We start from the raw sequence: 55,947 nt of genomic DNA on the forward strand, positions 1-55,947 counted from the left end.
GAGGTCGTGCCCCACCTGCGCTGAGCCGGGCGTCAGCCACCCCGCACCCGCGAGGACGGGCGCGTCGGTCTCGACCGGGCTAGACCGTCGGCGCCCGCCACGCCTCGAACTCGGCGAGGCCGACCGAGGTCGTCGTGGCGCTCACCGAGGTGACGCGCAGTCGCACCCACGTGACCGTCCGAGCCGGGAACGTGATCGTGAGCCCCGCGCCGTTGTCCGGCAGAGCCGGGACGGGCACCGTGCTCCCATCCGAGAACTCCAGCATCGCGCCTGTGACGTGGTCGTCGAGGTTGGGGCGATCGTAGAGCGTGACCCCGTCGAGCGGAGTCGGCGAGGGGAAGGCGAACCTGATCCAGCTGCCGGCTCCACCGCCGTTCGTGACCCATTCGTGGCCGGTGGCCGACTGGGCGGCGATCGGGAACCCGTCCCTCGCCTTCTCGGGGCGTGCCGCGGGCGACGTGCTCGACGACGCGCTGACCGTGACGCCGGCCCCGCGGGCCGCGTTCCCGGTGGACTCGACGCCGACGAGGTACTGGCGCTCGAGCCACACATCGTGCGGGTAGGTCGGGCAGGGCTCGTTGGGATCGGCGCAGAGGTACTTGTCGTACGCCGCGAACGTCACGAACGCGTCGATGGTCTTCTGCAGATCGCTCCCCGCCACGTTCTCCACGAGGTGCCAGATCGGGTACCCCTCGTACGACAGGAGCGTGTGCGGCGCCGCGTAGTCGCCGCTCGCCAGCCGGGCGAACAGCGCGGTCGCCCGATGGTCGCTGTGGTCGTCGAGGTTGCCGGGATCCGTGGTCCAGTCCTGGCACCGCACGGTGCGGGCGTCGAAGTTCGTCATCAGCTGGACGAGGATGAGCTGGACCTCCTCCTTCGTGTACCACTCCTGGCCATCGACGCTGTGCACGAGCGGGATGTCGCCGTCCCACAGCTTCGCGAGGCTCTCCCAGCCGTAGGCCTGGCTGCCGCTCCCGTCGAAGCCATCCGGGATTCGCAGGAACACGACGGAGACGTGCGGAGCGCCGGTGAGCGTGTGCACCGAGATCGAGCCGGCCGTCACGCCCGCATCCGAGGCGCTCCAGACGTCGTCGACGCCGGCCATCTGCGCGTAGGTCGCGCGGATCCCGTCCTCCAGTCCGAGCCAGTAGTCCGCACCCTCGCCCGCCTCACCGGCCGTCGTGAACACCGTCCGAGCGCATCGCCCGGCCTCGATGTCCTGCAGGATCTGCGGATTCAGGAAGAGCAGGTCGTCATCGGGGTGCGCCACGATCGTGAGCGCGCCCCCTGTGCAGTCTGTCGGCGCAGCCATAGGTCCGTCCCCCTCCGGATGACTCGAGATTAGTGACGCGATCGCCCGCCCGAAACCCCGCATTCCGGATGCCCCGGCGCGTCCCGCACCTCCGAACCCCCCGATCAGGGGGGTTTTCCATTTCTCCGCCCAGCTTATGAGTGTTGATCAGCATATGTTCGATGATTGACAGTGCACTTTCGACGCCATAGTCTGCGGATCAGTACACACATCGACAGAACGGCTTCCGCGAAGCCGCTGTCGTCGCTCTGACGCGAAGCCGCGATGGGGATGCCCCGTCACGCCCTCGCGGACTGTCACCGTCGACGGAGGATCGCATGTCCCGTGCACCGGCAACCGCCCCCGCCGGCACGGCTGCGATCGGAGCGGCGCTCGCCGCGCGGGTCGAGCGGTTCATGGCGCAGGCGCCGCTGTTCGCGGCCGAGCTGTGGGGCGAGGTCCGACGCCGGTCGGCCACGGCGGGGCCCGAGATGTCCGACCTCGTCGACGCCGCTCGCGCCGCCGACGGCGGCAAGTACGTGCGCCCGCGACTCGTGGCCACCGCGTTCTTCGGACTGGACGGCGACGACGAGGCGCTGCTCCGTCGCGTGGCCGGTGCGCAGCAGCTGCTGCACCTCGGGCTGTGCATGCACGACGACCTCATCGACGGCGACCGCGTGCGTCACGGCCGACCGAACGTCATCGGCCTCGGCGAGCGCGAGGCGCGATCCGCCGGACTCGATGCGGCCGCAGCAGCACGACAGGGCGCGGCATCCGGGATCCTCGCGGGCGACCTGGCGCTCAACGCCGCGATCCTCGCGCTCCTGACCGCTCCGACGGCCGTCGCCACCCGCGCGCGGCTGGCCGAGGCCGCACTCGACGCCGTCGAGCGCACCATCGCGGGCGAGCTCCTCGACGTCCGCTCCGAGCTCGTCGCCCCGGCGAGGTCGCAGCCGCTGCAGGTGGCCCTCCTGAAGACGGCGTCCTACAGCGTGACGCTCCCCCTCACGCTCGGTGCCATCGCCGCCGGGGCCGACGACCCGGCGACCCTCGCGGCGCTCGAGCGCGTCGGCTCGGCGTTCGGCATCGCCTACCAGCTCAGCGACGACGACCTCGGGCTGTTCGGGTCGCCCGCCGTCACGGGCAAGTCGGCATTGTCCGACCTGCGCGACGGCAAGCGCACCGAGCACATCCGGCTCGCACACGCCCGTGGGTCCGAGGCCGACCGCGACCTCATCGACGAGGTGCTCGGCCGGGCCGATGCGACCGAGCAGGATGCCGCGCGCGTCCGCGCCGTCGTCGCCGCGACGGGTGCCCGCGTGGCCGTCCACGACCTCATCGACCGGCACCTCGACCACGGAGCGCGCGTCGCGGCCGACGACCTGCCGCCCGCGCTCGCTGCGCATCTCGCCGACCTCGCCCGCACGCTCCGCACCCGCGAGCGCTGACCCGACCCACGTAGGAGGAGACACCGTGACCATCACCCCCGACGAACTGCACGACACCGCGACGGATGCCGCGTGGACCCGAGGCCGGGTCGGCCTCTGGCTCATCGGCGCCCGCGGTTCCGTCGCGACCACCGCCGCCGTGGGCGTGCAGGCCCTCGCCGCGCGGGTCGCGCCGCCCACCGGATGCGCGACGGCGGGGCCCGGCTTCGCGGGCGTGCCGCTGCCCGGATTCGACCAGATCGTGATCGGCGGCCACGACGTGAGCACCATGCCGGTCGCGCGCCGGGCCGAGGCGCTGGCCGACGTGGGGATGCTCCCCGCCGGTGTGGTCGCCGAGGTGCACCGGGCGCTGGGGGCGATCGACGCCGAGATCCGCCCGGGCTACGACCCGGCCACCGACACCGGCTCGCAGGCCGACGCGGTGCGGCGCCTGAGCGACGACATCACCGCGTTCCGCACCCGCCGCCGCCTCGCGCACGTGGTCGTCGTCGACGTCTCGTCCACCGAGGCGCTGCCCGAGGACCGACCCGAGTTCCACGACCCCGAGCTGCTCGTCGCCGCACTCGCGGATCCCGAGCAGCAGGTCCTCCCCCCGAGCTCGGTCGCCGCGCTCGCGGCCGTGGAGTCGGGCAGCGCGTACGCGTGCTTCACGCCGTCGACAGGCCTCTGGCTCCCCGCGCTGCGCACGATCGCCGAGCGCCGCGGCATCCCGTACGCCGGGCAGGACGGGAAGACCGGCGAGACCCTGCTGCGCACCGTGCTCGCGCCCATGTTCACCGAGCGCGGCATGCACGTGCGCTCGTGGGCCGGCACGAACCTGCTCGGCGGCGGCGACGGCGCGACGCTCGCCGACCCCGAGGCCGTGCGCAGCAAGCTCGTCTCGAAGAACCGCGGCCTCATCAGCCTCGTCGGCGACCACGTCGTCGCGCCGCTGCACATCGACAACGTGCCCGACCTCGGCGACGTCAAGACGGCGTGGGACCACGTGCACGTCGAGGGCTTCCTCTCGACACGCATCACCCTGCAGACCACGTGGAGCGCGTACGACTCCATGCTCGCCGCGCCGCTCGTGATCGACCTCGCGCGGCTGCTCTCCCTGGCCGATGCCGCCGGCCACCGCGGCGTGCTCCCCGCCCTCGGCTTCTTCTTCAAGGACCCATGGGGCAGCGACGTGCACGCGTTCGCCGACCAGTCGACCGCGCTGCGCTCGTGGGCGTCGGAGACCGGGCTCGCCGTCGCGGCGACCTCCGTGCCCGTGCCCGCAGCGGCCGCCGCACCTGCTGTGGCGATCGGGGGCGCACGGTGACGACCGTCCGTGACGTCCTCGAGCTCGTGCGGGCGCCCGCGGCGCTCACCGTGCTCGGGGACACCGCGGTCGGCGCGCACGCTGCAGCGGGCGGGTTCGGGCGGCGAGGCTGGCTCCTCCCGCTCGCGTCGGCGGCGATCTACAGCGGAGGCATGGCGCTCAACGACTGGGCCGACCGCGACGTCGACGCCGTCGAGCGGCCCGAGCGGCCGATCCCCTCGGGCCGGGTCCGCCCGAAGCAGGCGCTCGCGGTCGCAACCGCCTGCGGCGTGGTCGGCCTCGCGCTCGCGGCCGCCGGCGGCGGGCGTCGTTCGCTGGCGGTCGCCGTGCCGCTCGTCGCAGCCGTCGTCGCCTACGACGTCGTCGCGAAGCCCACGGCCGCGGGCCCGCTCGTGATGGCGGCCTGCCGTGCGCTCGACGTGATGATGGGTGCGGGCGGGTCGCCGCGCGCGTTGCCCGCGGCGCTCACGATCGGCACGCACACGGCGGGCGTCACCGCGCTCTCGCGGGGCGAGGTGCACGGTGGATCGGCGGCCGAGGTCGGCACGGCCCTGGCCGCCACGGGCGCCGCCGCGGCATCCGTCGACGCCGTCGCGCCCTCGGTGCAGACGCCGCTCGCGCGTGCGGCCGGGGCGGCCGGCGCGGCGGGCTACCTGGTGTCCGCACTGCCGAGCCAGCTCGCCGCCGCCGCCGACCCCTCGCCCACCCGCGTGCGCGATGCGACGCGCACCGGCATCGGCTCGGTCGTGCCGCTGCAGGCCGCGATCGTCGCGCGGACCGGATCCCTCGCCGTCGCGCTGGGCATCGCCGCACTCGACGGCACTCGTCGACTGCTCATGGCGCGCCGTCGCGCAGGAGACGTGACATGAGGCCCTTCCAGCCCGTGTCCGCGTTGGCCGGCTCGGCGGCACAGCTCCCGGGCTCGACCGGCGCGCTCGCCGAGCCGGGCCTGCCGGGCGCCGTCTTCACGCTCGGCTACGGCACGAACGGCTTCGCCGACCACGCGCTCGACGACGCGGTGCTCGTGCTCGACCGGCTCGGGTACCGCGCGCTCGCGCTCACGCTGGGACACCCGCACCTCGACCCGTTCGCGGCCGACGCCGACCGAGCCGCGGCCCGCCTGCGCCGACGGCTCGACGACCTGGGCTGGCGCGTCGTCGTCGAGACGGGCGCGCGCTACACGCTCGACCCGTTCCGGAAGCACCGGCCCAACCTGCTCGACGACGATGCGAGCCTGCGCGAGGTGTTCCTGCGCCGGGCCGTCGACCTGGCCGCCGTGCTCGGGGCGGAGTGCGTGTCGCTGTGGTCGGGCGTGCTGCCCGACGAGGTGTCGCCCGAGCAGGGCGGCGATCGGCTGCGCGAGCGCCTCGACAGCCTCGTGGCGCACGCCGCGGCATCCGGCGTCGACCTCGCGTTCGAGCCCGAACCGGGCATGCTCGTCGAGACCGTCGCCGACGCCCTGGGCGTGCGCCGCGACCTCGGCGACCCGCCCGCGCTCGGCCTCACGGTCGACCTCGGGCACTGCGTGGTCGTCGAGCCCGAGGGCGTCGTCGGCGCCCTCCGCGCGGCGGGGCCGCTGCTGCGCAACGTGCAGGTCGACGACATGCTCCCCGCCGCCCACGAGCACCTCGAGCTCGGACACGGGGTGCTCGACCTCGCGGCCGCGCTGCGCACGCTCGACGAGCTCGACTACGACGGGATCGCCGCGGTCGAGCTCCCGCGGCACGCCCACGACGCGCCCGCCGTCGCGTCGCGCTGCATGACCGCATTCCACGACGCCTGGGAGGCACGATGAACGACGGATGGATCACCGAGGGCGTCGCGGCAGTTGCCGCCGACCCCGCCCGCATCACCCAGCTGTTCCCCGCGGCGGGCCGGGCGGTGGGCCGCGAACCTCTCGACCCCGACGGCGATCCGCTCGGGCTGGTGCACGGCACGCTCGACGACCGGGCTCGCGAGGAGCTCGTGGCCGCGCTGCTCGCGGCGCTGCCGCCGGCGGAGGCCGCGCGCGAGCTCGGCGACCTCTACCGCTACGGCGACGACGCCGAGCGGCGCGGGGTGCTGCGCGGGATGAGCGCCGCCGACCCCGGCGCCGAGCCGATCGTGACGACCGGACTCGACCTCGTCGCCGACGCGCTCCGCACGAACGATCCGCGCCTCGTGGCGGCCGCGCTCGGGCCGTTCGGCGCCCGGCACCTCGACCAGCACGCGTGGCGGCACGGCGTGCTGAAGGTCCTGTTCATGGGCATTCCGCTCGACGCGATCGCCGACGTCGACCGGCGCGCCGACGACGAGCTCACGCGAATGGCGGCCGCCCTCGTGGCCGAGCGCCGCGCGGCATCCCGCGACATCAGCGACGACATGGCCCGCCTCGCGGGCGGCGACCGCCTCGCGGCGGACCGCGAGCGCCCGCCGAGCCGCCACGACCACCCGACGACCGCCAACGACCACGAGCAGGAGGACTGACCCGTGCGCATCTTCGACCCGCACATCCACATGACGTCGCGCACCACGGACGACTACACGGCGATGTACGACGCCGGCGTGCGCGCGGTCGTGGAGCCCTCGTTCTGGCTCGGGCAGCCGCGAACGAACGTCGGCAGCTTCGCCGACTACTTCGACGCGCTCATCGGCTGGGAGCGGTTCCGGGCGGCGCAGTACGGCATCCGCCACCACGCCACCATCGGCCTGAACCCGAAGGAGGCCAACGACCCGCGCTGCCGCGAGGTGCTCGGCCTGCTCCCGCGGTACCTCGCCAAGGACGGCGTCGTCGCCGTCGGCGAGACCGGCTACGATTCGATGACCGCGGCGGAGGACGAGGCGTTCGCCGCGCAGCTCGAGCTCGCCGACCGCTTCGGGCTCCCCGCCCTCGTGCACACGCCGCACCGCGACAAGGCCGCGGGCACGCTCCGCACGCTCGACGTCGTGCGCGAGTCGGGCCTCGCGCCCGAGCGCGTCGTCGTCGACCACCTCAACGAGATGACGGTGCGCGCGGTCGCCGAGAGCGGCTGCTGGATGGGCTTCTCCATCTATCCCGACACGAAGATGGACGAGCGCCGGTTCGTCGCGATCCTGCAGGAGTACGGCACCGAGCGGATGCTCGCGAACAGCGCCGCGGACTGGGGCCACTCCGACCCGCTGAAGACGCGGGCCACCGCGGAGGCGATGCTCGAGGCCGGGTTCACCCTCGACGACGTCGACGTGGTGCTCTGGCGGAACCCCGTCGCGTTCTACGGCCAGAGCGGCCGCCTGAACCTCGACCCGGTGCCCGGTTTCGAGGCGGATGCCGCGGACGTCGGGTTCGCCGCGGCCGGTGCGACGTTCGAGGGCAACTCGGTACTGCGAGGGGTGCGCGCCTGATGGAGCTCTCCTACTGCACCAACGTGCATCCCGCCGAGGACCTCGACGGCGTGCTCGCGCAGCTCGACGCCTACGCGGGTCCCGCCCGGCGCGCCGCGGGGCTCGGCCGGCTGGGCGTCGGCCTGTGGCTGCCGGCCGACCTCGCCCGGCGCCTCGCGGCCGACCCCGAGGCGCGCGATCGCCTGCGCGCCGGGCTCGAGGCGAACGGCCTCGAGGTCCGCACGATCAACGCGTTCCCGTACGCCGCATTCCACGCCGACGTCGTGAAGCTCGACGTGTACCGGCCCGATTGGACCGACGCACGCCGCGCCGACTACACCCTGGACTGCGCCGCCGTGCTCGCGGAGCTCCTGCCGCCCGGCGGGTCGGGCAGCATCTCGACGCTGCCGCTCGGGTGGCGCACGCCCTGGACCGCCGACGACGACGCCCGCGCGACCGCGGCGCTGCGCCGCGTCTCGAACGGCCTCCGCGACCTGCGCGAGCGCACCGGCCGCACCGTGCGCCTCGCCATCGAGCCCGAGCCGGGCTGCGTGCTCGACACCGTGGCCGACGTCGTCCGCTGGCTCGGCCCGCGGCTGCGCGCGACCGGGCCCGACGCCGAGACGGGTGCCGCGGTCGCCCGTCGCGCTGACGGCATCGATCCCGAGCACATCGGCCTCTGCCTCGACACCTGCCACCTCGCGGTCTCGTTCGCCGACCCGACCGCGACCGTGCGCCTCGTGGAGGCGGCCGGCATCCGCGTCGTGAAGGTGCAGGCCTCAGCCGCGCTCCACGTCGACGATCCCGCCGATCCCGTGAGCCGTGCGGCGGTCACCGCCTTCGTCGAGCAGCGGTACCTGCACCAGACGCGCGAGCTCGGCCCCGACGGCGCCGTGACCCCGGTCGACGACCTCCCCGAAGCGCTCGAGGACCTCCCGTCCGCCGGCGCATGGCGCGTGCACTTCCACGTGCCGCTGCACCTCGCCCCGACGCCGCCGCTGCGCGCCACCACCGAGGTGCTGCGCGAGGCCGTGGCCGCCGTGCGGGCGACGGCGCACGGCGACGAGGCGCACCTCGACATCGAGACGTACACGTGGTCGGTGCTGCCCGGCGGCGTGGACGATCTCGTCGACGGCATCGCCGCCGAGGTGCGATGGGCGGTCGACGAACTGCTCACCGACGACGAGGCGACCGCGGTGGCCTCCGCTCGCAGGCCCGCCGCTGCGCTCGAGGAGGTCGCCTCGTGACCCGCGTGCTCCTCCTCGACGTCGTCGGCCTCACCGAGCGCGCGCTCGCGCACATGCCGCGCCTGCGGGCCATGGCGGCCGGCGGCGTGCAGACCCGGCTCGGCACGGTGCTGCCCGCGGTCACCTGCAGCGTGCAGTCCACGATGCTCACGGGGCTCGCGCCGGCGCAGCACGGCATCGTCGGCAACGGCTGGTACCTGCGCGACATCGGCGAGGTGAACCTCTGGCGGCAGCACAACGCGCTCGTCGGCGGCGAGAAGGTCTGGGAGACCGCACGTCGCGCCGAGCCGGGCTTCACGGCCGCGAACGTCGGCTGGTGGTACGCGATGGGCGCGAGCACCGACATCACCGTCACGCCGCGCCCGATCTACCACGCCGACGGACGCAAGTCGCCCGACGCCTATACGCGTCCGCCCGCGTTGCACGACCGGCTCACCGACGAGCTCGGCACGTTCCCGCTCTTCCACTACTGGGGCCCGACGGCATCGATCCGCTCGAGCCGGTGGATCGTCGAGGCGACGCGCATCCTCCTGCGCGAGCAGGGCTCCGACCTCGTCATGGCGTACCTGCCGCACCTCGACTACGACCTGCAGCGATTCGGACCCGACTCCCCCGAGGCCGACCGCGCCGCCGCCGACCTGGATGCCGCGCTCGCGCCGCTCCTCGACGACGCGCTCGCGCTCGGGGCATCCGTCGTCGCCGTCGCCGAGTACGGCATCGCACGGGCCGACCGACCCGTCGACGTCAACCGGATGCTGCGCGCCGAGGGCCTGCTCGAGGTGCACGAGCAGCAGGGACGCGAGCTCCTCGACCCGCTCACCTCTCGGGCGTTCGCCGTCGCCGACCACCAGGTCGCCCATGTCTACGTGGCGGACCCGGCCGACGTGCCGCGCGTGCGCGACCTGCTCGAGCAACTGCCCGGCGTCGACGAGGTGCTCGACCGCGAGCAGCAGGCCCGGTACGGACTCGACCACGAGCGGTCGGGCGAGCTCGTCGCGATCGCCGAGCCGGGCGCGTGGTTCACCTACTACTACTGGCTCGACGACGATCGCGCCCCCGACTTCGCGCGCGGTGTCGAGATCCACCGCAAGCCGGGCTACGACCCGGCCGAGCTCTTCCTCGACCCGGCCGACCCGCTCGTGAAGCTGCGCGCGGGCATGAACCTCGCGCGAAAGAAGCTGGGGCTGCGGTACACGATGAACGTGATCCCGCTGGATCCCTCGTGCGTGCGCGGCACCCACGGCCGGCTGCCCGACTCGGCGGACGACACGCCGCTCCTCATCAGCTCCGACGCGTCGCTGCCGTTCTGGGACGCCGCGCCCGACCTGGTGCCGGCTGCCGCGGTGCGCGACCTCGTGCTGCAGGCGGCGCGCGTGGCCGGGGCGGCGGTCCAGCGGTGAGCGGGCGGGCGGCGATCTCCGACGTCGAGCTCGTCGTGCTCCTCGACGAGGACGGATCGCCCGTCGGCACCGCTGACAAGCGGCTCGTGCACGGACCCGACACGCCGCTGCACCTCGCATTCTCGTGCTACGGCTTCGACGCCGACGGCCGGATGCTCCTGACCCGCCGCTCGCTCGCGAAGCGCACATGGCCCGGGGTCTGGACGAACGCCTGCTGCGGCCATCCGGCCCCGGGCGAAGACGTCGAGGACGCCGTGATCCGCCGCGTGCACCGCGAGCTCGGCATGGAGCCGCACGGCCTCCGGCTGGTGCTGCCCGACTTCCGCTATCGCGCGGTGGCGCCCGACGGCACCGTCGAGCACGAGGTCTGTCCCGTCTACGTGGCCGAGCTGCCGACGACGCTCGCGCCCGACCCCGACGAGGTGCTCGAGTGGGCGTGGGTCGCACCGTCGGCCTTCCTCGAGCTCGCCGAGACCGCGCCGTTCCTGCTCAGCCCGTGGAGCGTACTGCAGGCCGCCGAGTTCCGTCGTGGGAGCGCGCTCACGCCGAGCGATCCGGCAAGCGCCTTCCGAGAACCTGCCGACCGCTGACCATCGAGCGCCGGTCATTCCCCGACGGATCGACCGGAGGCGAGCTGCCTCGACGGAAATCACGGAGACATCCGAGCCCGGTGCTCGATCTTCGACCCAAGAAGGTGAGAGAATATGACTATGAACGACGTAAGTCCTCCGGTCGACGACGCGCACGTCACCGCACTCGGATCCTCGGTCGCGAGCGACCTCTTCCAGATCCTGCGCGACGGCCGTCCCCGCACCCGCACCGAGCTCTCGGCCATGACCGGGCTCGCCCGGTCCACGGTCGCGCTGCGCATCGACGCGCTCATGAACCTCGGCCTCGTCGGCCCCGTCGGCGACGCCGTCTCCACGGGCGGGCGCCCGTCGAGCCAGTTCGCGATCACGGCCAGCGGCCGTGTCGTGCTCGGCGTCGACGTCGGCGCCTCGCATGTGCGCCTCGCCGTGAGCGACCTCACCGGCCGCATCCTCGGCGAGAGCGACGACCGCATCCCGGTGTCCGACGGCCCCGAGGCCGTGCTGGGCTGGGTCTCCACGGCGGCGAAGGAGCTGCTCGCGCGCGTCGGTCGCGACGAGCGCGACCTCCTCGCGATCGGCATCGGCCTGCCCGGTCCGGTCGAGCACAGCACCGGCCGCCCCATCAACCCGCCGATCATGCCCGGGTGGGACCGCTTCGACGTGCCCGGCTGGTTCAACGACGTCTTCGACGCGCCCGTGCTCGTCGACAACGACGTGAACATCATGGCGCTCGGCGAGCGCGAGCTCTCGTGGCCCGAGGTCGACCACCTCATCTTCGTGAAGGTCGCCACGGGCATCGGCTCGGGGGTCATCTCGGGTGGCATCCTCCAGCGCGGCGCCCAGGGCACCGCGGGCGACATCGGCCACGTCTACGTCGCGCGCGGCGCCGACGTGCCCTGCACCTGCGGCAACCGCGGATGCCTCGAAGCGCTCGCCTCGGGCCCCGCCATCGCCCGCGAACTGCGCGAGACCGGCCTCGTGGCCGAGTCCAGCCAGGACGTCGTCGACCTCGTGAAGCGCGGCAACATCGACGCCATCCAGTCGGTGCGCCAGGCCGGCCGCGACATCGGCGAGGTGCTCACCACCTGCGTGAGCCTCATCAACCCCTCGGTCATCGTCATCGGCGGCAACCTCGCGCAGGCGGGCGAACACCTCATCGCCGGCGTCCGCGAGATCGTCTACACGCGCTCCATGCCGCTCGCGACCGAGCACCTGCAGATCACGCAGTCCAAGGCCGGGTCGGATGCCGCGGTGCTCGGCGCCTGCATGCTCGCGATCCACCACGCGCTCTCGCCCGAGAGCGTCGAGGCCATGGTCGTGGGCGCGCCGGTGCCCGTGCCCGTGAAGTAGCCACGCCCGTCCGCGGCATGCGCTGCGCACGCGAAGAAGCCCCGGTCGATGCGACCGGGGCTTCCTGCATGCCCGGCGCCCGTCGGCGCCGAAGCGGTGCTGCTCGCCTACTTCGTGCTGAACGCGGCGTCGAAGGCGGCGTCGGGGGCGTCGAACGCGAGCCGGCGCACGAACTCGAGCGCCTCGGGCGCCCCGATGAGGCGGTCCATGCCGGCGTCCTCCCACTCGACCGAGATGGGACCCTGGTAGCCGATCGTGTTGAGCATGCGGAACGCGTCCTCCCACGGCACGTCGCCGTGCCCGGTCGAGATGAAGTCCCAGCCGCGGCGCGGATCGGCCCATGCGAGGTGCGAGCCGAGGCGGCCGTTGCGGCCGTTCACCATGCGCTTGCGCGTGTCCTTGCAATCCACGTGGTAGATGCGGTCCTTGAAGTCCCAGAGGAAGCCCACCGGGTCGAGGTCCTGCCACACCATGTGCGACGGGTCCCAGTTGAGGCCGAACGCCTCGCGGTGACCGATCGCCTCGAGCGTGCGCACGGTCGTCCAGTAGTCGTAGGCGATCTCGGACGGGTGCACCTCGTGCGCGAACCGCACGCCGACCTCGTCGTAGACGTCGAGGATCGGGTTCCAGCGGTCGGCGAAGTCCTGGTAGCCCGCGTCGATGAGCTCCTGCGACACCGGCGGGAACATGGCGACGTACTTCCAGATGGCCGAGCCGGTGAAGCCCACGACGGTCTTCACGCCGAGCTTCGCCGCGAGCCGCGCGGTGTGCTGCATCTCCTCGGCGGCACGCTGCCGCACGCCCTCGGGCTCGCCGTCGCCCCACACGCGGGCCGACAGGATGTCGCGGTGCCGCGAGTCGATCGGATCGTCGCAGACCGCCTGGCCCTTGAGGTGGTTCGAGATCGCCCACACCTTCAACCCGTACCGGTCGAGCAGGGCGAGCCGATCCTCGATGTAGGCGTCGTCATCCCAGCGCCACGGGTCGAGGTGGTCGCCCCAGCAGGCGATCTCGAGTCCGTCGTAGCCCCACTCCGAGGCGAGGCGCGCGACCTCCTCGAGCGGCAGGTCGGCCCACTGGCCGGTGAACAAGGTGATGGGTCTGGTCACGGAATCCTCCTCGATGCGATGTGACGATATGGGTTCAGCCGACGTTCGTCCAGACCCCGCGCTCCTCCGAGCTGCGCTCGACCGCGCCGAGCACGCGCTGCACGTGCAGCCCGTCGGCGAACGACGGCTCGGGCTGCACGCCGGCGGCGATCGCCTCGACGAAGTCCTTGGCCTGGTGGCTGAAGCCGTGCTCGTAACCGAGCATGTGACCGGCGGGCCACCATGCGCCGACGTAGGGGTGCTCGGGCTCGGTCACGAGGATCTTCGTGAAGCCCTGGCGGTCGGCGGGCGCGGCGCCGTCGAAGACGTGCAGCGCGTTCATGTCCTCGAGGTCGAAGGCGATCGCGCCGCTCGAGCCCGAGACCTCGATGCGCAGGGCGTTCTTGCGACCGGTGCTCATGCGCGAGGCGACGTAGGAGCCGAGCGCTCCCCCGTCGAAGCGGCCGGTGAAGAGGGCGACGTCGTCGACGGTCACGGTGCCGACGCCGACGCCGGCGGTGCCGGAGAGCCCCGAGCCCGACTCGAGCAACGGGCGCTCCTTCACGACGGTCTCGATCGTGCCCGCCACGTCGACGAGGCGCTGGCCGGTGATGAACTGGGAGAGGTCGATGGCGTGCGCGCCGATGTCGCCGAGGGCGCCCGAACCGGCGTGCTCCTTCTGCAGGCGCCACGCGAGCGGAGCCTTCTCGTCGACGAGCCAGTCCTGCAGGTACTCGGCGCGCACCTGGCGGATGTCGCCGATGCCGCCGCTCGTCACGATCTCGCGCGCGAGAGCGACCGCGGGGACGCGGCGGTACGTGAAGCCGACCATGGCGTACACGCCCCTGGCGGCGGCCTCCGCGGCCGCCGCGGCCATGGCCTCGGCCTCCTCGACGGTGTTCGCGAGCGGCTTCTCGCACAGCACGTGCTTGCCGGCCGCGAGCGCGGCGATGGCGATCTCGGCGTGCGAGTCGCCGGGGGTGACGATGTCGACCACGTCGATGTCGTCGCGGTCGAGCACCTCGCGCCAGTCGCTCGAGGTCTCGGACCAGCCCCACTTCGATGCGGCGGATGCCACGGAGCCGCCGTTGCGCCCGACGAGGAGCGCCATCTCGGGCGTGGCGGGCAAGTCGAAGAAGCGCGGCGCGACCCGCCATCCCTGCGAGTGGGCGGCACCCATGAATCCGTAGCCGATCATGGCTACCCGCAACGTGGTCATCGTTCTCTCTCTCGTCCCCGGCGAGGGGTGGTCGTGGGACGCCCGCGTCGCAAGCGCGACGCGGGCGTCCGATTCGTCGTGCGGCTGTCCCGGTGAGCGGGCGGACCCTGTCCAGGCGGGTATCGCCCGCTCACCGGCCGCTGATCAGGATGCGAACGCGGTCGGGAGGTACTCGTCCACGTTCTCGGCCGTCACGACGGGTGCGTAGAGCACGATGCGCGTGGGCACGTCCTGCTCCACGAGGTCGCCCAGAGACTTGCCCTGCGCCACGAGTCGCGCGAGCGCGATGCCGTCGGCGCCCTGCGTCGACGGGTAGATGACCGTCGCCTCGAGCACCGAGTCGCCGGACTTGATCTCGTCCATCGCGTTCTTCGAGCCGGCGCCGCCGACCATGAAGAACTCGTCGCGGCCCGCCGCGTCGATCGCGGCGAGGACGCCGACGCCCTGGTCGTCGTCGTGGTTCCAGATGGCGTCGATCTGCGGCGCGGCGGCCAGCAGCTGCGAGGCGGCAGCCTCGCCGCCCTGCACGGTGAAGTCCGCGGCGACGCGGTTGCTGACCTCGAGACCGCAGTCGTCGAGCGCGTCGGCGAAGCCGCGCGACCGGTCCTGCGTGAGGGGCAGCGAGTCGATGCCGGCGATCTCGGCCACGACGGCGTCGGGGTTGTCGCCGATCTTCTCGCAGATGTAGGTGCCGGCGCTGACGCCCATGCCGTAGTTGTCGCCCAGGACGGTGACGCGGGCGGCGAACGGGCTCGAGAACTCGCGGTCGACGTTGATGACCGGGATGCCCGCCTCCATGGCCTTGATCGCGACCTCGGTGAGCGCCGCGCCGTCGGTCGGCAGCAGCACGATCGCGTCCACGCCGTCGTTGATGAAGGTCTCGACCTGGCTGATCTGCAGGTTCGCGTCGTTCGTGCCCTCGGCGACGACGAGCTCCACGTCGTCGTACTTCTCCGCCTCGGCGATGGCGGCCGAGTTGATGGCGCCGAGCCAGCCGTGGTCGGCGGCCGGGCCCGAGAATCCGATGCGGACCGTCTCGCCGCTCTCCGAGTTGTTGGCGTTGTTCGTCGGGCCGGTGTTGGACTCTCCGGTCGAGGCCGTGCAGCCGGTCACGAGGCCCGTGACCGCCAGCATGACGCCCGCGGCGGCCACCAGGTGCCGACGTGAGTGCGCTGTGCGCATGTGCTTCCTCCGTTTCAGTGATTCGCAGACATGCCGGCGGAGACGCGGAGCGCGCGTACCCGGGGAGGGGATCGGCAGCTGCTGTCCACGCTGACAATCGTCACCGTAGCATACGTGCGCGCTCGGTTGTCATCTTTTTATCGTGACTCGTCGTAAGTCGTGATCGACCCGTGATCCCCGTGCTTCATCTCGCGCGCGCGCATGTACGCGTATACGTTCGGGGGTGACAGCCGTCCTGGTACGGGTAGTCGCCGCGGCATGCCATCTGTTATGTTCGTCGCATGATCAAAGGTGATAACACTGCGTCATTACTCGAGATGCGCGGGATCACGAAGGAGTTCGCGGGAGTCCGAGCGCTCTCCGGCGTCGACCTCGAGGTGGTCGCGGGCGAGGTCCACTGCGTGCTCGGCCAGAACGGTGCTGGCAAGTCGACCCTCATCAAGGTGCTCGCCGGCGCGCACCAGCCCGACGGCGGTGAGATCCTCTGGCAGGGCGAGCCGGTGCAGATCGACAATCCGGTCGAGGCGATCAAGCTGGGCGTCGCGACGATGTACCAGGAGCTCGATGTCGTCGACGGGCTGAGCATCGCCGAGAACATCTACCTCGGCCACGAGCTGGCCACGGGCGGGGTGCTCCATCGCGGCCAGGCCGCGAAGCACACCCGCGCGCTGCTGACGCGGCTCGGCCACGGCAACCTCTCCCCCCACCGCGAGGTCGGCACGCTCTCGGCGGCCAACAAGCAGATCGTCAGCATGGCGCGCGCCCTCTCGCACGACGCCAAGCTCATCATCATGGACGAGCCGAGCGCCGTGCTCGACTCCGAGGAGGTCAAGAACCTCTTCCGCGTCGTCCGCGAGCTCACGGCCCAGGGCATCGCGATCATCTACATCTCGCACCGCCTCGAGGAGATCCGCCAGATCGGCGACCGGATCACCGTCATCAAGGACGGCCGGAGCATGGCGACGGGCCTGCAGGTCTCCGAGACCCCGACCCCCGAGCTCATCCGCCTCATGACCGGTCGCTCGGTCGAGAACGTCTTCCCCGAGCGTCGGCCGCTCCCCGCCGACGCGCCGGTCGTGCTGGCGGTCGACGACCTCGGACTCCGGGGCGAGTTCTCCGACGTCTCGTTCGACGTCCGCGCGGGCGAGGTCGTCGGCCTCGCGGGCCTCGTCGGCTCGGGCCGCTCCGAGATCCTCGAGACCGTCTACGGCGCGCGCAAGGCGACGTCGGGCACGGTCTCCGTCGGAGGCAAGCGCCTGAAGGCCGGATCCGTCAACGCCGCGGTCGAGGCCGGCGTCGGGCTCTCCCCCGAGGAGCGCAAGAGCCAGGGCCTCATCCTCGAGGAGCCGATCTTCAAGAACGTGACGCTGGCGACCTTCGCCCGCTTCGCCCGCGCGTCGTTCCTCGACGAGCGCCGCGAGCGCTCGGTCACCCGCGAGCAGATCGAGGCGCTCGAGCTGCGCCCCGCCGACCCCGATCGCGTCACCGGCACACTGTCGGGCGGCAACCAGCAGAAGATCCTCCTCGGCCGCTGGCTCGTGCACGGCACCCGTGTGCTGCTGCTCGACGAGCCGACGCGCGGCGTCGACGTCGGCGCCCGCGCCGAGATCTACGCCCTCATCCGCCGCCTCGCCGACGCCGGGAACGCCATCGTCGTCGTCTCGAGCGAGATCGAGGAGGTCCTCGGGCTCTCCGATCGCGTGCTGGTCATCGCCGACGGGCGCGTCCTGCACACCACCCCCGCCACCGACATCGACGAGCACGGCGTGCTCGACCTCATCATGGAAGGAGTCGCCGCGTGAGCGACCAGACCACCGCCCCCGCCGACGAAGCGACGACCGAAGCCCCGAAATCCGACGAGAGCCTCGCGCGGCGTCTCCTCGGCGGTGCCGTCGGCCGCAACCTCGGCCTCGTCATCGCCCTCCTGCTGCTCGTCGCCGTCGGCGCGATCACCGCGGGCGACCGCTTCTGGAACTTCGAGAACTTCCTGACGATCATCCGCTTCGCCTCGATCATCGGCGTCATCAGCATCGGCATGACGTTCGTGATCACCGCCGGTGGCATCGACCTCTCCGTCGGATCCGTCATGGGCCTCGCGACCGTCGTCGCGTCGCTGTCGTGGGTCCAGGCCGCCTCCGAGCAGACGAGCTGGCTGCTCATGGTCGCCGTCGCCCTCGCGGTCGGCGCCGGAGCCGGGCTCATCAACGGCATCGTGATCGCCTACGGCAAGGTGGTGCCGTTCATGGCGACACTCGCCATGCTCGTCGGCGCACGCGGCCTCGCAGAGCTGCTCTCGAACAAGACGACCCAGATCGTGAACGTCCAGGGGTTCCTCGACTTCTTCCGCGGGGACTTCCTCGGCATCTCGTGGCTCATCTGGATCTTCGTGATCGTCGCCGTCGTCGGCTGGTTCCTGCTCAACCGCACGACCTTCGGCCGTCGCACGGTCGCGATCGGCGGCAACTTCGAAGCCGCCCGCCTCGCCGGCATCCGCGTCAAGCGCCACCTCGTCGCACTGTACGTGCTCGTCGGGCTCACCGCGGGCATCGCCGCGGTCATGATGCTCGGCCGCACCACCGCCGGCACCTCGACCCACGGCCTGCTCTACGAGCTCGATGCGATCGCCGCGGTCGTCGTCGGCGGCACGCTCCTCGTCGGCGGTCGCGGCACCATCGTCGGCACGGTCCTCGGCGTCCTGATCTTCTCGACGCTGACGAACGTGTTCACGCAGAACAACCTCTCCACGTCGGTCCAGGCCGTCGTGAAGGGCGTCATCATCGTGATCGCGGTGCTCCTGCAGCAGCGCTTCGCCTCGCGTCCCGGCGGTCGCAGCTCGAGCTGACGCGGCACCGCCTGGAACGACCAGATGCCCCCGGCCATCGCGCCGGGGGCATCGTCGTGTCCGCGGCATCCGTCATCGGGCGTGGACTCCCCGGAGACGGAAGCGTCCCGGGTCGCACCCGTAACGTGCGACCCGGGACCATGCAGCACCCCTCTACCAAGAAAGGAGCAGCCCCGTCAGCCTAGGCCACTCGGTCGCGGCGCACGTCCCCCAGCACGGGGGTGACGGGGTACACGGCCTCCACGAGGGGTGATCGGATGCCGCGGACCCCGCGGATGCCGCGCAGGACCGTCGATCCGACGGACCGGCCGACCGCTCATGGTCGGGCCGACGGCTCCGGCGAGCCGCGGCATCCGCTGCGCCGTCGCCCCGGACACCCCGCCCCGCGGATCGGGGTACATGCTCGAATGCGCCGCAGCACTCGGAGCAGCACAGCCCCCGGACGCACGAGAACGGGCCCCGGTTCCGAGGAACCGGGACCCGTCCGTCGGGCGGGGCCTACGTCAACTGCGTGAGGTCCGCGATCACCGCCTGCGCGGCGCGGACGACCAGGTCGGCCGCGTCGGCGTCGGTGCGGATCCGGTTGGGGACCTGCGTGACGATGAACTCGAGCTTGCTGATCGCCGTGGCGGTGTCCCCGGCGGCCAGTGCGGCGTCGATCTCCGCCAGCGTGTCACCGAACGACTGCTTCGCGCCGTTGGTGATCCGCTGGTCCGCCGCGAGCGCGGCGAGCAGCGAGCGGATGTCGCTCGTCGACGTGGTGAACGCGAGCTGGTCGAGCTCGACCCCACCGGTGCTCGTCACGTAGAGCCGGTCGGTGCCCTCGGGCACCTCGAGCAGCGGCGACGAGATCTCCTGCCACGCACCGCTCGGGTTCGCGACGTCGATGGTGAGGAAGGCGTCGGCGTCGGCCGAACCCCAGCGGAGCGACAGGGTGCCGGTGCCGATGGCGCGGGCCTCGACGCCGGTGATCCCGATCAGGTTCACCGGGTCGTAGGCGAGCCAGTCACCCGCGTCGAACGACACGACCTTGCGAACGCCGTGGGCCGTCGCGTCGTCGACCACCTCGATGCCGCTGCGCGCGTCCGCGTGCTCGGCCTGGAGGTCGCGCGGGTTGAGCAGCGTCACCGCGTCACCGACGAGGGCCGGAGCCGTGGCGCTGCCGCCGTCGGTGTACGAGGCGCCGATCACGCCGTAGATGTTCTCGGTCTCACCGTGGCCGGCCTCGGACTGGGTCTCGATCACGGCCGTGCACCCCGTGCCCGTGAACAGCGGGTGCGCGTGCGTGTTGTCGTGGCCGAGGCCGTAGCTCCAGAGGACGCGCGAACAGTCGATCGTGGCATCCTCGGGGTCGGTGACCTTCACCTCGAAGGCGACCTTGTCGCCCCAGTCGGTGAACGAGCCGTTCTCGGGGGTGACGATCTCCACGATCGGCGCCGTGTTGCCCACCGTGATGACGACGGAGGTCAGGCTGACCCGGCCGCCGCTGTCGGTCACGCGAACGCGGGCGGTGTACTGGCCGTCCTCGGTGTACGTGTGGCTGATCTCAGCCGGACCGTCGGTGAAGGTGCCCGTGCCCTCGAGGTCCCAGGCGAAGCTGAGCGCGAGGTCGTCGGGGTGCGTGCTGCCGGCGGCCGAGAAGTCGACCGCGAGCGGGCCGTGACCGGACGTCACCGAGGCGGTGAGGTCGGCGCGCGGACCCTTGGTGCCCACGGTGTAGTCGACCCGGTAGAGGCCCGCGTCGGGGTTCGGCCGGAAGAAGCCGTCACCGTAGTCGAGCACGTAGAGCGAGCCGTCGGGGCCGAACTCGAAGTCGATCACGTTGTCCCAGACCGGCATGCCCGCCGCGGTGAGCGCGGAGTTGGGCAGGAAGTCCTGGATCCTGGTGACCGGGCCGTCGGGGTCGTCCTGCGAGAAGGCGAAGACGCGGTCGCGCGAGAACTCGGCCATGAAGGCCTTGCCGTCCCAGTACTCGGGGAACTTCGTCGCCGACTCGTTCTCCTCGTCGTAGCGGTAGGTCGGGCCGCCCATGGGCGCCTGGCCGCCGCTGCCGAACTCGGGCCACGGCTGGTGCGTCGGCTGGTCGCCGTACCAGAGCTGCGGCTCGGTCGCCGACGGAAGCTGCTGGAGCCCCGTGTTGTAGGGCGACGGGTTGATCAGCGTGCCGTTGCAGTCGTACCAGCCGCGCACGGTGAGCGTCTCGTAGTCCCAGTTGCTGTAGTTCGCGTTCGGACCGTGGCAGAAGGGCCATCCGCCGTTCAGCGGGACGGTCGTGGACTGCCACTCGACGTAGCCCATCGGGCCGCGATCCGCGTTCGCCGTGCCCGCGTCGGGGCCGTAGTCGCCCCACGTGACCGCGTTCGTCACCGGGTCGTAGTCGATCCGGAACGGGTTGCGCACGCCCATCACGAAGATCTCGGGCCGGGCGCCTGTCGTGCCGGGCGCGAACAGGTTGCCCGCGGGGATCGCGTACGAGCCGTCGTCCTGCACGTCGATCCGGAGGATCTTGCCTCGCAGGTCGTTCGAGTTGCCGGCGCCGCGACGCGCGTCCAAGCCGGGGTTGAAGCCGGCCCGGTCGTTCATCGGCGCGTAGCCGCTCGCACCCGGCGCGCTCGCGGGCGTGTTGTCGCCCGTGGCGAGCAGCACGTTGCCGTCCTTGTCGAACGCGACGTCGCCGGCGACGTGGCAGCACTGCCCGCGGTTCACCTCGACCTTGATGATGACCTGCTCGGTCGCGAGGTCGAGCGAGCTCGTCGTCGCGTTCCACTTGAAGCGGCTGAGCTGGTTGTAGCCCTTCCACTGGTCCCAGTAGCTCGCGTCCGCGCCCGCGGGCAGCGAGTTCGGCGCCGAGCCGGTGGGCGTCGTGGCGGGGTACGGCGCCGTCATGGTGCGCGGCGCGTAGTAGAGGTAGACCCAGCCGTTCTCCTCGAAGTCGGGGTCGAGGGTGATCGTCTGGAGGCCGTCCTCGGAGTTGGCGTAGACGTCGACGGTGTTGACCACCGTGGTCGTGCCCTGGGCGGGGTCGGTCAGGCGCACCTGGCCGCCGCGCGTCGTGTGGAGCACGCGCGAGTCGGGCAGGACGGCCAGGTCGATCGGCTCGCCGACGTCCTTGGTCAGGGTGACCTTCTCGTAGTTCGCCCAGGTGGTGGCGGCGATCTCGTCTCCGTGATCCTCGCCGTCATGGGCGAAGGCGGTGGCGGGGCTCATGGCGAGCGCCGTCACCGCCAGGAGTCCGCTGAGCGCGAGCGCGCCCAGGCGGAACCGGGGTGTGGACATGGATGTCTCCTTGGTAGAGGGGTGTGGTGGTGCGGATGCCCCGGGGCCGGGGTTACGGTCCGGCCCCGGGGTGTCACGCGACGCGTCGCGCGGTTCGGACCTGCAGGATCAGCCGCGCAGCGACGCCATGTGGGCGTACGACGTGGCCGAGTTCTGCAGCGACAGCGCCGGGCTCGCGGGCGCCGGCACCGTCGACGCGTTGTCCTGCTCGTACATCGAGTTGTGGTACCCCTTGGCGCCGATGCGCTGGAAGAAGGTCGTGAAGTCGATGTTGCCCTGTCCGAACGGCACGATGGTGTAGCCGGCGGCGAGGTCGGGACGCGAGGCGCCGTCCTTGGCGTGGAACAGCGGGAACCGCGTCGTCTGCGCGGCCACGAGGCCCGCGGGGTCGAACAGGTTCGTCGCGGTGCCGCCGTCGGGAGCGGTGTAGTTCTGGAACCGGAACTGCGCCACGTGCGCCCAGTAGATGTCCATCTCCAGGTACACGTAGTTCGGGTCCGTGTTCTGGAGGAACCACTCGAGGCGACGGACGCCGCTCGAACGGGTCGGACGTCCGGCCGCGTCGAGCGGGCCGCTGTCGAGCAGGAAGCTGTACGCCGCATCGTGGTTGTGCGTGTAGAGCTTGAGCCCGTGCGTCGCTGCACGCTCGCCCAGGATGTTCCAACGGTCGGCTGCGGCCTGCCAGTCGGCGAGGTAGCTGCTGCTCGTCGGGTCGTTGCCCGTGCCGATGTGGCCGAAGCCGAGGATGTTCGCGGTCTCGCAGGCGAGGTCGAACGCCGCGAGCGTCGCGTCGGTGATCGTGCCGGGGATCGTGCCGTGGTTGCCCTCGGCCTCGAGCCCGTTGTCGTCGAGCCACCTGCGCATGAGCTGCGCGCCCGCGATGTTGTTGACGTTGCCGCCCTCGGCGTTCGCGTGCTGGCTGTAGCCGGCGAACTCGATCTGCTTGTACCCGATGCGCGACAGCTCCTGGAAGACCTCCTTGAAGCCCGACGGGAGGTCGGTCGTGTTCGGGTCGCGGCTGATCGCGTCGCGGACCGTGTAGAGGATGATGCCCCGCTTGCCGGGCGGGATGAGGGCGCCGTTGCCACCGGGGGCGGCCTTGGCGGCGCCGGCCGCCTGGGCGAGGGCCTGGGCGGGGCTCCCGCCGATCGCCGCCGCGCCGAGGGCGGCCGCCGCGGCCATGCCCGTCGTCGCCGCGAGCAGCTGGCGCCGGGACAGGCCGAGGCTGCGCCCCAGCTGCGGATCGTCGGATCGATCGATCAGATCGCTCATGATGCTCCTTTGCACTGATGTGTTGGGGGAATGCAGCCGTGGCCCACCGGGCCCCGAGTGCCTGACGCCGGCCTGGTTCCCACCGGTCGAGCGCCCCGCGCGAACCGAACGGATCACGCTTTTTCGGACACTACGGCATTTCTCAAGAGGCGGTCAAGCAAAAGACGAGTCTCCGGTTTTGACTTTTGGAATGTTGTCGTCATAAGTGAGGACACGGCTCGCCGAGCCCGGGCATGCCGGACTCCCGGAGGCCCGAACGGGCCTCCGGGAGGGGCGGTGTGGGTTGGCTCAGGCGGCCGCGTCGGCGTCCCGTACGGCCGGCTGCGCGGTGGACGTCTGCGAGCTCGCGGGCTTCTCGCCCTCGTCGCGGATCTCGGTCTTGAGGATGCGCATGGACTGCCCCAGGCTCCGCGCCAGCGCGGGGATCTTCGGGGCTCCGAACAGCAGCAGGATCACGACCACGACGATCAGGGCGTGCCACCCGTTGAGATTGGCGAACATGGGTCTCCTCCGTACTCCATCGTGCGAATCGCGACTCCGTCGCTGCGTTTACAGCTTATGCACAGCGGTCGCCATATGTCCATCGACACGCATGGAACGGCTCTTCGGATCGTCCCTCGTTCACGGGGCAGGAGGCACGGAAATGACCCTCATCAGGGGCGCAGCACCGGCAGGGGCCCGCCCTCGCGAGCCTCAGCCCAGAGGTCGACGCCCTCGGTCGTGCCCGCGAGCGCGTCGATCTCGGCGAGCTCCTCGTCGGAGAAGTCGAGGCGGTCGAGCGCGGCGACGTTCTGGTCGAGTTGCTCGACCCGGCTCACTCCGAGCACGAGGCTCGTGACGCGGTCGTCGCGGAGGGCCCACGCGAGTGCGAGCTGCGGAAGAGACTGGCCCCGACGCTCGGCGATCCGGGTGAGCCCCCTGAGGCGCTCGACGAGCTCCTCGGTGATGACCTCCGAGTCGAGCGAGCCGTCGGTCGACGCACGCGACCCCTCGGGCACGCCCTCGTGATACTTGCCCGAGAGCAGGCCCTGCGCGAGCGCGGTGAACCCGATGATGCCGAAGCCGTGGTCCCCCGCGGCATCCACGAGGCCCTCGGTCTCGATCCAGCGATTGAGCATCGAGTACGACGGCTGGTGGATCGTCAGGGGCACGCCGCGCTCGGCGAGCAGGTCGCGCATGCGCCGCGTGTCCTCGGCCGAGTACGAGGACACGCCGACGTAGAGCGCCTTGCCCTGCTCGACGATCGACGCCAGGGCGCCGGCGGTCTCCTCGACGGGGGTCTCGGGGTCCGGACGGTGGTGGTAGAAGAGGTCGACGTAGTCGAGCCCCAACCGGCGCAGCGAGGCATCCAGTGAAGCGATGACGTACTTGCGGCTGCCACCCACGCCGTAGGGCCCCGGCCACATGTCCCAGCCGGCCTTGGTCGAGACGACGAGTTCGTCGCGGTACGGCGCGAGGTCGGTCGCGAGCAGGCGCCCGAAGTTCGCCTCGGCCGAGCCGTAGGGCGGGCCGTAGTTGTTCGCGAGGTCGAAGTGCGTGATGCCGAGGTCGAAGGCGCGACGCACGATCGCACGCTGTGCGTCGAGGGGCCGGTCGTCGCCGAAGTTCTGCCACAGCCCGAGCGAGAGCACGGGCAGCTTGAGTCCGGATGCCCCGACGCGTCGGTAGGGCATGCGGTCGTAGCGGGCGGGGTCGGCGGTGAAGGTCATGAACCCGATGCTAGACCGGTGCTCACCGACGGCTCACATGATCGCGGAGAAGGCGCTCCACCCTGATCCGACCGTCGTCGCGGGCCCGAGCCCACCGGCGCCGTTGCCCGGGTAGAGCTGGAGTCCGCCGGACGACGTGCGCGCGAGCACGTCGACGAATCCGTCGCCGTTGAAGTCACCTGGGCCGATGATCGGGTTCAGCGCGCCCCAGCCGCCGCCGATCGTGGATCGAGTACCCCAGCCGCCCTGGCCGTTCCCCGGATACAGGTAGAGCGTGCCGTCGGTGCCGCGCGCGAGCACGTCGACCGCGCGGTCCCCGTTGACGTCGCCGGCGCCGACGACGGCGTTCATGATGCCCCACCCCGAGCCGACCTGCACGGGCGTGAGCCAGCCCCCCGACCCGTTGCCCGGGTAGAGGATCATCCGGTAGTCGAGGTCGATCGCGAGCACGTCGACCCGGCCGTCCCCGTTGAAGTCGCCGGGGCCGACGATCGAGCGCATGATGTTCCAGCCGGAGCCGACCTGCGACGGCGCGCGCCAACCGCCGACGCCGTCGCCCGGGTAGAGCAGCAGTCGACCGGTGGTGTCGCGGGCGAGCACGTCGACCTTGCCGTCGCCGTCGAAGTCGCCCGGCACGAGGATCGTCGTCATGACGTTCCAGCCGGTGCCGATCTGGCGGGCGGGCTGCCAACCGCCCGCGCCGTCGCCCGGGTGGAGCCAGAGGTTGCCGGCGGTGTCCCGAGCCATCACGTCGGCTCGGCCGTCGCCGTTGAAGTCATGGCTCGGCCCGGCCGGCTTGACGACCTGGACGGTGTACCGCTGCGAACCCACCGCGGACTGGTTGCCCGCTGTGTCGACGCCGAGGTACCGCAGCTCGAACGACGTCTGCAGCGACAGCGGTGCGCTGTAGATCGGGCTGCTCGTGGTCGGCACCGACCCGTCGACGGAGTAGTGGATGCGGGCGGACTCGTTGGCGGAGAGCGTGATCGACTGGCCCTTGGCGTAGGTGCCGCCGATCGGCGTCGCCGTGATCGCCGGCGGCGTGGTGTCGGGCACCACCACGGTGAACGTTCGAGCCGTCGTACCGGTGTTCCCCAGCGCGTTCGTCGCCTCGACCGTGAACGTGTGCGCGCCCGCGGTCACGCCGGTGTAGGCGCGGGGCGACGTGCACGGCGCGAACGCCTGGGCGTCGAGCTTGCACCGGAAGGTCGCGTTCGTCGTTCCGGGCGCCGAGAACTCGAAGCTCGGCGAAGCCGTCGTCGTCGAGCCGTCGGCGGCCGGCGCGCTGATGACCGGCGCGGGCGCCGCGAAGCTGACCGTGAAGGTCACCGAGCTCGGCGGACTCACTGTTCCCGCGGCATCCACGCCGACGACCTGGAGCGTGTGCGAACCCTCGGTCGTGAAGGTCAGGACGTCGCCCGAGGCGCACGGAGCCTGCTGGCCGCCGCTTGCGGGATCGAGCGTGCACCGGAACGTCGAACCGGGGTCGCCCTGCAGCTGGATGGTGGTCGTGCGGCCGACCGTCTGGCCATTGCTCGGGAGGACGATCGCCGGCGGGCCGGGCACCGAGTAGCTCTGGGACGCGGGCGCCGAGGCGTTCCCGGCGGGATCGACCGCGAAGTAGCGCAGGGTGAAGGAGCCGGTGATCGTGAGCGGCGCCGAATAGACGGGGCTGCTCGCCGTGGGCGCCGAGCCGTCGGTCGTGAAGTGGATCTTCGCGGGCTCGTTCGTCGTCATGGTGATCTGGCGGCCCACCTCGTAGCGCCCGCCGGCGGGCGTGACCGTCACGATCGGCGCCGTGGTGTCGGCGGCCGGCACCCGGTAGACCTGCTGCCCGGCCGCGGAGGCGTTGCCGGCCGTGTCGACCGCGAGGTACCTGAGGGTGAACCCGGCGGTCAGCGTGATGGGTCCGCTGTACACCCGGCTGGTCGTCGTCGGCGCGGTGCCGTCGGTCGTGTAGTAGATGGTCGCCGGCTCGTTGGCGGTGAGCGTGATCGGCTGCCCGACGGCGTACTCCCCGCCGGTGGGCGATGGGGTCACCACGGGCGCGGTCGTATCGGCGGGTCCGCGCCAGGCCTCGAACTCCGCGAGGCCGGCCGCCGTGGTCGTGGCGCTGACGGCCGTGACGTTCAACCGCACGGACGTGACCGTGCGCACCGGGAACGTCACCGTGAGCCCCGCACCGTTGTTCGGGAGCGCCGCGACCGGCACCGTGCCGCCGTCGGAGAACTGGAGCGTCGCGCCCGTGATCTGGTCGGCGGTGTTCGGCCGGTCGTAGAGGGTGATGCCCTCGAGCGGCGTGGGCTTGGGGAAGGTGAACTGGATCCAGCCGCCGGCGCCCTGGTTGTTCGTGACCCATTCGCGGGCGGCATCCATCGGCGCACCGACCGGGTAGCCGTCGGATGCGCGGTCCGCGGCCTGCGACGTCGACTTGGTCGAGGATGCCGCGACGATGACGCCCGTCTCCCGCACGGCGTTCTTCGTCGGTTCGGATGCCACGAGGTACTGGCGCTCCAGCCAGACGTCGTGCGGGTACTCGGGGCAGCCCTCGTTCGGGTTGCCGCACAGGAACTTGTCGTACTCGGCGAACGTGACGAAGGCGTCGATCGTCCCCTGGAGGTCGGGGCCGGTCACGTTCGCGGGATAATCCCAGATCGGGTACCCCTCGTACGCGAGAAGCGTGTGCGGAGCGGTGTACCGGCCGCTGGCGAGGCGCGCGAACATCGCGGTCGCCCAGTGGTCGCTGTGGTCGTCGAGGTTGTTGGGGTTCGTCGACCAGTCCTGGGTGCGCACCGTCTTGGGCGCGAAGCTCGTCATGAGCTGCACGAGGATGTCCCGTACCTCGTTCTTGGTGTACCACTCCTTGTCGTCGACCGTGTGCACGAGCGAGATCTCGCCGTTCCACAGCTTGTGGAGGCTCTCGTAGCCGTATGGGGCGCTGCCACTCCCGTCGAATCCGTCGGGGATCCGCAGGAACACCACGGAGACGTGCGGCGCATCCGTCAGCGTGTGCACGGAGATCGCGCCCGCGGTGACGCCGGCGTTCGCGGCGGTCCAGCGATTCGCGACCCCGGCCATCTGGGCGTACGTCGCGCGGATGCCGGACTCGAGGCTCCCCCAGTACGCGGCGCCCTCGCCCGCCTCGCCGGCGGTGGTGTAGACGACCCGCGTGCAACGGCCGGCCTGGATGTCCTGCAGGATGTGGGGGTTGAGGAAGAGCAGGTCGTCGTCGGTGTGCGCGACCACCGTGAGCGAACCGCCCGTGCACGGCGTGGCGGCCGAGGCCGACGGCGCCGGTCCGGATGTCGCGGGCGAGACGAACTGGGCGACGAACAGCGCCCCGACGACCAGGAGCGCGGCAATGAACCGCGACCACGGTCGGCGGGCTCCCTGGGCGCTCAACGCCCGACGATCATCCAGCGTCTTCGCCATGAACACGAGGCTATAGATTCGTGAATCGGCACGCGACGGGGAGGGGACGGAAACGGACCCCCCGATCAGGGGGACCTCGGCCCGGCGGTGCTGGCGTGTCGCTCGCACACGACGAACGGCCGCCCTCTCGGGCGGCCGTTCGGTCCACGTCGTGCGACAACGGCGCTGGTTGTGGAGATGGGGGGAATTGAACCCCCGTCCATCGCTGAGTTTCCACGCCTTCTCCGGGCGCATCCTGTGAGGCGTTCTGCTCGGCCCCGACTCTTGCCACAGGCACCTGAGTCGACGGGCCCAGCCTGAGGAAAGTCCCGCACGTCGCTCAGGCGACGACGCGCAGCGAGTTCCCTAGATGACGCCAGTGACCGGGGCGGGAACGAACCCGGACTGACGGACTATCGGCCTCGCTTAGGCAGCGAGGGCGAAGTCGGACTGCTTCTTATTGGCAGTTATTGTTTCGCAGGGAGCGTTCACGAGATAACCCTGCATCCTCGGCCCGCTTCTCGTGGGCGCACAGGCGATGTCGAAACCGATCATCCCCATGTGGCACCGCGCCGGTCGGAACCGGTTCGGAGGGCCGTTGTCGCACGCTGTGGAGTTTCCAAGTCCCGCATCTCGAGAGCCCATCGCTCGGGGTCCGCGGCCTTACAGGATACAACGGACCGGACGTCGGTGTCATTCCACGCCAAGGACCAGCGCTCGGCAATCGTTCATCCGGCCGTAACCCACGGCCTGCGCGATGCCCGTAGCGTCCCGGCATGGGAAGTTCGGGAGCCGCGTGATCGGCCGCGTCGATCCGTTCATCGGCACGGAGGTCACCGACCTGTTGCCACCCACCGGCATCGCGGCCACGTGGTGGTGGCCGAAGCCGCAGGTGGGCAACACGCATCCGGGCGCGACGTATCCGCTCGGGATGGTCTCCGCGTGCGCGTACTCGGGCGCCTACCCCACCGGCTACGGACGCTACGACCTCAGCACCGAGGGCGTGCCGACGACCATCCACGACGACGCCGTGGCATCCGGATTCACGCATTTCCAGCAGTCGGGCACCGGGGCGATCCGCAAGTACTACAACTACTTCCGGGTCACGCCCATGCTCGAGCCGCTCGATGTGCTCGGTCGCACCTGGCGCCTGGTCGACGAGGAGGCGGAGCCCGGGTACTACGCCGCGACGCTCGAGAGCGGCATCCGCGCCGAGCTCACGGTGGGGCCGAAGAGCGCGGTGCACCGCTACACGTTCCCGCGCAACCGCAACGCCCGCGTGGTGATCGACTTCTCGCTCGGCGGCCTCGCCATCCCCCACGGCGAGACGATCCCGCTCCGCGCGCACCTCGAGTCGATCGGGCCGGGCGTCGCGCAGGGCGAGATCGTGGTGGAGGGCGCGCCGCTCGCGGTGTACGTGGAGTGCGACGCGCGATCGTGGCGGCAGATGCTCTGGTACGACCGCCGGCTCATGCCGGGTGGCACCCGACTGGCGTTCGACCACATCCGGCCGACGACGCTGCGGCCGTTCGGGCTCATGTGGGCGGGGCCGAGCGATGCCGGTCAGACGGTCGAGGTGCGCATCGGCTTCTCGCTGCGGGGCGTGGAGCAGGCCCGTGAGAACCTGCGGCGCGACTGCGGCGTCGGGCCGGCGCGGTTCCCGCAGCGCCGCGATCGCACGAAGAAGGCGTGGCGCCGGCAGCTGAAGGCGATCGCCGTCGACACGCCCTCGGCCGAGCGCGAGACGGTCTTCTCGACGGCGCTCTACCACTCGCTCATCAAGCCGTGCCTCGCGCCCGAGGAGAGCCCGTTCTGGCCGTCCGATGGCCCGTTCGTCTACGACCTCTCCACGATGTGGGACATCTACCGCACCCAGCTGCCGCTCGTCACCGCGCTGATGCCCGACCGAGCGGTCGAGCTCGGCACGGCCCTCCTCACGATCTGCGAGGAGGAGGGCAACTTCCCCATCGGCTACCGCATGGCGCGCGGCAGCGACCGGTTCTCGCGGCAGGGCAGCGCGCTGGCGCAGACGTTCCTCGCCGACCTGTGCGGCCTCGGGCTGCCCGGCATCGACTGGGACTGGGCGCTCGTGCACATGCACACCGACCTGCGCCGCACCTACGGCGAGGACTTCCTGCTGCGCGGCGTCGCGCATCCGATCAGCCACACGCTCGACCTGGCCTACGGGTACTGGTGCACGGCGGGCATCGCCGAACGCGTCGGCGATCGCGACCTCGTCGAGCAGTTCCGCACCCTCGCCGCGCGCTGGGTGAACGCGTTCGACGACGCCACGGGCCTCCTGCAGGACTCGACGTTCTACGAGGGCAGCCGCCACAACTACTCGTTCCGGCTGCTGCACGACATGCGCAACCGCATCGGCCTCGCCGGCGGCGACGACGCCTTCGTGCGCATGCTCGACGCGTTCTTCGGCTACGGCGCCGAGCCCGTGCGCCAACCGGGCGTGCGCCCGGGGCTCGAGGAGCTCGCGAACGGGTACGCGCTCGGCCGGTTCGAGGGCCTCAACAACGAGCCCGACATGGAGGCTCCATGGGCCTACCACTACGCCGGACGCCCCGACCGCACCGCCGAGGTCGTGCACGCCGCGGTGCACCAGCAGTTCGGCACCGGCCGCGGCGGCCTGCCCGGCAACGACGACTCGGGCGGCCTCAGCTCCTGGTACGTGTGGGCGTCGCTCGGGCTGTTCCCGGTCGCGGGGCAGAACCTGTTCCTCGTCAACGCCCCGTCGTTCGCGGAGTCCGAGCTGCGCCTCGGCGACGGCGAGCTGCGCATCGAGACCACGGGGTTCGTCGAGCCCGAGCGCGACGGGCCGACGCAGTACGTGCAGTCCGCCACGTTCAACGGCGTCCCGCTCGAGCGCACCTGGTTACGCGGGGACGACGTGCACCGCGGCGGCCGATTGCGCATCGAGCTCGGCCCCGAGCCGAGCGCCTGGGGTCGCGACGGCCGACCGCCGTCGGCCTCCGATCCGTGAGCACGGATGCCGCGACCGCCCGCGCCCGACCCGCTGCCCAGACCAGACCATCGCCCCGCAGACTATCGCCCACCGACCAGGAAGGACGAGCCCCATGACCGCCAAGCCCCGCACCCGACTCGTCATCGTCAACCGCGCCGACCCCGTCATCTGCGGCCACTCGGTCGAGGGACGCAACCTCGCCGAGGCGGCCCTCGAGCGCGGCTTCGACGAGGTGCGCATCGTGACCTGGCCGATCGACCGCCTCGAGGCGACCGGCCTGCCGCTGAAGCCGCTCGATCGCATGCTCCCCTACAGCGAGGGCATCATCGTCGAGCGCCCCGAGCCCGTCGGCGACTACAAGGTACCCGACGGGCGCTGGCTCGCGGGTATCACGGGCCGTCTCGTCGAGCTCTTCACCGACGGCGTGCCCACCGTGTGCCTCTCGCTCTACCTCAGCCCGCACACCGTCGCGGTCACCGATGCCGTGCGCGCCGCGTGGAGCACGGGCCTGCCCGTGAACGTCACGACGATCGCCGAGGCGGTGGGGTCGGATGTCACGAACGTCGTCCGCTCGTGCGTCGAGGAGGGCCGGTTCGGGGCCGCCGCCCACATCCTCTCGAGCTACCTCGCACAGGACCACTGCGTGGCCGTCTCGGAGTACACCCGCGACCTCATCGTCGCCGCGGCATCCGAGATCGACGCGTTCCACGGCACGCGGTTCGCCGACCAGTGCCGCGAGCGCATCCGCATCTCGTACCCGGCGATCGACACGTCGCAGTACCTCGACCTCGACCCCGCGCTCGTCGACGGCGTGCTCGCGGCCCGCGGACTCGAGCGCGACGGCTACGTCTTCTTCCTCTCGCGCCTCACCAGGGCGAAGGGCGTCGACGACCTCATCGCCGGCTTCGAGCGCACGCCCGCGAACGCCCGGCTCAAGCTCGTGATCGCTGGCCGAGGGCCGGATGCCGCGTGGTTCCAGCGGCTCGCCGCCGCCTCGCCGGTCGCCGACCGCATCGTCTTCCTCGACGACGTCGACGACGCCGAGAAGCCCTTCCTCATGGCCGGATGCGCCGCCTACGTGCTGCCGAGCAAGCCGCGACCCGAGTTCGTCGAGACGTTCGGCATCGCCCTCGCGGAGCAGATGCTCGCAGGCGGCGGCGCGGTGATCACGACGGAGACGGGCGGGATCGGCGAGGCCGTCGGCGACCACGCCTTCATCGTGCCCGTCGACGATCCCGACGCGATCGCGGCCGCGATCGATGAAGCGCTCGCGCTGCCCGTCGGGGAGCGAGCCGCGCGGGCCGAGCGGGCTCGCGCGTACGCGCTGCAGTTCGACCGGATGGCCGTGTTCGACCGGCTCTTCGACGCGGCCGGGGTGCTCCCCGCACGCCAGCCCGCCTGAGCCTCGGCGGCGCGGTCGGCCCCGGCACGTATGCTGAGGTCGGCCGCCCCGCGTGCGGCCGCGGACGCCTCACGTCGCCCGCCGCTCGCCGTCGAGAGGGGACCACATGCCGACCACGATCGCCGTCACCGGACGCGCCGAGGAGCGCATCGCCCCCGAGCTGGGGGCCGTGACGCTCTCGGTCGGCGGCTCGGGCGCCGCACGCGAGCACGTCTACGGCCGCACGAGCGCTGCGCACGAGCGCCTGCTCGCCCAGGTGCGCGAGCTCGAGGCATCCGGTGCACTCGACACCTGGTCGGCCGGCCAGCTGCGCGTGTGGTCGTACCGGCCGTGGAACAACGAGGGCCGGCAGCTGCCGGTCGTGCACCAGGCGAGCGCCGACGTCGAGGTCGTGTTCAGCGACCTCTCCCGCATCGGCGAGTGGGTCGGCGAGGCGGCGGGTTCCGACGAGATCACGATCGGCGGCATCGACTGGCGCCTCACCGAGGCCACGCGTCGTCGCGTGCAGGAGGCCGCGCAGCGCGCGGCCGTCGCCGACGCCGTGACGAAAGCCCAGGTCTACGCGTCGGCGCTCGGGCTCGGCACGCCCACTCCCGTGGAGCTGGCCGACCAGGGCCTGCTCGCCGTGCAGCCCGGCCCGCCGATGCCGAAGGCCATGATGATGCGCGCCGTCGCCGACGTCGGCAGCGCCGCGCCCACCGAGTTCGCGCCGCAGGAGCTCGTGATCGAGGCCGCCGTCGACGCCCGCTTCACCGCCGACCCGGCCTGAGAACCCTCAGCGCCCGCCGTCGATGAGCAGCGCCTCCAGCGCCGCCAGCTCGTGCAGCGTGAGCCCCGACGCGAGCAGGTACTCGCGCGTCGAGCCGTGCGCGCGCTCGACCGTGTCGATCACGCCCTCGAGCGCCTCACGCGGGCTGCCGCCCATGAGCACGCGCAGCTCGGGGGTGTCGGGCACGCCGTAGCGGCCGATCATGGTCACCATGTCTTCCAGCCACTCGCCGGCGAGATTGCCCTCGGTGCGCGCGTAGTCCTCGACGACGGCGTCGCGGTCGACGCCCACCGCCAGCAGCGTGAGTGCGACGACGATGCCCGTGCGGTCCTTGCCGGCGGTGCAGTGCACGACGACCGAGCGCTCCCCCGCGCTCGAGATCTCGCGCAGCGCTCCCACGACGACGGGCGCGTGCTGGGTCACGATCCGGTCGTAGAGCGCGTCGAGCGAGATGCCGCCGCGGCCCTGCGAGGCGCCCGAGCCCTCGAAGACCGGCAGTCGCAGCACCTCGACGTCGAGTCCGTCGAGGTCGTCGGGCATGACCGCGGCCTCGTTCTCGTCGCGCAGGTCGATGACGATGCCGATGCCGAGCTCGCGCAACGCGGCGCGCCCGTCGGCGCCGAGGCGGTGGAGCCCGTCGGACCGGAACAGCACCCCGTCGCGCACCGTGCCGGTCTTCGCCGGCAGCCCGCCGACGTCGCGGAAGTTGTACGTGCCGGGAACCGGGATGCGGGTCGAGGTCTCCATCGCGATGAGCCTACCCCTGCGTGCCGACACGTCGGCTGGGAGGCATCCGGGAAGCCCGACGCCTCCTCACGCCGACTGCCTGGCGGGAATTCGGTCCTCGAGCCACCTGACGAGACCGGCCGCGCCCTCGGCCCGCCGGATCTCGTCGGCGATCCGCGCGGCCGCGTCGCGGTAGGACGGGTCGGCGAGCACCTGGTCGACCGCGTCGGCGATCCGGTGCTCGGCGGGGACCTTCTTGCCCAGGTCGATCCCGACGCCCGACCACGACACGCGCGCAGCGGTCTCGACCTGGTCGCCGAAACCGGAGCCGACGACGATCGGCACGCCATGGGCGAGTGCCTCGTTCACGGTGCCGAATCCGCCGTTCGTGACGAGGACCGCGGTGCGATCGAGCAGGAGGCCGTACGGCAGGTACGCGGCTGCGAACGCGTTGGCAGGCAACGACGGCAGCGTCGCCTGGTCGCGCCCACCGGTCGCGACCACGACCTGCACCGGCCGGTTCGCGAGCGCCCGCACGACCGGCCCGATGAGGCGTTCGGGATCGTCGTTGAAGGCCGTCCCCTGCGTGACGTGCACGATCGGCCGGTCGTCGAGCCGGCCCCACCACTCGGGCAGCTCGCCGAGGGCGGGCAGCGACGGCGAGGGCGGGCCGAAGAACGCGAGGTTCGACGGGGCATCCGACCGGGGGTACTCGAAGCCGGGCACCGAGAACTGGGCGAGGAGGTCGTAATCGACGACGGCGTCGAAGAAGAGCCGGTCCCCGAGCGGCGGACCGCCGATGGCGTCGACGAGTTCCGCCGCCGACTTCTGGAGCGGCCGGAGCAGCACCGTGCGTGTCACGGCAGCGAGCCGACGGTACTTCCGTCGCTGCCGGTCGGACGTCGGCGGAGGCAGGCCGGGCCCGAAGGGCGCGGTGTCACGGCTGCTGATCATGAGGGGGAAGACCGAGCACCCCACGACCCACGGGCGCTCCCCCGGTGGCCCGTCGAGCAGGGCCCGCATGCCGAGGAACGAGAGCTCGCCGACGACCGCGTCGGCGGGCTCGGCGGCGATGAGTCGCTCGAGCAGCGCCGCCTGGGCGGGTACGGCGCCGAAGAACACGTGTCGCACGTGGTTGAGGCTCGCCCGGCCGTTCCGCGGCGGCGTGAGCACCACGTCGAACTCGGGGGTGAGTGCGATGAACTCGGCACCGGTCGCGGCGACGTCGGCGGCGAAGGGCTTGCCGGTGACGAACCGGACGCGCCAGCCGCGTCGCACGAGCTCGGCCGAGACGGCGAGCATCGGCCGCACATGGCCGAATGCCGGGGCACTGCAGACGATTGCGGATGGCATGGCGACCCCTCATTTGGCTTGCATTTGGTAGTATTCACCTGTTCGCAATACCAGTCAATAGGATGCGAGGAATTCTCGTTGACTCCGAGAGGCTATGACTCCGCACTTCGGCGCGGCCAGGCCGCCGAGACCCGACGCCGGGTCATCCGTGCCGCCCTGGAGCTGTTCGCCCGTGACGGCTACGGCGCCACCTCGATCGCCCGCATCGCCGAGGCCGCCGGCGTCTCGGTCGAGACCGTGCGCACCGTCGGCCCGAAGCGCCGGCTGCTCGAGGAGGCCACCGTGCTGGCGACCTTCGGCGAGGACATGCACGCCGACGTGCTCGACATCGACCGCGACGGCGCCCGCATGGGCGTCGACGTGACCGACGCCGCGGGCTGGCTCCGGACGATGAGCGACATCATCGCCCGGCTCAACGTCGAGGCCGCCGGCATCTTCCGCGCGTTCGCCTCGGCCGCCGCAGACGACCCCGACATCGCGGCCGCGTGGGCCGCCCAGCAGCGCACCGTGCGGGCGAACTGGGGCGGCTTCGTGGCCTGGCTCGACGGCAAGGGCTGGATCACGTCCGACACCGACCGCGACGACCTCGCGACGAGCGCGTGGCTGCTCACCCTCGCCGACTCGTACTCGCGGATCTCCGCTTCGGGCGTCGACGACGAGCGCTACCGGCACTGGCTCGAGGCGTCCCTGCGCGACCTGCTGTTCCCGGGAATGGGCCGCGCCTGAGCCGGCCCGCGAGCGCGACGCGCGGCGGGCGACTACTCGCCGAGGTTCCGCCGGCTCGCGATGGCGCGGTCGGCCTCGCGCTTGTCCTGCCGCTCGCGCAGCGCCTGGCGCTTGTCGTACTCGCGCTTGCCCTTCGCCACCGCGAGCTCCACCTTGGCCCGGCCGTCGCTGAAGTAGATCGACAGCGGGATGAGCGTGTACCCGCCGTCCTTCGTACGGTGGCTGATCTTGATGATCTCCTGCTTGTGCAGCAGCAGCTTGCGCTTGCGCCTCGGGGCGTGGTTGTTCCACGTGCCCTCGGTGTACTCGGGGATGTGCACGGCGTCGAGCCACATCTCGCCGTTGTCGATGAAGGCGTAGCCGTCGACGAGCGACGCGCGCCCCTCGCGCAGCGACTTCACCTCGGTGCCGGTGAGCACGATGCCCGCCTCGTACGTGTCCTCGATGAGGTAGTCGTGGCGCGCCCGGCGGTTGGTCGCGACGACCTTCTGACCGCGTTCCTTGGGCACGACGTGCTCCTTCGTTCGAGTTCGAGCGCCCCGGGGCATCCGAGGCAGCCTCTCACTCTAGCGGATGCCGCGGCCCCAGCTGCCGGCGCTCAGACCTTCAGGTAGCGCGTGATCGCGATCCCGGCCGACACGGCCGCGAGGAGCACGCCCACCGCGACGAGGATCGGCACCACGATGAACGCGTCGGTGAGGTCGACGAACGTGAACGACAGGCTCTGCGCGAGGTAGCCCTGCACGAAGAAGTGCACGATCGCGATCACGGCCCCGCCCGCGAGCAACGAACCGAGCAGGCCGGCGAACACGCCCTCGAGTACGAACGGCGTCTGGATGAACCGGTTCGAGGCGCCGACGAGCCGCATGATGCCGAGCTCGCGGCGACGCGAGAACGCCGAGAGGCGGATGGTCGTCGCGATGAGCAGCGCCGCCGCGACGAGCATGATCGCCGCGATCGCGATGGCCGTGTAGCTCGCCGCGTTCAGCACGTCGAAGATCTGGTCGAGGTAGCGGCGCTGGTCGACGACCTGCTCGACGCCAGCGAGGCCCGCGAGGCTCTCGGCGATGACGGCGGCCTGCGACGGGTCGACGAGGTTCACCCAGAACGTCTCGTTGAGCACCTCGGGCGTCACGTAGTCCGCCGCGGGCGTGCCCTCGAACTGCTGCTGGAAGTTCTCGTACGCCTGCTGGTGGTCCTCGAAGTAGAACTCGTCGATGAACGGATTCAGCGTGTCGGAGTCGAGCTGCCCCTCGACGGCCGCCTTCTGTTCCTCGGTCGCCTCGCCGTCGGTGCATCCCGCGGCGGTCGACACCGACGTGCAGAGGTACACCGCCACCTGCGCTCGGTCGTACCAGTAGTTCTTCATCTGGGCGATCTGCAGCTGCATGAGCGCCGCGGTGCCCACGAACGTGAGGGAGATGAACGTGACGAGCACGACCGACACGACCATCGTCGCGTTGCGCCGCAGGCCGTTCCCGGCCTCGGCGAGCACGAGCCCGAACCTCATTTCGTCGGTCCCACTTCCTGCTGGTCGTCACCCTCGCGCGGTCCGCCGGGGGCGCGCAGCCCGAGGCGCTCGGCGAGGGTCAGGTGCTCGGATGCCACGCCGGACGTCTTCGCGGCGGGGACGGCGGTGCCGGGCTCGGCCGCGGGCTCTGCGGTGTCGCCCGCGTGCGTGACGGGGATGGACGCGGTGGCGGCCGCGGTGATCGCCGCCGCGGCATCCGTCACCTCGTCGCGCTCCTCGGGCTCGACGTAGAGCGGCTGCTTCTCCTCCATGACCTTGCGGTCGACCTTGGGCGCGGCCTTCTTCACGGGCTTCCTCGCCGGGGCGGGCTTCGCCGGGGCGGGCTTCGCCGACGCCGCAGGCGCGCCGGCCGTCGCGGCCTCGCCGTCGGTGTCGGTGGCGAGCTCGGCCGCGGCCGCATCGGCTGCCGCCTGGGCTGCCGCCGCCTTGGGCACGGAACCGGTCGCCTTCGCCGCCCTGGTGCGCGGCGTCGTCGCCTTCGCCTTCCGTCCGCTCTTCGCGGCGGCGCCGCCGCCGAGCACCGCAGCGACGGCCTCCTCGTCGGGCACGGGGGCGGCGGCCTCCGCCGGCGCGTCGACGGGCTCCTCGCCCGTGAGCGCCGCGTCGACGTCACCCAGGGCCGCGCCGTAGCCGGCGCCCCGCTCGTCGCGCACGATCTCGCCGGCCGACAGCTCGATCACGCGGCGCTGCATCTGGTCGACGATGCCGGCCTCGTGCGTGGCCATGACGACCGTGGTGCCGCTGGAGTTGATGCGCTCCAGGAGCGTCATGATCCCCGCGCTCGTCACCGGGTCGAGGTTGCCCGTCGGCTCGTCGGCGAGGAGGATCTGGGGCTTGTTGACGATCGCGCGGGCGATCGCGACGCGCTGCTGCTCGCCGCCCGAGAGCTCGTGCGGCATCCGCTTGCCCTTGCCGTCGAGGCCGACGAGCTTGAGGGTCTCGGGCACGGCCGACTGGATGAAGCCGCGAGACTTGCCGATGACCCGCAGGGTGAACGCGACGTTCTCGTACACGTTCTTGTTCGGCAGCAGCCGGAAGTCCTGGAAGACGACGCCGAGGTCGCGACGGAAGTACGGCACCTTGCGGCTCGAGATCGAGCCGAGGTCCTGCCCGAGCACGTGGATCTTCCCCTTGGTCGGCTTCTCCTCCTTGAGGATGAGTCGGAGGAAGCTCGACTTGCCGGAGCCCGAGGCCCCGACCAGGAACACGAACTCACCACGGAGGATCTCCACCCCGAGGTCGTCCAGGGCGGGCCTCGACTGTCCCGGGTAGGTCTTGGTGACGGCGTCGAATCGGATCATGTCGGATCGAGCCTAAGCAGCCTCGGCGCGGAACGCACCTGCGACTCGCCCGTTTCTCAGGTTGGGTCGGGAGTAGCGTGGGAAGCGGGTGCTGGAGCACACCCGCTGGAGGAACGCATGACGGTTCCACTCATCGGCATCGTGGCCGACCGCAAGGCCGCGAGCTACGGCTCGTGGGTCGACATCCCGACCGACGCGATCTCGCACACCTACGTCTCCGCGGTGCAGGAGGCGGGCGGCGCGCCGATCATCTTCCCGAGCCTCGACGTGCACGTCGACGACCCCGAGCGCCTCATCGACCTCGTCGACGGGCTCTTCCTGCCGGGCGGGCGCGACCTCGACGCCGAGCTCTACGGCAGCGTCGCGCATCCGACGAACGACAAGCCCCTGCGCGTGCGCGACGAGCTCGAGATCGCCCTCACGCAGCTCGCGCGCGAGCGCGACATCCCGATCCTCGGCGCGTGCCGCGGCATGCAGGTGCTCAACGTCGCGCTCGGCGGCACGCTCGAGCAGCACCTCGGCGACCGCATCGACCTCACCCCGCACCGGAACATCTACGGCGAGCACACGTCGCATCCCGTGTCGATCCTGCCCGACACGCTGCTGCGCAGCATCACGCACGAGGCCGACTTCGAGATCTCGTCGCACCACCACCAGGGCGTCGACCGCCTCGGCGAGGGGCTCGTGGTCTCGGCCAGCGCGCCCGACGGCGTCGTCGAGGCGATCGAGACGACCAACGGCGCGTTCTGCCTCGGCGTGCAGTGGCACCCCGAGGAACGGCTCGACCCCGAGGGCATCGCCCTCATCCGGGCATTCGTGCAGGCGGCGCGCACGCGGGCGCTCGCGAAGTTCGCGATGCGGTCGTAGCGTCCAGCCGGCGCGCCCAGCGGATGCCGCGGGCGCGCGGCATCCGTCACCGAGTCGACTCGGCTACTCCAGCTTCTGCTTGCGCCACTTGATGCCGGCGGCGATGAACCCGTCGAGGTCGCCGTCGAACACCGCGTTGGGGTTGTTCACCTCGTGCTCGGTGCGCAGGTCCTTCACCATCTGGTACGGCGCGAGCACGTAGGAGCGCATCTGGTCGCCCCAGCTCGCGGTGATGTTGCCGGCGAGCTCCTTCTTCTGGGCCGCCTCCTGCTCCTTCTGCATGAGGAGCAGGCGCGACTGGAGCACGCGCATGGCGGCGGCGCGGTTCTGGATCTGCGACTTCTCGTTCTGCATCGAGACGACGACGCCGGTGGGGAGGTGCGTGATGCGCACGGCGGAGTCGGTGGTGTTGACGGACTGCCCGCCGGGGCCGGACGAGCGGAACACGTCGACCCGGATGTCGCCCTCGGGGATGTCGATCTCCTCGGTCTCCTCCATGAGCGGGATGACCTCGACGGCGGCGAACGACGTCTGCCGCTTGCCGGCCGCGCCGAACGGGCTCATGCGCACGAGGCGGTGGGTTCCGGCCTCGACGCTCAGCGTGCCGAACGCGTAGGGCGCGTCGATCTCGAACGTCGCGGACTTGATGCCCGCCTCCTCGGCGTAGCTCGTGTCCATGACGGTGGCGTCGTAGCCGTGCTTCTCGGCCCAGCGCAGGTACATGCGCATGAGCATCTCGGCGAAGTCGGCGGCGTCGACGCCGCCCGCACCGGCGCGGATGGTGACGACGGCCGGCCGGCCGTCCCATTCGCCGTCGAGCAGCGTCTGCACCTCGAGGTCGCCGACGGTCTTCTGCAGCGCGGCGAGCTCGGCGCGCGCCTCGGCGGCGGACTCCTCATCGTCGGCCTCGTTCGCGAGCTCGACGAGCACCTCGAGGTCGTCGAGGCGCGAGTCGATGCTCTTCACGCGCGCGAGCTCGGACTGGCGGTGGCTCAGGGCGCTGGTGACCTTCTGGGCGTTCTCGGTGTCGTCCCACAGGTCGGGGGCGCCGGCCTGCTCGGAGAGTCTGGCGATCTCGGCTTCGAGGGCGTCGACGTCGACGACGGCACGGATGTCGCGGAAGGTGGAGCGCAGGGAGGCGATGTCCTGCGTGAGGTCAAGATCCAACATGGCCTGTCCAGCCTAGTCGCGCCCGGCGTACACTGCGGATCGACGGCGGCATCCGGGGGGACGGAGCCGCGCCGAAGGGGGCGACCGATGTCGGGTCACGCGTACCTCACGTTCTTCGACGACGCGCCGGGCGAGTCGCCCGCGGTCGGGCACGAGGACTGGATCGAGCTGCTGTCGTGGAACTGGGGCGTGACCGCCCAGGTCGGTCCCGGCGGTCCGGGCGGCGGCCCGGGCGGAGGGAGCGGGGGCGGGGCCGGGCGACCCGATCCGTCGGCGCTCGTCTGGGAGCACGTCTTCGACGCGGCATCCACGAGGCTGCTCGGATTCGTGGTCTCGGGCCGGCGTATCCGCAAGGCCGAGCTGCACGTGACCCGCGGCGGCGGGCACGGCGGACGCGACGCGTGGCTCATCGTCACGATGGAGGACCTCGTCGTCACGTCGGTGCACACGGCGGGGTCGGCCGACGGGGAGGTCGAGCAGACGGTCGGCATGGAGTTCCGCTCGGTGAAGTTCGCCTACCGGCGGCAGCGGCCCGACGGGACGCTCGCCGACCCGATGACGTTCTCGTGGAACGTCGCGACCGGCGCGGTCGGCACGACGCCGTGAGCAATCGCCCGCTGGTCTCGCGACGGTGAGGCCGCGATCGGGGCGCACGGATGCCGCGCGCCCCGGGTGTAGCGTCGAAGGCGATGACCGACGCGACGCCTCCGTTCTCCTGGCGCTCGATCATCCTCCCGGCCTACCTGCCGACGCTGCTGTTCTCGATCGGCGAGGGCGCGATCATCCCCGTCATCCCGGTCGTCGCGACCGATCGCGGCGCCTCGCTCGCGCTCGCGGGCCTCATCGCCGCCATGCTCATGGTCGGCGAGCTCGCGGGCGACCTTCCGGCCGGCTGGCTCGTCGCCCGCATCGGCGAGCGGAACGCCATGATCGGCGCGTCGCTGCTCGCGGTCATCGGGGTGCTCATCGCCCTCGCCTCCCCCACCGAGCTCGCCCTCGGCATCGGCATCTTCCTGCTCGGCCTCGCGACGGCCGTGTTCGGGCTCGCGCGGCACGCGTTCCTCACGAGCTACGTGCCCGAGGCGGTGCGGGCGCGGGCGCTCTCGACGCTCGCGGGCGTGTTCCGCGCGGGGTGGGCGGTCGGCCCGTTCGTGGCCGCCGCGCTCATCGCGTGGACCGGCTCGTCGGAGGTCGTGTTCTGGGTGCTCGTCGCGGCGTGCTTCGCGGTCGTCGTCGTGCTCATCGTGCTGCCCGACCCCGAGCGCGTGTTCGGGGCCGCGCGACTCGTGCGCGAGGCATCCGCGGATGCCGCGTCGTCGCGCGACGGCTCGGGCGTCGCACGCACCGCCGGTGAGGCCGAGGCGGATGCCGCGTCGCACGGCGTGTTCCGGGCGATCGTGACGTACCGCGCGGTGCTGCTGCGCATCGGCAGCGGCGTCGGCCTGCTCGCGGCCGTCCGCGCGAGCCGCACGGTGATCCTGCCGCTGTGGGCGGTGTCGATCGGGATGCCGCCCGAGGCCGCCGCGCTCGTGATCGGCGTCTCGGCGGCGATCGACTTCGCCCTCTTCTACGTGAGCGGCCAGGTCATGGACCGGTTCGGCCGGCTCTGGAGCGCCATCCCCGGGCTCGTCGGGCTCGGCACGGGGCACCTGGTCCTCGCGTTCACGCACGACGTGCCGGGTGCCGAGGCGTGGTTCACGTTCGTGGCGCTGCTCTTCGGCGTCGCGAACGGGCTCTCGAGCGGCGTGATCCTCACGCTCGGCGCCGACCTCGCTCCGAAGGCGAACCCGGCGCCGTTCCTCGGCGCCTTCCGCACGATCGGCGACGCGGGCCAGGCGGTCGCGCCGCTCATCCTCGCAGGCGTGACGTCGGCCGTCTCGATCATGGCCGCGAGCGCGACGATGGGCGTGCTCGGGTTCGTCGGCGCGGGGATCCTCTGGCGGTACGTGCCGCGGTACGTGCCGAATCCGCGGCACTCGCGGCGGGCGGGCGGGTCGGAAGGCTCTGGACCGCCGGAGCCGCCCGGCGCGCCCGGCCTCGATGACTGACGTCCCGGCTCGTCGCGTGGAGATACTGGACACGTGATCGACACCGTCGCCGCAGCCGTCGGCACCATCATGCTGGCCACCGCGCTCGGCGCCGGGTTCGGGGTGCTCGCGACCCGCGGACCGCGCGGCGGCCGCCGACCCGTGCCGGTGGCGACGATCGTCGCCCTCGTCGTCGTGGGCGTTCCGACGCTGCTGCAGTTCACGGCCGTGCCGTCGCTGCTGGACGCGCTCGAGCGCGACCGGGAACGGATCTTCGACGGCGAGATCTGGCGACTCGTGACCCCGATCGTCGTCCAGGACAGCGGCGCCACCGGCACGATCACCAACCTCCTCTCCCTCGCGCTCATCGGTGTCGTCGCGGAGCGGATCTGGGGCGCGGCGCGGTGGGTGCTCATCGCCCTGGTGTCGGGACTGCTCGCCGAGCTCTGGGGACTCGTCGTGGATCCCGTCGGCGCCGGCAACTCGGTCGTGGTCTACGGGCTCGCGGCATCCGTGGCCGTCGCGGCGCTCGTGCGGGGACGCGGGCCGGCGCGCATCCTCGCGGTCATGAGCCTCGTGGGCACCGCGGTGCTGCTGGGTGTGGGCGACCTCCACGGCGGCGCAGCGGCGGCCGGCGCGGTCATCGGCGGGATCCTCGTGTGGACGGAGCGCACCGCGGACGCGACCGCGGAGTCGCCGCAGATCAGCTGAGCTTGTCGCGCGCCGCCTCGGCGGCGTCGACGTCGTCCTTCGCCCGGTCGACGGCCACCTCGGCCTTGTTCCGCACCCGCTCGGCGTCGCGCTCGTCGCGCTCGGCGTCGACGATCTCGGATCGCAGCGCCTTCAGGCGCGTCTCGAGCTCGTGGCGTTCGTCGCGGAGCTCGTCGGCATTCCACTCGGCGGCCTTCAGCAGGTCCTCGGCCTCGGCGAGCGCTTTCGCGGCGGCGTCGAGGCGACCCTTCGCGTCCTGCACGTCGGCGTCGGCCTGCTCGCGGGCGGCGCGGGCGGCCGCCTCGCGCTCGGCCGCGGCATCCGCTTCGGCCTGCTCGTCGGCCCCCTCGCCCTTCTTGCCTGCGCCGGTCCTCTTCGCGGTACCGGTGGCGGCACCGGGCTTCGCCGCCCGCAGCTTCCGGGGTCGAGCAGCGGATGCCTCGCCGGCGACGGCCCCGTCGAGGTCGACGGCCTCGAAGCCCACGGCCTGCAGGCTCCGGGTGAGCCGTCCGGTGCGCAGCGCACCGCCGGCGGCCTCGTCGACGGTGGCGGCGATGAGGGTCTGCTCGACCTCGTCGAGCACCGCCCGCGAGGGCGAGCGGTCCGCGGCATCCGCGATGTGCGTCGCCTGGCGCAGCAGGCCCGCGATGAGCTGCCGACGCTCGGCGCCCACGGTCGTGAGGGTCTTGCCGTCGCCGGCGGCCTGGGCGTCGCGCAGGTCGGCGCCGAGGTCGAGGAGCTCGTCGACGGCGTCGGGCTGCTCTCGCACGAGCTGGTTGAGGATCCACGCGGCGGGCGACGGCTTGCGGAACTCGCCGATGCGCTGGCCGAGCGCCGTGTCGTCGGTCTTCGCGTCCCTGGCGCGTGCATTGCGGGCGGCGGTGAACTCCTCGGGCACGAGTGCGTAGAGCTCGTCGGCCGCGGCGGTCAGCGCATCGGTGGCCATGCGCTCCATCATGGCGCGGCGGCGCGCGGGGCGCGAAGGGTCACGCCGAGAAGTACACGACCGAGAGGATGATCGCCTGGCTCACGAACACGAACCCGCTCACGATGATCGCGGCGAGCGACACCCAGCCCGGACCGTTGGCGGGGTCGCGCCTGAACTGCCGCCGGCCGAGCACGCCGAGGATGATGCCGCCGGCCGCGGCGACGAGCGCCGGCACCGCCGGCAGCGCGAGCGCGAGCACGCCCAGCAGCAGCCCGACGACCGCGAACAGCGGGACGCGGCGCCTCGCGGGGTTCGCGCCGGGGCGGTCGGCGCTCATCGAGCGAGTCCTTCGTCGGGCCGGCGTTCGGTGCTGGGAGGGGCGGCGGTCATGCCCTCCAGTCAACCGCATGCGCCCGACCCGGTCGCCGTGTGCCCCGGTTGGGGGCCGCGTGTCCCGAGCCGATGGGGGGTGACTCGGCCTCCCGCTCCGCTATGTTCGCAACGAGGGCCGGTCCCGGGGCCCGATGACGGAGGACGCGGATGACCCGATCCGAGCCCGCAGGCCGTAGGCAGCCTGCTTCGGCACCGCAGGAGGCTGCGGGCATCGTCGACCTGATGACGCCCGTCCGCGGCGTCGCCGCGGTCGACCCGATCGACGCCCTGATCGAGCGAATCGTCACCGAGGAGCACGACACGCTGCGCCAGGCGTTCGCCGAGGGCGCGGAGTTCGCGGTGACCCACCTGGAGTCGCCGAGCGAGCGCATGCTGCACCGGCTCGAGTGCGCATCACTCGAGCCGCACCTCGACCTGCGCGCCCGCTGGAGCGCCGGCCACCGTCGTCGCCTGCACGACGACCGCACCTACCGGCTCCCGCTGCCGGCACTCGTCACCCGCGAGTCCGCGCGGGGTCTCTCGGGCGTGCGCAGCTGCAAGGTGTGCTGGCCGAACGTGCACGGCACGGAGCCGCGTCCGCTGCGCAGGCTGCAGGCCCGCGGCATCCGCTCGCACCACATCGGGCACGTGCTTTCGACGGACGACGGCCTCTCGCTCGGGACCATCGTGCGCTCGGCGCACCAGACCGGCGCCGACCTGTTCGGCGAGCGGCAGGAGGTCGTCGAGATCATCACCACCGCGCGCACGATGCAGTACTCGCCGTCGGACCACGTCTTCATCTGGGACCTGCCCACCGACGAGGAGGCGATCCGCCGCAAGACCCAGCTCTTCGAGCGGTTCGGCCCGGGCTTCGCGCCTACGTACTGAGCCGGACGTACCGCGAGATGGTGAGGCGGGAGCGACGGCATCCTGGGTGGCTGTGGCTCGGGCTGGGCTTCGTCTTCGGTGTCTTCGCAGCCTTCACGGCCACCGTGCTGGTGCCCGACGCCGAACGACGAGACTCGGGCGATGGTCTTGGCTACCTCGTCCTGGGCGTCCTGCTGTTCGGAGCAGGTGCGCTCGCCCTCGTCGTCACCGGCGTGGTCCTCGAGCTGAAGGCGTCGGCCCGCCGACGGGCCCATGACCCTCATCCTGACGCGGTTCCTCCACGAGTGTGAGCTCGGTGCTGCGCGCGCCCCGATGTGCTGACGGGTCGACGCCCGCTGCGAACGTACCGACTCACCGTCGACGATTGCCTGCGCGGTTGCGGCTCAGCTCGACGGAACCCATGGGCCTTCGATGTCAGTTGCCTCGGCGCCGTCTCCCGGCCACGGCGGAATCGTCACGCCGAGGATTCGTAGGGGCACATCGCCGTCCGCTCGGAACTGGAATGCCGTTCCCAGGGGGATCGTGAGGCTCGTACCAGGCGAGAGTTGCGCATACACTTCGGTGTCTCCTCGCCGCCGCCACATCTGACCCGTACCTTCGAGGACGAACCAGACCTCTTCGATCGTGCGGTGCGCCACCGCCCGCGATGTCGTCCCGGGCGTCAGAGAGAACTCGGCCGTACTTCCACCATCCACTCGACAGAGGACACGAACGTTCGAACCGTCCGGTGCTGTCTCGAATACGGCATCTTCGTGCGTGCGAGTGTCGATCTCGGACATGCTTCCCCCGTTCTGCGCGGGCTGGTCACGATCCACCGTTGTGAACGGACGATTCGCCATCCCGATCCCGACGATACCGACGCTTCACCCCGGCCGCGTGCGATGCCGCGCTACGACGTTCCACTAGTGGAACACCGACCGCGCGGTCACGGTGACCTCGATCGGCACCTCGAGGGGGACCAGGTCGGTGGAGATCGGCGCCCGCCAGACCGAGCGCAGCGTCACGGTCGCGCTGCGGCCGTCGGTCGAGGTAGCGCTCACGAGTACGACGTCGCCGAGATCGGTCGCCGCGTCGGCGAGATACTCCCCTGCCGCTCTCTGCACGTCCCCATCCTGAAGATCGAGCGTGAGCCGGCCGCCGTCGACCCGCACCGATTCGAGCTCCCAGGCCTCGGCCGCCGCGAGCGCGGCGCCGTCGGCGACGGTGAAGAGCCGCTTGCGCTCGAGGTAGAGCGTCGTCGCCGAGGCGACGACGAGGATGATCGCGAGGCCGAGCACGCCGTAGCCGATCGTGAGGAGCAGCGTCGACCCGGTCTCGTCCTGCGCCGCGCGTGTTCGGAGCGTCCGCATCACGACGCACCCGCGAAGCGGGAGACGGTCTGCGTCGCGCTCGCCTCGACGGGCACGCTGCCGACGGCGGTGAGCGAGAGCACGTCGGGCACGAGCGGCAGCTCGACCCGGGCGGCGACCGTGACGCGCACCCGCGTGCCCGGCTCGCCGCAGTCGGTGCGATCGCAGCGCACGGTGACGGATGCCGCATCCGCGTCGATCCCGTAGTCGGCAAGCGTCACCCGCACCGCGCGTTCCACTGCGGCATCCGTCGCGCCCTGGTCGGTCGCCGTCACCGCGACGCGAGCGGCCTGACGCGCCGCGCCCTCGACGCCGAGTGCTCCCGCCTGCACCGCTGCAACCGCGAGCACGAGGTAGACGAGCGGCACAAGCAGGAGCATGCCGACCGTGAGGAACTCGAGCGAGGCCGAGCCCTGCTCCCCCGCGATGCGTCTCACGAGTTGCCGGGCGACGACGCTCACCGGTCGATGTTCAGTCGAGCGTCTCGAGTGCCGCATGACCCGACACCTCCAGGCCGCGCTCGACCCCCAGCAGGCCGACGACCGGCAACGTCGCGCGGACCGTCACCTCCACCGCCGGCACGCCGCCGACCGAGGTCGTTCCCGCGGTGATGTCGCGCGCGTACTCCGCGGAGATGGCCGCTGAGATGAGGTCGCGGGTCCGCGCGGTGCCGTCGCTCGCCGAGGAACCGGCCAGCGCCGCGAACCTCGCGCCCTCGGCCGCCGCGTCGAGCAGCGTGTTGCGCACGTGCAGTGCGAGCGCGAGCTGCACGACCGCGACCGCGAGCACCGTGAGCAGGACGCCGACGAGCGTGAACTCGGCGACCGCGGAGCCGCGCTCCTCGCGAGCCAGCGCCCGGAGCGCCGAGCCCGAACGGCGCGCTCGCGGAGCCGCAGACCAGCGCCTCAGAACCCGAGGACCCGGCTGATCGCCTGATCGAACACGCCGCTCAGCGCCGGGCCGGCCAGACCCCAGATCACGATCACCAATCCCGCCGTCATCAGCGTGATCAGCACCCATCCGGGCACATCGCCGCGTTCCTCGCGCAACCGCGCGATGAGCTCTCGCATGGACTGTCCTTTCGTCGGCGCACCCCCCGGTGCGCGATCGGAGCGCCGCTACGGCCGGCATCAGAAGCCCGCCTGCAGCACGAGGTAACCCGGGAACAGCGCGAACGCGACGGTTACGGGCAGGATCAAGAAGACGAGCGGCACGAGCATGGATATCTCCTTGCGACCTGCGAGCTCGATGATGGTGCGCTTCGCCTCTTCGCGTGCGTCGCCGGCCTGCGATCGAAGCACCGCCGCCAACGGCGCACCACGATCCAGCGCACCGAGCACCTGGTCGATCGCGCGGGAGAGGGCCGGGTGATCGAGGCCGTCGCGCAGGTCGGCAAGGGCACGACCGAGGGGAATACCCGTGCCCACCTGGCTCACCACGCGCGCGAACTCAACGGGAAGCTCGCCGGAGCCGGCGTTCGCGACGCGGCGGATCGCGTCGAGCATGCCCTCGCCCGCCGTGAGGCTGAGCGTGAGGAACTCGAGCACGGTCGGCAGCTCCGCGGAGATGCGCGCGAGTCGTCGCCGAGCCCGGCGCTGCAGCGTCCAGTCACGGAGGGCCGCGCCGATCGCGGCGGCGAGCACGGGTGTAGCGATCCGCACGACGACGGGAAGCCCGCCGAATGTCGGGACGAACAGCGCCACGGCCGCGCCGCCGACGAAGCTGGCGGCGGCCCACGCGAGCTGCTCGCCGCGGAAGCGTTCGACGGATGCCGCGGCGCCGGCCTGGCGGAGGCGCCTGGCGATCGTCTCGTCGCCGCCGAGCCACGTCGACATGATCGTTCGCGCTCGCCGGGCGGCCGGCCCCACGAGCACCCCGAGCACTGGAGTCGGGTCCGCGGGACGACGATCGAGCAGCGCGCGAGCCGCCGGCGACAGGTCGGCCACGTACGGCGCAACGCGCTCGACGAGCCTCGGCCGACCGAGGCGCGGCACCGCCGAGGCGACCAACCAGAGCCCGAGGCCAAGAACGGCGCCGAGCACCACTCCGAGGGCGCCGATCACGTTCAACGCAACCATCGGCGCTCCTCGGGGAGGCGCCCGAGCGCGATCATCGCGCGGTAGGCGACGAACGTCACGACGACACCCACGACGATCAGCACGCTCCCCGCACCCGAGTCGTAGGCGACGAGCGTCTCCTGTCGCGAGGCGAGGACGAGCAGCAGCAGCCACGGCGCGGCGACGCCGAGGCGCGCGGCGTTCCGGATCCAGGACTGCCGGGCGACGACCTCCGACCGCACGGCGGCGTCCTCACGGAGGTAACCGGCGAGTCCGCGGAGCACGGCGGTCACGTCACTCCCGCCGACCTCGCGGGCCATGCGCAGCGTCTCGAGGATGCGGTCGGCGGTCGGGTCGGCGAGCGAGGCCTTCAGGCGATCGATGCACTGGCCGAAGTTGCCGCTCCGTCGGAAGTCCGCCTCGAACTCGGCGAAGGCCGGCCGCGTGACGGCAGGCCCCAGCTCGGCGAGCGCGGCGAGACTGTCGGGCAGCGACATCCCGGCGCGTACCGAGGCGACGAGGTGGTCGACGACGTCGGGCCAGATCGCACGGTTGGCGGCCCGACGCCGTGCCGCACGCGCATTCACGACCATCGGCACCAGCGCAGCTCCCAGCACCGCCGCCACGACCGTGAGGATCGGCACGCGGAAGACCGCCTGGGCGAGCGCCCCGGCCACGAGCGCGAGCAGGAGGCAGACGATCGCCACCACCGGAATCGGGACACCGCCGAGTCCGGCGAGTGCGAGGGCATCGCGCGCGGAGTCGAACGCCCGGGATTGCGAGGTCTCGTTCGGCCGAGCCGGCCACAGCCACGGCGAGAGGACGAGGAGGACCCCGAGTCCGAGGATGCCGCCGAGGATCAGGCTCATGCGGCATCCGGAGCGAGGACGATCGCGGGATCCAACCCGACGGCGTCGTACTTCGCCATGCGCGGCGGCAGCGCACCGGTGGGCACGAGCTGACCGCTGCGACGCGTGAAGATCGGCTCCATCTCGACCACGCCGTCGACGGTTGCTCCCGACGTCGCCCCGACCTCGGCGACGTGCCGGCCGCCATCGCGATCCATGCCGAGGTGCACGACGAGGTCGATGCAGCTCGCGACGGTCGGCACGACGAAGGACGCGTCGATGTTGCGACCCGCGAGCAACGGCAACGTGCACAGCTTCGTGAGCGCGTCGTGCGCCGTGTTGGCGTGGATGGTGCACATGCCGGGAACGCCCGAGTTCAGCGCGATGAGCAGGTCGAGGCTCTCGGCCTCGCGCACTTCGCCCACGATGAGCCGGTCGGGCCGCATGCGCAGCGCCTCCTTGATGAGCCGCCGCAGCGTGATCTCGCCGGTGCCCTCCAGGCTCGGCTGGCGGCACTGCATCGACACGAGGTCGCGCACGTCGAGGTCGAGCTCGAACGTCTCCTCGACGGTCACGACGCGATCTCCGGTGCGCGCCGCCGACATGAGCACGTTCAGCATCGTCGTCTTGCCGGTGTGCGTCGCACCCGACACGAGGATGTTGGCGCCGACGAGCACGCTCATGCGCAGGAACTCGGCCGCTTGCCGCGTCAACGAGCCGAGCTCCACGAGCTGCGACAGCGAGTGGATGCTGCGCCGGAACTTGCGGATGTTCACCGCCCAGTGCGCCCGCGTGACGTCGGGGATCACGACGTGGAGCCGCGACCCGTCGGGAAGGGAGGCGTCGACGAAGGGCGACGAGAGGTCCACCCGGCGGCCGGAGTGCTGCAGCATCCGCTCGACGAGCTCGCGCACCTCGCGGTCGGAGAGGACGACCGGTGTCAGCTCGCCGACGCCGTCGCGGGCGACGAACACGCGCGTCGGCGCGTTGATCCAGATCTCCTCAATGCTCGGGTCGTCGAAGAACGGTTGCAGCGGCCCGTAGCCCGTGATCGCCGCCACGACGTCGCGCACGGTGCCCGACTCGTCGGCGAGCTGCGCGTGCGCACCCGCGAGCGCACGTTCGCTGTAGCGGCGCACCTCCTCGTCGGCGAAGCGGCGCGCGGCCGTGCCGTCGGCGCCGAGATCGACGCCCTCGCGCAGGACCCTGGTGCGCACGCGCTCGGCGATCGTGCGCACGGGGTCGGTCATGGCTCCATCTTGGAGAAGAGCGGATGCCGCTCCCCGGACTTATCCACAGCAGAAGGCGACGGCGCCTGAGCTGTCGAGGCGAACTCTCGGCCGAGTCACGCTGCCGAGATGAGCCGAGGAGTCGGCAGCAACGTCACGACCACGACGAGACCGGTCGCACCCTCGTGTGACGCGTCCGCGACCACCGTCGTCCTTGCCCTTCATCGACGACCGGAGCCCCTGGGAGCGCACTGAGCATCTCGCAACCCTCGTATCGGCGGCGATCCCCTGCACGCGCTCTCGTCATCACGGCTGCGACGAATCCGAGCTCCATTGCCCTCATCCTCCTCGGTGGAGTTTCCATCTAAGTTTACTTAGATAGTAACATTACCGGTGACCTTCTACAATGGATTAGCCGGTAACATCTGCGGATGAATGTGAATGGAGGAACCGATGGTCGGAGCGGAACGATTTCCCCGCCTGGTGGGCGGGCATGTCGCGCTCGACTTCGTCAACACCGAGGTCATGTCGCGCGGGGACCCCTCGGAGGACGTGCTCGTCTCGGCTCCGGAGTTCCTGGCCTGGTGCGCGCACGCCGGCGTCGCCTCGGCTCAGGCGGCGGCGCCGAATCCGCCGTCTCAGGCGCAGGAGCGCGCGTTCCTGAAAGAAGCCGCCGCAGTGCGGGGTGCCATCGGATCGATCATCGAGGCGATCGCGGATCATCGGGACCCCGACCCGGATGCCCTCGGGGCCCTCCAGGCGGCATGGGGCGACGCCGTCGAACGAGCCGTCCCGACGTTCGACGGGCAGCGGCTCACCTGGACGTGGGAGCCGAACACGTTCCGCGCGCCACTGTGGGAGCTCACCGGTGCCGCCGTCGACCTGCTGGCCACCGGTGCGACCGAGCGCCTGAAGGCCTGCCCCGGCTGCGGATTCGTGTTCCTCGACGCGACGAAGAACGGAACGCGCCGGTGGTGCTCGATGGACGACTGCGGAAAGCAGGAGAAGATCCGGCGCTACGTCGCCAAGCGCTCCCAGGCTCGAGCAGCGGCGAGCTCCTGAGCTGACCGCTCACTCCATCGCTTACGCGACGCCGAGCGAGGTCGTGCATGCACGCCTCAGCGGCCGTTGACCTTCTCGACCTGCATCACGAGGATCACGCGGTCGGACTTGTCGGCCGGCGCCGGGGCATCCGGATCGCCGTAGCGGTTCGCGAGGTGCACGTAGAAGGCGCCCTCGGGGTCGGGCACCACCTCGGTGAGCCGGCCGCGCACCTCGACGTACCGGAACGGGCTCTCGGGGTCGAGCGCCTCGAGCGTCATGCGCGGGTCGTGCTGCAGGTTGCGGAACTTCGCCCGCTTGGTCGTGTGCGTGAAGCGGATGACCCCCGCTTCGCGGTCGAACTCGAACCACATGGGATTCACCTGCACGGTGCCGTGCTTGCGCACGGTGGCGAGGTGCCCGAAGACGGGCGCGTCGAGGATGCGGGCGAAGTGGTCGGTGAGTCCGTGGGTCATCCCTCCAGTCAAGCGCACCGCGGCATCCGTCACGTGCACGGCGGCTCGAGGCGGATGCCGCGAGCGACACGCCCGTCCGTCGCCGGTCAGTCGCCCGTCCAGGGCGCGCGCCAGCCGCCGAGGTCGGCGGCGACCGACTCGGCCTGCGGCGGACCCCAAGTGCCCGGCTTGTAGGTGTGCACGGGCGGCGGGGAGTCGAGCAGCGGCTGCAGCACCCGCCACGCGGCCTCGACGGTGTCCTGCCGGGCGAAGCGCGGGGTCGCGCCGATCAGGGCGGCGTGCAGCAGCACCTCGTACGGGGTAGGCCCGTCGCCGCCCTCCTCCGCGAACTGCATGTCGAGCTCGATGGGGCTCGGGAGCGGGGCATCCGCTCGCTTCGCATTGAGCACGATGCGCACGCCGGTGTTCGGGCTGATCCGGAACACCAGTTCGTCCGGCGCGGTCGACGCGTTCTGAAGCCCGAAGCCGAGCTTCGGCGACGGCTTGAAGACGAGTCGCACCTCGGTCTGCGTGAGTGGCAGGAGCTTGCCCGTGCGGATGAGGAACGGGACGCCCGACCAGCGCCAGTTCTCGATCTCGAGCCTCAGGGCCGCGAACGTCTCGGTCGTCGAGTCGGGCGCGACACCCGGGAGGTCGTGGTAGCCCTCGAACTGGCCGCGGACGTAGGCGCGCGGATCGGCGGGCGCCATCGCTCGGAACAGTGACGTCTGCATGTCCTGCAGCGTGGTGGGATCCCCGCCAGCGGGCGCCTCCATGGCGGTGGCCGCGACGACGAGCATGAGGTGGTTCACGACGACGTCGCGCAGGGCGCCGACGGGGTCGTAGAAGTGGCCGCGGTTGTCGAGCCCGAACTGCTCGGCCATCGTGATCTGCACGAACTTCACGTAGTTGCGGTTCCAGACGGGCTCGAGCATCGTGTTCGCGAACCGCAGGTAGAGGATCTCCTCGAGGCCCATCTTGCCGAGGTAGTGGTCGACGCGGAACAGCTGCGACTCGTCGACGTACTGGTGCAGGTCGGCGGCGAGCGCGCGGGCCGACGCGAGGTCGTGTCCGAACGGCTTCTCGACGATCACGCGGGCGCCCGTCACGAGCCCGGCGCCGGCGATCCCCTTCACGACGGTCGCGAACAGGTTCGGCGGTATCTCGAGGTAGAACACCGGATGCCGCTTGCCCTCGATCGCGGCGGCGACCCTGGTGTACGTGGCGTCGTCGGCGAAGTCGCCCGAGACGTAGCTGAACCGGGCGGCGAGGCGGGCGAAGACGTCCTCGTCGAGCGGCTCCCCAGTCGCGACGATCGACGTGCGGGCGCGCTCGATGAGCTGGTCGACGGTCCAGTCGTCGACGGCCACGCCGACGATGGGCACGTCGAGCATGTTCCGCCGCTCGAGGCGGTAGAGCGATCGGAACGTCATGACGCGTGCGAGGTCGCCCGTGAGTCCGAAGATCACGAGTACGTCGCCGCGGGCGCCGGTCACGCCCTGGCGGCTCGCGAACATGCGGTCCATGGGCGCGTTCGCGGCCGTCTGGGCCGGCGCACCCGTCGTGGCATCCGTGGTCGCACCAGCTCCCGTCGCGGCATCCGTCGCGTTCGTGCCGCTCGCGGCATCCGTGGCCGGTGCCGTGTCGTTCGAGGCATCCGCGTTCGTCGCCATCGTGGCCCCCCGTCGCTCGGGCGGGCGTTCAGTACCCGACCGCTCGTGGCCGATCGTCCCACGACGCGGGCGGCGCCCGCCAGTGCCGCGGACGTGACGCCTAGACTGAACGGGCACTTGCGGGAGTGGTGAAATCGGTAGACACGCAGGATTTAGGTTCCTGTGCCTTCGGGCGTGAGGGTTCAAGTCCCTCCTTCCGCACTGACGCCGAAGTGCCTGCCTCCCCTTCGTTCTGCGTGCCTCTCCGTTCCGCGCACGCATCGCGAGTCGTAGCGTGGTCGTGAAGCACCAACAGGACCAGGGCGACGGCGGCAACAACGACAAGGGCGGCGGCAAGGACGAACCCTGCGTCATCGCCCCGGGATCATCGGGTCAGCTGCGCGAGTCGAGCGTCGCGTCGCGGGGTCGTCGACGACCGCGCCCATCGCGAGCCACTCCGCTCGGGCGGCCGCACGGGCATCGCGACGGTGCCTCAGCGTCGGTCTCAGCGCGAAGAACAGCGTGGAGCCGATGAAGACGACCAACCCGATGAGGGCGAGGAGCTCGGGCATGCGGGGATGCTACGCCGCACTTCGCGAGGTCGTCAGACCCCCATGCGGGTCTCGTGGCGGGATGGCGATCACCGGGTCGAATCGAGCTCGGTGTTGGCCGGGGTCCCGTGCATGCTCGTGCTCTCGGTCGGCGTGCTCGTGGTGTCGACGGGTGCCAGGGGCATGGTGGCAACGGCCAGCACGAGGATCACCGCCCCCAGGAACGCCAGGAGCAGACCTCCGGCCTCTCGATCGCTGATCATGCCCCGGATATGCGGGCCCTCCGTTGACGTGCTCAATTCAAGTCTCCGTTCGCGTTCGGGTCGCGTGCTGTGCAACCTTGCCTGTCTATCTCGACATGGCGACCAGAAGCGAGCCCTTGACTCGGCGACGGAGGCATGCAGGGCGTCAGCCCTCGGCCGTGCACGGCTCGGGCGTGAGTCGCAGCAGGCCGTTCAGGCCCGCCTCGCCGGCCATCGTCTCGAGCCAGAGTTGATTGAGCACGGGCTGCCGGTTGCCCACGTACCCGAACTCGAGCGGGGTGCTCTCGTTGATCCAGACGGTCTCGAGCCTGGTGCCGTCGTCGAGGTCGAGCGCGAACGACTCCTTTCGTCACAGCTTGTTCAGGATGACGACCTGCAGGTGCGAGAGCGAGCGGTCGTCGATCTCGAACTCCGCGGTGCGGTCGTGGAAGAGCGAGCCAATCGGTGCCACCCCGGTCTGGCTCCCGGTCGGCATCAGGGTAGCGCCGAGGCCTCTCCCGCCGGAATCGTCGTCGCAACCAATGGCGTCGCTTGAACATCAGGTAGACGATCACATCCACGAAGACGATGGCGAAGCCGACGTCAACGCACGGGGATGCGGGGCGGAGGGGCTTGCGCTCAGCCCGATTACGGTGGAGGGCATGCGCGCATGGCACTCCGCATCGACCGAACGCGAGCGACGGGCGACCCGATGAGCGCCGCGATCGACGCCTTCGTCGAGCGCGTCGCGGATGCCGCGGCCGGACCGAACGCCGCCAACATGTTCGACCGGTCCGATCCGACGAAC

The 55,947-nt window shown here is 71.5% G+C and carries 53 protein-coding genes, 1 tRNA gene, 1 other RNA gene and 1 pseudogene (2 of these 56 cut by a window edge); 25 read left to right on the forward strand and 31 right to left on the reverse strand.

Features of this window, described 5'->3' with window-relative positions:
* Positions 1-24, forward strand: partial view of an LLM class F420-dependent oxidoreductase gene (locus ACWEOH_RS17620; RefSeq protein WP_452033154.1) — the end only. 912 nt of this gene lie to the left of the window's left edge; 24 of the gene's 936 nt are visible here — the last part of the coding sequence; the start codon falls outside the window, past its left edge; its stop codon occupies positions 22-24.
* 55 nt (positions 25-79) lie between these two features.
* On the opposite strand, the gene ACWEOH_RS17625 is transcribed toward ACWEOH_RS17620, so the two are convergent.
* The gene (locus tag ACWEOH_RS17625; protein ID WP_452033155.1) at positions 80-1,312 is read right to left on the reverse strand and encodes a DUF7402 domain-containing protein; all 1,233 of its coding nucleotides are present in this window, start codon (positions 1,310-1,312) and stop codon (positions 80-82) included.
* A gap of 317 nt (positions 1,313-1,629) precedes the next feature.
* On the opposite strand from ACWEOH_RS17625, the gene ACWEOH_RS17630 reads away from it, so the two are divergent.
* From ACWEOH_RS17630 to ACWEOH_RS17675, 10 genes are all read left to right on the forward strand, one after another.
* Positions 1,630-2,739: a polyprenyl synthetase family protein gene (locus tag ACWEOH_RS17630; protein WP_452033157.1), complete on the forward strand. Its 1,110-nt coding sequence runs from the start codon at positions 1,630-1,632 to the stop codon at positions 2,737-2,739.
* Between the two features lie 25 nt (positions 2,740-2,764).
* Positions 2,765-4,045 carry an inositol-3-phosphate synthase gene (locus ACWEOH_RS17635; protein ID WP_452033159.1) on the forward strand — a complete coding sequence of 427 codons (1,281 nt, stop codon included), beginning with the start codon at positions 2,765-2,767 and terminating at the stop codon, positions 4,043-4,045.
* Positions 4,042-4,914, forward strand: a complete 873-nt coding sequence (locus ACWEOH_RS17640; RefSeq protein ID WP_452033161.1) for an SCO3242 family prenyltransferase — start codon at positions 4,042-4,044, stop codon at positions 4,912-4,914. The genes ACWEOH_RS17635 and ACWEOH_RS17640 overlap by 4 nt, the downstream gene beginning before the upstream one ends.
* Positions 4,911-5,840: a sugar phosphate isomerase/epimerase family protein gene (locus ACWEOH_RS17645; protein ID WP_452033163.1), complete on the forward strand. Its 930-nt coding sequence runs from the start codon at positions 4,911-4,913 to the stop codon at positions 5,838-5,840. Before ACWEOH_RS17640 ends, ACWEOH_RS17645 begins: the two co-directional genes overlap by 4 nt.
* Positions 5,837-6,511, forward strand: a complete 675-nt coding sequence (locus tag ACWEOH_RS17650) for an EboA domain-containing protein (protein WP_452033165.1) — start codon at positions 5,837-5,839, stop codon at positions 6,509-6,511. Before ACWEOH_RS17645 ends, ACWEOH_RS17650 begins: the two co-directional genes overlap by 4 nt.
* A gap of 3 nt (positions 6,512-6,514) precedes the next feature.
* A complete protein-coding gene (locus tag ACWEOH_RS17655; RefSeq protein WP_452033167.1) occupies positions 6,515-7,405 on the forward strand; it encodes a TatD family hydrolase in 891 nt (296 codons plus the stop codon).
* Complete coding sequence (eboE, locus tag ACWEOH_RS17660) at positions 7,405-8,631, forward strand: metabolite traffic protein EboE (protein WP_452033169.1); 1,227 nt, start codon at positions 7,405-7,407, stop codon at positions 8,629-8,631. The genes ACWEOH_RS17655 and eboE overlap by 1 nt, the downstream gene beginning before the upstream one ends.
* Positions 8,628-10,031, forward strand: coding sequence for an alkaline phosphatase family protein (locus tag ACWEOH_RS17665; protein WP_452033171.1), 1,404 nt, complete (start codon positions 8,628-8,630; stop codon positions 10,029-10,031). Before eboE ends, ACWEOH_RS17665 begins: the two co-directional genes overlap by 4 nt.
* Positions 10,028-10,621 (forward strand): isopentenyl-diphosphate Delta-isomerase, encoded by a 594-nt coding sequence (gene idi / locus ACWEOH_RS17670; RefSeq protein ID WP_452033173.1) that lies wholly within the window; start codon positions 10,028-10,030, stop codon positions 10,619-10,621. Before ACWEOH_RS17665 ends, idi begins: the two co-directional genes overlap by 4 nt.
* Positions 10,622-10,741: 120 nt before the next feature.
* Positions 10,742-11,971 carry an ROK family protein gene (locus ACWEOH_RS17675; RefSeq protein ID WP_452033175.1) on the forward strand — a complete coding sequence of 410 codons (1,230 nt, stop codon included), beginning with the start codon at positions 10,742-10,744 and terminating at the stop codon, positions 11,969-11,971.
* A gap of 107 nt (positions 11,972-12,078) precedes the next feature.
* On the opposite strand, the gene ACWEOH_RS17680 is transcribed toward ACWEOH_RS17675, so the two are convergent.
* From ACWEOH_RS17680 to ACWEOH_RS17690, 3 genes are all read right to left on the reverse strand, one after another.
* The gene (locus tag ACWEOH_RS17680; protein WP_452033176.1) at positions 12,079-13,080 is read right to left on the reverse strand and encodes a sugar phosphate isomerase/epimerase family protein; all 1,002 of its coding nucleotides are present in this window, start codon (positions 13,078-13,080) and stop codon (positions 12,079-12,081) included.
* A gap of 34 nt (positions 13,081-13,114) precedes the next feature.
* Positions 13,115-14,278, reverse strand: a complete 1,164-nt coding sequence (locus ACWEOH_RS17685; protein WP_452033178.1) for a Gfo/Idh/MocA family protein — start codon at positions 14,276-14,278, stop codon at positions 13,115-13,117.
* 144 nt (positions 14,279-14,422) lie between these two features.
* Positions 14,423-15,460, reverse strand: coding sequence for a substrate-binding domain-containing protein (locus tag ACWEOH_RS17690; protein WP_452033180.1), 1,038 nt, complete (start codon positions 15,458-15,460; stop codon positions 14,423-14,425).
* 281 nt (positions 15,461-15,741) lie between these two features.
* On the opposite strand from ACWEOH_RS17690, the gene ACWEOH_RS17695 reads away from it, so the two are divergent.
* Positions 15,742-17,262 carry a sugar ABC transporter ATP-binding protein gene (locus ACWEOH_RS17695; RefSeq protein ID WP_452033182.1) on the forward strand — a complete coding sequence of 507 codons (1,521 nt, stop codon included), beginning with the start codon at positions 15,742-15,744 and terminating at the stop codon, positions 17,260-17,262.
* Entirely contained in the window at positions 17,259-18,302 is a 1,044-nt protein-coding gene (locus tag ACWEOH_RS17700; protein WP_452033184.1) for an ABC transporter permease, read from the forward strand. Before ACWEOH_RS17695 ends, ACWEOH_RS17700 begins: the two co-directional genes overlap by 4 nt.
* Before the next feature lie 498 nt (positions 18,303-18,800).
* Here ACWEOH_RS17700 and ACWEOH_RS17705 read toward each other — a convergent pair whose 3' ends face one another.
* From ACWEOH_RS17705 to ssrA, 6 genes are all read right to left on the reverse strand, one after another.
* On the reverse strand, positions 18,801-21,578 hold the full coding sequence (locus ACWEOH_RS17705) for a PQQ-dependent sugar dehydrogenase (protein ID WP_452033186.1): 2,778 nt from the start codon (positions 21,576-21,578) through the stop codon (positions 18,801-18,803).
* A gap of 108 nt (positions 21,579-21,686) precedes the next feature.
* Complete coding sequence (locus ACWEOH_RS17710) at positions 21,687-22,850, reverse strand: sugar phosphate isomerase/epimerase family protein (RefSeq protein ID WP_452033188.1); 1,164 nt, start codon at positions 22,848-22,850, stop codon at positions 21,687-21,689.
* Between the two features lie 288 nt (positions 22,851-23,138).
* Positions 23,139-23,351: a twin-arginine translocase TatA/TatE family subunit gene (gene tatA / locus ACWEOH_RS17715; protein ID WP_452033190.1), complete on the reverse strand. Its 213-nt coding sequence runs from the start codon at positions 23,349-23,351 to the stop codon at positions 23,139-23,141.
* 152 nt (positions 23,352-23,503) lie between these two features.
* Positions 23,504-24,559, reverse strand: a complete 1,056-nt coding sequence (gene mgrA / locus ACWEOH_RS17720; protein WP_452033192.1) for an L-glyceraldehyde 3-phosphate reductase — start codon at positions 24,557-24,559, stop codon at positions 23,504-23,506.
* Between the two features lie 33 nt (positions 24,560-24,592).
* Positions 24,593-27,991 carry a chitobiase/beta-hexosaminidase C-terminal domain-containing protein gene (locus ACWEOH_RS17725; protein ID WP_452033194.1) on the reverse strand — a complete coding sequence of 1,133 codons (3,399 nt, stop codon included), beginning with the start codon at positions 27,989-27,991 and terminating at the stop codon, positions 24,593-24,595.
* Positions 27,992-28,160: 169 nt separating this feature from the next.
* Positions 28,161-28,529, reverse strand: a transfer-messenger RNA (tmRNA) gene (ssrA, locus tag ACWEOH_RS17730).
* A gap of 237 nt (positions 28,530-28,766) precedes the next feature.
* Here ssrA and ACWEOH_RS17735 point away from each other — a divergent pair.
* The 3 genes from ACWEOH_RS17735 (at position 28,767) to ACWEOH_RS17745 (ending at position 33,115) form a co-directional block, all read left to right on the forward strand.
* The gene (locus tag ACWEOH_RS17735; protein WP_452033196.1) at positions 28,767-30,962 is read left to right on the forward strand and encodes a glycoside hydrolase domain-containing protein; all 2,196 of its coding nucleotides are present in this window, start codon (positions 28,767-28,769) and stop codon (positions 30,960-30,962) included.
* A 94-nt stretch (positions 30,963-31,056) separates the two neighbouring features.
* Positions 31,057-32,346, forward strand: coding sequence for a glycosyltransferase (locus tag ACWEOH_RS17740; protein WP_452033198.1), 1,290 nt, complete (start codon positions 31,057-31,059; stop codon positions 32,344-32,346).
* Positions 32,347-32,452: 106 nt separating this feature from the next.
* The gene (locus ACWEOH_RS17745) at positions 32,453-33,115 is read left to right on the forward strand and encodes an SIMPL domain-containing protein (RefSeq protein ID WP_452033200.1); all 663 of its coding nucleotides are present in this window, start codon (positions 32,453-32,455) and stop codon (positions 33,113-33,115) included.
* A gap of 6 nt (positions 33,116-33,121) precedes the next feature.
* Here ACWEOH_RS17745 and ACWEOH_RS17750 read toward each other — a convergent pair whose 3' ends face one another.
* Together ACWEOH_RS17750 and ACWEOH_RS17755 are read right to left on the reverse strand one after the other, a co-directional pair.
* The gene (locus ACWEOH_RS17750) at positions 33,122-33,862 is read right to left on the reverse strand and encodes a tyrosine-protein phosphatase (protein ID WP_452033202.1); all 741 of its coding nucleotides are present in this window, start codon (positions 33,860-33,862) and stop codon (positions 33,122-33,124) included.
* 66 nt (positions 33,863-33,928) lie between these two features.
* Entirely contained in the window at positions 33,929-35,194 is a 1,266-nt protein-coding gene (locus ACWEOH_RS17755) for a glycosyltransferase (protein ID WP_452033204.1), read from the reverse strand.
* A 78-nt stretch (positions 35,195-35,272) separates the two neighbouring features.
* Between ACWEOH_RS17755 and ACWEOH_RS17760 the strand changes: the two genes are divergently transcribed.
* Positions 35,273-35,920, forward strand: coding sequence for a TetR/AcrR family transcriptional regulator (locus tag ACWEOH_RS17760; protein WP_452033206.1), 648 nt, complete (start codon positions 35,273-35,275; stop codon positions 35,918-35,920).
* Between the two features lie 32 nt (positions 35,921-35,952).
* Here the strand turns inward: ACWEOH_RS17760 and smpB are convergent, their stop codons facing one another.
* The 3 genes from smpB to ftsE all read right to left on the reverse strand — a co-directional run bounded on the left by smpB (position 35,953) and on the right by ftsE (position 38,752).
* Complete coding sequence (gene smpB / locus ACWEOH_RS17765; protein ID WP_376955258.1) at positions 35,953-36,429, reverse strand: SsrA-binding protein SmpB; 477 nt, start codon at positions 36,427-36,429, stop codon at positions 35,953-35,955.
* Between the two features lie 89 nt (positions 36,430-36,518).
* Complete coding sequence (gene ftsX, locus ACWEOH_RS17770) at positions 36,519-37,430, reverse strand: permease-like cell division protein FtsX (protein WP_148734621.1); 912 nt, start codon at positions 37,428-37,430, stop codon at positions 36,519-36,521.
* Positions 37,427-38,752, reverse strand: a complete 1,326-nt coding sequence (gene ftsE, locus ACWEOH_RS17775; RefSeq protein WP_452033209.1) for a cell division ATP-binding protein FtsE — start codon at positions 38,750-38,752, stop codon at positions 37,427-37,429. Before ftsE ends, ftsX begins: the two co-directional genes overlap by 4 nt.
* A 117-nt stretch (positions 38,753-38,869) precedes the next feature.
* On the opposite strand from ftsE, the gene ACWEOH_RS17780 reads away from it, so the two are divergent.
* Entirely contained in the window at positions 38,870-39,619 is a 750-nt protein-coding gene (locus tag ACWEOH_RS17780; RefSeq protein ID WP_452033211.1) for a gamma-glutamyl-gamma-aminobutyrate hydrolase family protein, read from the forward strand.
* A gap of 63 nt (positions 39,620-39,682) precedes the next feature.
* Here ACWEOH_RS17780 and prfB read toward each other — a convergent pair whose 3' ends face one another.
* Positions 39,683-40,789, reverse strand: coding sequence for a peptide chain release factor 2 (gene prfB, locus ACWEOH_RS17785; RefSeq protein ID WP_452033213.1), 1,107 nt, complete (start codon positions 40,787-40,789; stop codon positions 39,683-39,685).
* Between the two features lie 87 nt (positions 40,790-40,876).
* On the opposite strand from prfB, the gene ACWEOH_RS17790 reads away from it, so the two are divergent.
* The 3 genes from ACWEOH_RS17790 (at position 40,877) to ACWEOH_RS17800 (ending at position 43,527) form a co-directional block, all read left to right on the forward strand.
* Positions 40,877-41,395 (forward strand): Hcp family type VI secretion system effector, encoded by a 519-nt coding sequence (locus ACWEOH_RS17790; RefSeq protein WP_452033215.1) that lies wholly within the window; start codon positions 40,877-40,879, stop codon positions 41,393-41,395.
* Between the two features lie 83 nt (positions 41,396-41,478).
* Positions 41,479-42,837, forward strand: coding sequence for an MFS transporter (locus tag ACWEOH_RS17795; protein ID WP_452033216.1), 1,359 nt, complete (start codon positions 41,479-41,481; stop codon positions 42,835-42,837).
* 33 nt (positions 42,838-42,870) lie between these two features.
* Positions 42,871-43,527, forward strand: a complete 657-nt coding sequence (locus tag ACWEOH_RS17800) for a rhomboid family intramembrane serine protease (RefSeq protein ID WP_452033218.1) — start codon at positions 42,871-42,873, stop codon at positions 43,525-43,527.
* Here the strand turns inward: ACWEOH_RS17800 and ACWEOH_RS17805 are convergent.
* Both ACWEOH_RS17805 and ACWEOH_RS17810 read right to left on the reverse strand, forming a co-directional pair.
* Positions 43,520-44,473 carry a hypothetical protein gene (locus ACWEOH_RS17805; RefSeq protein ID WP_452033220.1) on the reverse strand — a complete coding sequence of 318 codons (954 nt, stop codon included), beginning with the start codon at positions 44,471-44,473 and terminating at the stop codon, positions 43,520-43,522. The genes ACWEOH_RS17800 and ACWEOH_RS17805 overlap by 8 nt on opposite strands.
* 40 nt (positions 44,474-44,513) lie before the next feature.
* The gene (locus ACWEOH_RS17810) at positions 44,514-44,792 is read right to left on the reverse strand and encodes a hypothetical protein (protein WP_452033222.1); all 279 of its coding nucleotides are present in this window, start codon (positions 44,790-44,792) and stop codon (positions 44,514-44,516) included.
* A gap of 203 nt (positions 44,793-44,995) precedes the next feature.
* On the opposite strand from ACWEOH_RS17810, the gene ACWEOH_RS17815 reads away from it, so the two are divergent.
* Positions 44,996-45,715, forward strand: a complete 720-nt coding sequence (locus ACWEOH_RS17815) for a hypothetical protein (protein ID WP_452033224.1) — start codon at positions 44,996-44,998, stop codon at positions 45,713-45,715.
* 383 nt (positions 45,716-46,098) lie between these two features.
* On the opposite strand, the gene ACWEOH_RS17820 is transcribed toward ACWEOH_RS17815, so the two are convergent.
* The 8 genes from ACWEOH_RS17820 to ACWEOH_RS17855 form a co-directional block, all read right to left on the reverse strand.
* Positions 46,099-46,494 carry a cupin domain-containing protein gene (locus tag ACWEOH_RS17820; RefSeq protein ID WP_452033226.1) on the reverse strand — a complete coding sequence of 132 codons (396 nt, stop codon included), beginning with the start codon at positions 46,492-46,494 and terminating at the stop codon, positions 46,099-46,101.
* A gap of 123 nt (positions 46,495-46,617) precedes the next feature.
* Positions 46,618-47,064 carry a pilus assembly protein TadG-related protein gene (locus ACWEOH_RS17825; RefSeq protein ID WP_452033228.1) on the reverse strand — a complete coding sequence of 149 codons (447 nt, stop codon included), beginning with the start codon at positions 47,062-47,064 and terminating at the stop codon, positions 46,618-46,620.
* Positions 47,064-47,525, reverse strand: a complete 462-nt coding sequence (locus tag ACWEOH_RS17830; protein WP_452033230.1) for a hypothetical protein — start codon at positions 47,523-47,525, stop codon at positions 47,064-47,066. Before ACWEOH_RS17830 ends, ACWEOH_RS17825 begins: the two co-directional genes overlap by 1 nt.
* 10 nt (positions 47,526-47,535) lie before the next feature.
* A complete protein-coding gene (locus ACWEOH_RS17835; protein ID WP_452033909.1) occupies positions 47,536-47,973 on the reverse strand; it encodes a TadE/TadG family type IV pilus assembly protein in 438 nt (145 codons plus the stop codon).
* Positions 47,970-48,134 carry a hypothetical protein gene (locus ACWEOH_RS17840; RefSeq protein ID WP_187432685.1) on the reverse strand — a complete coding sequence of 55 codons (165 nt, stop codon included), beginning with the start codon at positions 48,132-48,134 and terminating at the stop codon, positions 47,970-47,972. The genes ACWEOH_RS17835 and ACWEOH_RS17840 overlap by 4 nt, the downstream gene beginning before the upstream one ends.
* Positions 48,135-48,194: 60 nt before the next feature.
* Entirely contained in the window at positions 48,195-49,142 is a 948-nt protein-coding gene (locus ACWEOH_RS17845) for a type II secretion system F family protein (protein WP_452033232.1), read from the reverse strand.
* Complete coding sequence (locus ACWEOH_RS17850; RefSeq protein WP_452033234.1) at positions 49,130-49,990, reverse strand: type II secretion system F family protein; 861 nt, start codon at positions 49,988-49,990, stop codon at positions 49,130-49,132. The genes ACWEOH_RS17845 and ACWEOH_RS17850 overlap by 13 nt, the downstream gene beginning before the upstream one ends.
* Positions 49,987-51,219: a CpaF family protein gene (locus ACWEOH_RS17855; protein WP_452033235.1), complete on the reverse strand. Its 1,233-nt coding sequence runs from the start codon at positions 51,217-51,219 to the stop codon at positions 49,987-49,989. Before ACWEOH_RS17855 ends, ACWEOH_RS17850 begins: the two co-directional genes overlap by 4 nt.
* 462 nt (positions 51,220-51,681) lie before the next feature.
* On the opposite strand from ACWEOH_RS17855, the gene ACWEOH_RS17860 reads away from it, so the two are divergent.
* Positions 51,682-52,260, forward strand: coding sequence for a CGNR zinc finger domain-containing protein (locus ACWEOH_RS17860; RefSeq protein ID WP_452033237.1), 579 nt, complete (start codon positions 51,682-51,684; stop codon positions 52,258-52,260).
* A 56-nt stretch (positions 52,261-52,316) separates the two neighbouring features.
* Here the strand turns inward: ACWEOH_RS17860 and ACWEOH_RS17865 are convergent, their stop codons facing one another.
* The gene (locus ACWEOH_RS17865; protein ID WP_452033239.1) at positions 52,317-52,715 is read right to left on the reverse strand and encodes a PPOX class F420-dependent oxidoreductase; all 399 of its coding nucleotides are present in this window, start codon (positions 52,713-52,715) and stop codon (positions 52,317-52,319) included.
* 86 nt (positions 52,716-52,801) lie between these two features.
* Positions 52,802-54,367 (reverse strand): glucose-6-phosphate dehydrogenase, encoded by a 1,566-nt coding sequence (gene zwf, locus ACWEOH_RS17870; RefSeq protein ID WP_452033241.1) that lies wholly within the window; start codon positions 54,365-54,367, stop codon positions 52,802-52,804.
* Between the two features lie 119 nt (positions 54,368-54,486).
* On the opposite strand from zwf, the gene ACWEOH_RS17875 reads away from it, so the two are divergent.
* Positions 54,487-54,568 (forward strand) — tRNA-Leu (locus ACWEOH_RS17875).
* Between the two features lie 149 nt (positions 54,569-54,717).
* Here ACWEOH_RS17875 and ACWEOH_RS17880 read toward each other — a convergent pair.
* The 3 genes and pseudogenes from ACWEOH_RS17880 to ACWEOH_RS17890 form a co-directional block, all read right to left on the reverse strand.
* Positions 54,718-54,918, reverse strand: coding sequence for a hypothetical protein (locus ACWEOH_RS17880; RefSeq protein ID WP_452033243.1), 201 nt, complete (start codon positions 54,916-54,918; stop codon positions 54,718-54,720).
* Positions 54,919-54,986: 68 nt separating this feature from the next.
* A complete protein-coding gene (locus tag ACWEOH_RS17885; RefSeq protein WP_452033245.1) occupies positions 54,987-55,160 on the reverse strand; it encodes a hypothetical protein in 174 nt (57 codons plus the stop codon).
* 145 nt (positions 55,161-55,305) lie between these two features.
* Positions 55,306-55,635: pseudogene (locus ACWEOH_RS17890) on the reverse strand (DUF7882 family protein).
* Between the two features lie 174 nt (positions 55,636-55,809).
* On the opposite strand from ACWEOH_RS17890, the gene ACWEOH_RS17895 reads away from it, so the two are divergent.
* A protein-coding gene (locus tag ACWEOH_RS17895; protein ID WP_452033247.1) for a uracil-DNA glycosylase crosses the window boundary here: on the forward strand, positions 55,810-55,947 show its 5' end (the start). It continues 552 nt past the right edge of the window; the window shows 138 of its 690 coding nt (coding positions 1-138); it begins with the start codon at positions 55,810-55,812; the stop codon falls past the right edge of the window.

The organism is Agromyces sp. NPDC004153 (assembly GCF_053603635.1).

Bases quoted from the DNA above. Each gene is read 5' to 3' on its own strand.
- ACWEOH_RS17865 (WP_452033239.1), bottom strand. From the start codon at position 52,715: ATGACCCACGGACTCACCGACCACTTCGCCCGCATCCTCGACGCGCCC.
- ACWEOH_RS17705 (WP_452033186.1), bottom strand. From the start codon at position 21,578: ATGTCCACACCCCGGTTCCGCCTGGGCGCGCTCGCGCTCAGCGGACTC.
- ACWEOH_RS17820 (WP_452033226.1), bottom strand. From the start codon at position 46,494: ATGTCCGAGATCGACACTCGCACGCACGAAGATGCCGTATTCGAGACA.
- tatA (WP_452033190.1), bottom strand. From the start codon at position 23,351: ATGTTCGCCAATCTCAACGGGTGGCACGCCCTGATCGTCGTGGTCGTG.
- ACWEOH_RS17675 (WP_452033175.1), top strand. From the start codon at position 10,742: ATGAACGACGTAAGTCCTCCGGTCGACGACGCGCACGTCACCGCACTC.
- ACWEOH_RS17780 (WP_452033211.1), top strand. From the start codon at position 38,870: ATGACGGTTCCACTCATCGGCATCGTGGCCGACCGCAAGGCCGCGAGC.
- ACWEOH_RS17690 (WP_452033180.1), bottom strand. From the start codon at position 15,460: ATGCGCACAGCGCACTCACGTCGGCACCTGGTGGCCGCCGCGGGCGTC.
- ACWEOH_RS17755 (WP_452033204.1), bottom strand. From the start codon at position 35,194: ATGCCATCCGCAATCGTCTGCAGTGCCCCGGCATTCGGCCATGTGCGG.
- ACWEOH_RS17740 (WP_452033198.1), top strand. From the start codon at position 31,057: ATGACCGCCAAGCCCCGCACCCGACTCGTCATCGTCAACCGCGCCGAC.
- ACWEOH_RS17645 (WP_452033163.1), top strand. From the start codon at position 4,911: ATGAGGCCCTTCCAGCCCGTGTCCGCGTTGGCCGGCTCGGCGGCACAG.
- ACWEOH_RS17745 (WP_452033200.1), top strand. From the start codon at position 32,453: ATGCCGACCACGATCGCCGTCACCGGACGCGCCGAGGAGCGCATCGCC.
- zwf (WP_452033241.1), bottom strand. From the start codon at position 54,367: ATGGCGACGAACGCGGATGCCTCGAACGACACGGCACCGGCCACGGAT.
- ACWEOH_RS17710 (WP_452033188.1), bottom strand. From the start codon at position 22,850: ATGAGCGATCTGATCGATCGATCCGACGATCCGCAGCTGGGGCGCAGC.
- ACWEOH_RS17790 (WP_452033215.1), top strand. From the start codon at position 40,877: ATGTCGGGTCACGCGTACCTCACGTTCTTCGACGACGCGCCGGGCGAG.
- ACWEOH_RS17805 (WP_452033220.1), bottom strand. From the start codon at position 44,473: ATGGCCACCGATGCGCTGACCGCCGCGGCCGACGAGCTCTACGCACTC.
- ACWEOH_RS17855 (WP_452033235.1), bottom strand. From the start codon at position 51,219: ATGACCGACCCCGTGCGCACGATCGCCGAGCGCGTGCGCACCAGGGTC.
- mgrA (WP_452033192.1), bottom strand. From the start codon at position 24,559: ATGACCTTCACCGCCGACCCCGCCCGCTACGACCGCATGCCCTACCGA.
- ACWEOH_RS17695 (WP_452033182.1), top strand. From the start codon at position 15,742: ATGATCAAAGGTGATAACACTGCGTCATTACTCGAGATGCGCGGGATC.
- eboE (WP_452033169.1), top strand. From the start codon at position 7,405: ATGGAGCTCTCCTACTGCACCAACGTGCATCCCGCCGAGGACCTCGAC.
- ACWEOH_RS17650 (WP_452033165.1), top strand. From the start codon at position 5,837: ATGAACGACGGATGGATCACCGAGGGCGTCGCGGCAGTTGCCGCCGAC.
- ACWEOH_RS17840 (WP_187432685.1), bottom strand. From the start codon at position 48,134: ATGCGAGAGCTCATCGCGCGGTTGCGCGAGGAACGCGGCGATGTGCCC.
- ACWEOH_RS17845 (WP_452033232.1), bottom strand. From the start codon at position 49,142: ATGGTTGCGTTGAACGTGATCGGCGCCCTCGGAGTGGTGCTCGGCGCC.
- ACWEOH_RS17750 (WP_452033202.1), bottom strand. From the start codon at position 33,862: ATGGAGACCTCGACCCGCATCCCGGTTCCCGGCACGTACAACTTCCGC.
- ACWEOH_RS17810 (WP_452033222.1), bottom strand. From the start codon at position 44,792: ATGAGCGCCGACCGCCCCGGCGCGAACCCCGCGAGGCGCCGCGTCCCG.
- prfB (WP_452033213.1), bottom strand. From the start codon at position 40,789: ATGTTGGATCTTGACCTCACGCAGGACATCGCCTCCCTGCGCTCCACC.
- ACWEOH_RS17630 (WP_452033157.1), top strand. From the start codon at position 1,630: ATGTCCCGTGCACCGGCAACCGCCCCCGCCGGCACGGCTGCGATCGGA.
- ftsX (WP_148734621.1), bottom strand. From the start codon at position 37,430: ATGAGGTTCGGGCTCGTGCTCGCCGAGGCCGGGAACGGCCTGCGGCGC.
- ACWEOH_RS17880 (WP_452033243.1), bottom strand. From the start codon at position 54,918: ATGCCCGAGCTCCTCGCCCTCATCGGGTTGGTCGTCTTCATCGGCTCC.
- ACWEOH_RS17885 (WP_452033245.1), bottom strand. From the start codon at position 55,160: ATGATCAGCGATCGAGAGGCCGGAGGTCTGCTCCTGGCGTTCCTGGGG.
- ftsE (WP_452033209.1), bottom strand. From the start codon at position 38,752: ATGATCCGATTCGACGCCGTCACCAAGACCTACCCGGGACAGTCGAGG.
- ACWEOH_RS17815 (WP_452033224.1), top strand. From the start codon at position 44,996: ATGACCCGATCCGAGCCCGCAGGCCGTAGGCAGCCTGCTTCGGCACCG.
- ACWEOH_RS17850 (WP_452033234.1), bottom strand. From the start codon at position 49,990: ATGAGCCTGATCCTCGGCGGCATCCTCGGACTCGGGGTCCTCCTCGTC.
- ACWEOH_RS17825 (WP_452033228.1), bottom strand. From the start codon at position 47,064: ATGCGGACGCTCCGAACACGCGCGGCGCAGGACGAGACCGGGTCGACG.
- ACWEOH_RS17725 (WP_452033194.1), bottom strand. From the start codon at position 27,991: ATGGCGAAGACGCTGGATGATCGTCGGGCGTTGAGCGCCCAGGGAGCC.
- ACWEOH_RS17625 (WP_452033155.1), bottom strand. From the start codon at position 1,312: ATGGCTGCGCCGACAGACTGCACAGGGGGCGCGCTCACGATCGTGGCG.
- ACWEOH_RS17795 (WP_452033216.1), top strand. From the start codon at position 41,479: ATGACCGACGCGACGCCTCCGTTCTCCTGGCGCTCGATCATCCTCCCG.
- ACWEOH_RS17685 (WP_452033178.1), bottom strand. From the start codon at position 14,278: ATGACCACGTTGCGGGTAGCCATGATCGGCTACGGATTCATGGGTGCC.